This window comes from Streptomyces sp. 35G-GA-8 (genome assembly GCF_023534745.1).
In the GTDB taxonomy this organism is placed as follows: domain Bacteria; phylum Actinomycetota; class Actinomycetes; order Streptomycetales; family Streptomycetaceae; genus Streptomyces.
The window spans coordinates 499,737-556,473 of the sequence record NZ_JAMHJQ010000006.1 but is presented as its reverse complement, the minus strand read 5'-3'; the positions used below and the strand labels follow the sequence as shown (position 1 = coordinate 556,473).

Here is a 56,737-nt window from a genome sequence, read left to right as displayed (position 1 = left end):
AGGCCGCGGCGGCCGGGGACTGGGTCGTGGTGACCGTCCCGCTGAAGAACTACCGCCAGGTGCCGGTGGCACCCCTGGCGGGGAAGGTCGTTCTCGACACCAACAACTACTACCCCGAGCGCGACGGGCGGATCGCCGAGCTGGACGCGGAGGAGACCACCACCAGCGAACTCCTCCAGCGGCATCTGCCGGACGCCCAGGTCATCAAGGCGTTCAACAACATCTTCTTCAAGCATCTGGCCGCACTCGCCCGGCCCACGGGCGCGGCCGACCGCTCGGCCCTCCCGATCGCCGGTGACGACCCCGAGGCGAAGGCGTCCGCGACCCGGCTGCTCGACCTCCTCGGGTACGACACCGTCGACGCGGGGACCCTCGCCGACAGCTGGCGCTTCCAGCGCGACACCCCGGCGTATGTCGTGCCGTACGCGCAGAACCCGCAGGGTCTCGGCATCAACGCCGACGACCCGGGCAGCAGCGCGGACGCCGCGACGCTCCGCACGGCCCTGGCCGCCGCGACCCGCGGCTGATCCCCACCCGCCGGCCGGGGTCCGCTACCGCGCGTCCGGCATCCGTATGACCGCCGTCCCGCCGTCCAGATCCACCGTGGTCCGGTGCGGCGGGGCGCCGTCCTCCTCGTCGTCCCTGAGCAGCAGCGCGGACTGCCGCTCCTTCAGTTCGTTCTGCTTGCCCGGCGAGAAACTCGCGTGCAGCTGCTCGAACCCGGTGGCCGAGATCTGTCCCTGCCGCGCGCTGTTGCGCCAGGGCAGCAGGCCCGCGCGCCCCGCGCGCAGCAGCAACTGGTCGATGAAGGCCACCAAGGTCAGCACGATGACCAGCCCGGGAAGCGTCATGAACACCACTGTCTCCATCGCCCCATTGTGCGGGTGCCCTCGATCGCCGGGAACCAGCCGGGCGCGATGGCCGACTACTGACACGAAAGCGAGTACCAGCGCTCATGTCAGGGGCCGGTGAGGCTCCGGAGGAGGACAGCCGGTTTGCAGTGGTACGAGGACGACTCCCTCTGGTCCGACTTCGCGCCCACGATGTTCTCTCCCGGCCGCGCCGAGCAGGCCGCCGACATCGTGGCGAGTTCACCGCTCCTCGACTTCCCGCCCGGATCCCGGGTGCTCGATCTGTGCTGTGGTCCCGGGCTGTTCCTGCTGCCGCTGGCGCGGCGCGGCTACACCGTCACCGGTGTCGATCTCAGTCCGTCCATGCTGGAACGGGCACGGGCCGCCTGCGCGGAGGCCGGCGCGGACGTGCGGCTGGTGCGGGCCGACATGCTCGACTTCGTGGAGCCCGGCTCCTTCGACGCCGTGCTGAACGTCTTCACCTCCTTCGGTTACTTCGACGATCCCGACGACAATCTGCGGGTCCTGCGCAACGCCCGCGAATCCCTCGCCCCCGGCGGCCGGCTCGTGGTCGATGTGATGGGCAAGGAGGTGCTGGCCGGCTGGATCGGGCGGCCCCAGGCAGTGGACCTGCCCGACGGCTCCTATGTGGTGCAGCGCGATGTGGTGCTCGACAGCTGGCGCCGGCTGCGCACCGACTGGACGCTGGTACGCGGCACCTCGGCCCGTACGGCGTCGCTCACCTCTTTTCTCTACAGCGCCGCCGAGCTGCACGATCTCTTCGTGGCGGCCGGATTCGCGGAGGTCGAGTGCTTCGGGGACTTCGACGGCGGTGTCTATGACCAGCACTCCCGCCGGCTGATCGTCAGGGGGGTACGGAAGTGACGGACGTACGCGTGCACGAGCATGTCACCGACGCGATGAAGGCCCCGGACCTGATCCGGCTGAGCCCCAATGTGGTACTCGCGCGCTTCGAGACGATGAAGGTCTACGCGGCGCTCGGCGCGGTCCGGGCGCTGCTCGCGCGGGGCCGTATCGTGCCCGGTCAGACGCTGATCGACAGTTCGAGCGGCATCTACGCGCTGGCGCTCGCGATGGCCTGCCACCGATACGGACTGCGGTGTCACATCGTGGCGTCCACCACGGTCGACGCGGTGATGCGGGCGCAGTTGGAGGTGCTGGGCGCGACGGTCGACCAGATGCCCCCGTCCCGCAGTCTGCGGCTCGACCAGGAGCGACGGGTGCGCCATGTACGGGAGCTGCTGGCCCGCAGGCCGGACTACCACTGGATGCGGCAGTACCACGACGCGGTGCACTACACGGGCTACCGGGAGTTCGCCGAGCTGGTCACGGCGGCGCTGCCCGACCGGTCGCTGACCGTCGTCGGCGCCGTCGGCACCGGCGCCTCCACCGGCGGTCTGGTCCGGGCACTGCGGGAGCCGGGGAACGGCTCCGGGCGGGCGGTGCGGCTGGTGGGCATCCAGCCCTTCGGGAGTGTGACGTTCGGCAGCGAGCGCTTCAGCGATCCGGAGGCGATCATCGCGGGGATCGGCAGCTCGATCCCGTTCGGCAATGTCCGGCACGAGCTGTACGACACGATGCACTGGGTGGACTTCCGGCATGCCATGGCGGGCGCGGTGGGGCTGCTGCGCGAACACGCCGTCTTCGCCGGGCTGTCGACGGGCGCCGCGCATCTGGTCGCCTCGTGGGAGGCGGAGCGCGATCCCGGGCGACAGCATCTCGTCATCGGCGCGGACACCGGACACCGCTATGTGGAGCGGGTGTTCGCCCGGCACACCGAGGCCCTGGACCGGCGTACGCTCCGGCCGCGCAGGATCCACGCCCTCGACGACCTCGGTCCGCCGTGGTCGGTCATGGAATGGGCGCGACGCCCGCACAAGGAGCCCGTGGGGGCCGACGTCGGTTCGGAGGGGGACGCGCTGTGACCATCGCCGCGCTGGAGTCACTGTCGTTCGGACTGGCCCGGATGGCCACCGCGGCCGCCGGTGCCGGGCACGGGCTGACCCTGCTCACCCGCGACCTGTCGGTGTACCGGCACGAGCTGGAGGCACTGCCGGACCACGCGCCGCTGTCGGTCGTGCAGGTCGACACCTTCGACCTGGCCGAGACCCGGCGGGTGCTGGCGACCCTGCCCGGACTGGCCGGTCTGATCAACACCACGGACACCTGGAGTGTCCCGGCCGCCGGTCTCGCGGCCGAGTTCGGCCTGCCGGGGCCCGATCCCGAGGCGGTACGGCTGCTCCGCGACAAGTCACGGGTACGTGAACTGCTGCACCGCCAGGGGCTGAGCAAGAGCCCCGCCGTACCGGTGGCGCCGGATCCGGACAGCGCGGGCGAGGTGCTTCGGGCGCTCACGCCACCGCTCGTCCTCAAGGACTCCGCGGGCACCTCCTCCCGTAACGTCTGGGTGGTCAGGGACGAGGAGGAGCTGCGCGCCGCGCTCGGCGAGGCGGCCCAGCAGTCCCTTGCCGGCGGGCTGTTCGCGGAATCCTTCCTCGCCGGGCCGCTCTACAGCGCGGAGACGCTGAGCTGGGCCGGGGAGACCCGGCTGCTGGGGGTGCTCAGCCGGCAGACCTCGCGGGACATCGCCGTACGGGAGGAGGCCGCCGCCTTTCCCGTCGCGCTGCCCCCGGGCGAACGCGGTGAGATCGAGGCGTGGGTGGGCCGTGTACTGCGGACGGCCGGTCATGACAGCGGCTTCGCCCATGTGGAGTTCATCCTCACCGGCCAGGGCCCCGAACTGGTCGAGATCAACCGGAGAATCGGCGGCGCCCTGGTCGGGGAGGCCCTGTGCCGGTCACTGCGGACGAATGTGTACGAGGCGATGATCGAGGGCGCGCTCGGGCGTCGTCCCCGGCTCATGGATCAGCCACTCGACCACTCCGGCGCCGCCTGCGGTTTCGTGCTCGTCTATCCGGACCGGCCGGGGACGCTCGCGGGCTGGCGGGGGCTCGATGAGCTGGATGCCTATCCGGGGGCGGTGCGCTGGTATCCGGTCAGGGCGCCGGGGGACGAGATCCACACCGTGGCGGACCAGCGCGGCTGCACCGGGATGGTGCTGGCGGAGGCGGCCACCGCCGAGCTGGCGCTGCACCGGGCCGCGAGCGCCGCCGCGCGCGTGCGCCCCGTCCTGGTGGCCGATGGCGGGCAGTGAGCGCGGGCCGACGCGCCGGGACGGCGGTACGAGGGGCGTTGGCGAGCAGGGCAGCGGCACGAAGGGCGGCAGCGGCGCCGGAGCCGGTCACGAGCGCGTCGCCGGGAGATGGCGGCCGGGCGGTCCGCGGTCGTTCCTGCTGGCCGGCTCGTTCCTGATCACCCTGGGCAGCTTCGCCGTACTGCCGTACATGTCGGTGCTGCTGCACCAGCGGCTGGGGCTCGGACTCGGCACGGTCGGGTTCGTGCTCGCCGTCGCCTCGCTGGTGCAGTTCTCCGGCGGTGTGGCAGGCGGCGCCCTGGCCCGGCGGATCGGGCTGCGCGCCACCATGCTGGTGGCGCTGGCCGTGCGCACGGCGGGGTTCGCCGCGTTCGTGCCGGGGCTCCACAGTCCGTGGGCCGCGATCGGCGCGCTGTTCCTGGTGTCGTCCGGGGCGGCGCTGTATCTCCCCGCGAACAAGGCGTATCTGGTGGAGGGGGCGGCGGAGGCGGAGCGGCCCCGGCTGCTGTCCGCGAGCGGTTCGGCGTTCAACGCGGGGATCGCGCTGGGGCCGCCGGCTGCGGCGCCGTTCGTACTGACCTCGCCGGGCGCCCTGTTCGCCGGAGTCACCGTGCTGTTCGCGGTGGTCGGGCTCGGGCACGCGCTGCTGCCGCCCGCGTCCGCCGGGCCCACCGCGCGCGGTCCGTCGAAGGACGAGGATTCCGCCGCCCCGGCCGGGGGTTCCGGCCGGGACGGGCTGCCGTTCGTGGTGACCGTACTGAGTGTGTACGTCTTCATGTTCTTCCAGCACTATCTGGCGCTCTACGCGGTCCCCCGTACATCGGCGTCGTTCTACGGCGGGGTGCTGATGGGGTACGCGTGTCTGCTGGTGGTCGCGCAGCCCCTGCTGTCGGAGTGGATCGCCGGGCTCTCCTACCGGCGCGCGATGCGGGTGGGTTTCGGCGCGATGGCCGCCGGGACGGCCGTCATCGGTGCCGGTGGGCGGGCGGGGATCGGCGTGGGGGCCGCGTTGATCTGCCTGGGTGAGATCGTGCTCTTCCTCAAGAACGATCTGGAGGCGCTGGCCCGCTCGTCGGCCGCGCCCGCCGTGGTGTTCGGCCGGCAGCGGCTGGCGGCGGGTATCGGCGCGTTCGCGAGCGGGGTGGCGGGCGGTCAGCTGTACGGGGCGGCCGAGGACATGGGGACGGCGCGGGGTTTCTGGTTCGTGGTCGCGCTCCAGGCTCTGGTCCTGCCGGTACTGGTGGTCCCGCTGGCCGGCGCGGTGCGCCGCCGGTACGCCGGCTCCCGCACCCGGCCGGAGAAGCGGACGGCGGCCGACGGAGGTCCGCGCCGTACCCCGGCGTGAGGACGGCGCGGACCGGGCCGTCCGTTACCGGGACGCCGCGCGAACGGGCAGCAGCCCGGGGTCACGGTCCGCCAGCCATACGGCGGTGAGGTCCCGGCGCGCCCGCGCGACGCGGGAACGCACCGTACCGACGGGACAGCCCGCGGCGTCGGCGGCCTCGGCGTAGGAGAGCCCCAGCACCTGGGTCAGTACGAAGGCCTGCCGCCGTGCCGGGTCCAGCGCGCCCAGCGCGTCGAACACCGCGACGCCCTCGTCGAAGCCGGGCAGATGGCGCGGCTGGACGCGCTCGGCGGCGTGCTGCCAGTCGGTGGTGTCGGCGAGCCGGGGGCGGGCGGCGGCGCCGCGGTAGCGGTCGATGACCACACACCGCGCTATCGACAGCAGCCAGGTGCGCGCGCAGGAGCGGCCGGCGAACTTCGCCAGGCTGGTCAGTGCCCGTAGATAGGTCTCCTGGGCCAGATCGTCGGCCCCGGGCACATCGGCGCTGAGATGCGCGACGAACCGGCGTACGTCGTCGTAGGTCGCGTGCACGAACCGTTCGGCGGCCTCGCGGTCGCCGGTGCCCGCGGCCAGCGCCCAGGCGGTGATCTGGAGATCGCGGTGTGTGGATCTGACGCCCCGTGAGCGGACCTCCGGGGCAGCCCGGGACAGGGTGGGGGTAGTGGGGGGAGCGGCCAGTCTCATGACGCGGGCAGGGGGATTCATCGTCGGAGCAGGGCACATGGCGGGTGATCCTTCGTGTCCTCGCGGGGCCACGCCGGACGCGGGGGTCCGCGCGGCTCCCTCGGTGGCCGGTCCCCCGCGCCAGGGCGACCGGCATGCCTGAACAGGCACAGGTACGTGCCTGAGGGACCCTCGGTCGCGTGCGGCACAGCGCGGACGGACGAAGGGTCAGCGGAGGGACGGAAGGACGGGCGGACCCCGGCGGGTGATGCCGCGCAGGAGGACGAGCGGGCGCGGTCCGCGGAGCGGCCTGCCCGGTGTCCGGATCCTGGTGCGCGGCGGGGCGAGCACGCCGCCGGTCAGCACCCGCCAGGCGAGCAGCAGGGGAGCGGCGACGAACAGCGTGAGTGTGCGGCCCAGTTGGATGACCGCCGACTCGCCGCGCCACAGCCACCAGCCGCACAGCAGCCCCGCGACAACATGGGCCATCGCCATGCCCGAGGTCAGGGAATGGCCGTCGTAGGCCAGGACCTGGGCGATGACATCCGGCGGTGCCTCACTCATCCCGGAGTGACCGTGCGCCATCGCCGTGCCGGAACGGCCCTCGCCCGGACCGCCGATGGCGGGCGCCGTCCCGGCGGGTGGTGGCAGCGTATGGGTCCAGCTGAACAGGGTGTGCAGGATGAGCTGCCCGAGCGCGCTCGCCCCGGCGATGGCGGCGGCCCCGCGTTCCCGCCCGGCCAGCCACCATCCGGCGCCGCCCGCCACCACCAGGGCGAGGGCCAACGCGGGCCGGGGCAAGGGGGCTTCGGAGCGCAGGGCATGGCCGAGACCGGACACCGCTACGCACACGACCGCGAAGGTCGCGGCACGTGTGAGGCGGAATGCGGGCCCGGCTCCCATGGCTGACATCGTGTCACCCGGAGCCGAGCCGAGGAAAAGAGCTTGTGATCCGGATACGTCGATGGTTCGCCCGTTATAGAACGACACCAAGAGATGTGATCCATGTCACATGACATTGGCGGGAACTTTCCGTGTCCGGCGGCCGACTGCTCCGGTATGAAGTCGTCCCCGGCGTCCGCCGCCCCCGAGCCGAGCGAGCCGGCCGCACCGGCCGCGCCAGCCGCATCGGTCACATCGGCCACATCGGCCGAAGAGCCCGACACCACCCAGGACCGGCGGACTCCCCGGTCCACCCTCCGGTCCGACCTCAGGGCCTCGGTCCCCGACGGTCTGATCGCGCTGGTGGTGACCGCCGCCATCTTCGCGCTGCTCTACGCCCGGATCCGGGCGAAGACCTCGTCGACCGTGTCCGTGATGCCCTTCATGGCGGACGCGGGTGGCTTCTGGATGTACTTCCTCAGCCAGGCCTTCGGCTGGTCGGCGCTGCTGTGGGCGTGGGGCACCGTGATCCTCGGTCTGCTGCTCTCCGGGCCCCGCCCGAAGCGGCTGCCGCTGTCGGGGCCCCGGCTGGAGCAGCTGCACCGCACGACGAGCCTCAACACGATCGCGCTGATCGCCGCGCACGCCCTGCTGTTCGCCGCCGAGTTGGTACGGCACGACACCGCGCGGTGGAACTCACGGCTGTGGACGGCCTTCATCGAGGCGTTCGTGCCGGGCGGTTACGACTCGGGCACGGGGCAGATCGCGATGCCGATCGGCCAGGCCGCCCTGTATCTGGCCATTCCCTTGGGGCTGCTCTTCTATGTCAGACATCGCATCGGCCCCAAGACCTGGCGTGTCCTGCACCGCTTCGTGATCGTCGTCTACATCCTGAGCGTCTGGCACACCCTGCTGTACGGAACGAACGTCTGGTACGACGGGTGGTTCCGTACCTCGGTCTGGCTGCTGCAACTGCCCATCGCGGCCCTGCTGCTCGTACGGCTGCTGCGCCCGGCCCGCCGATCCGAGCGGCTGTCACGCCCCGGCACCGGTGGCGCGGGCCTTCGCGGCTGGTCGGGCTGGTCCCTGCGGTTCGTCGGACGTCTCGCCGTGGCCGCCGTCGCCGTCGCGATCCTGGCGGTCGTCCTCAGCGGGAGGGACGGCGGTCGTACCATCCCTCCGGCCGATACGTCCTCCACCCACAATCACGACTGAGCGCGAGCACGACTCAGCCGGCCGCGCGGGAGAGCGCCTCGAATTCGTCATCGGTCAGTTCGAGGGTGGCGCCGATGGTGTTCTCCTCCAGATGCGCCACCGAGGAGGTGCCCGGGATCGGGAGGATGACCGGCGAGCGCCGCAGCAGCCAGGCCAGGGCCAGCTGTGAGGGCGCCGCGCCTCGGTGGGCGGCGATCTTCGACAGCGGGCTGTCCGCGGCCGCGAGGGCGCCGGTGGCCAGCGGGAACCAGGGGATGAAACCCAGCCCCTGGGTCCGCGCGTACTCCACCACGTCCTCGGCCGCGCGGTCGGCGAGGTTGAAGCGGTTCTGCACGGACACGATCCGCGCCATCCTCCCGGCCTCCTCCAGCTCGGCGACGGAGACCTCGCTCAGTCCGAGGTGCCGGATCTTGCCTTCGGCCTGCAACGCCACCAGCGCGCCCAACTGCTCGTCGAACGGCACCTTCGGGTCGATGCGGTGCAACTGGAGCAGATCGATACGCTCCACGCCGAGATGACGCAGATTCAGCTCGACCTCCTGGCGCAGATACTCCGGACGCCCCACCGGGACCCACTCATCGGGCCCGGTGCGGGTCAATCCGACCTTGGTGGCGATCACCAGATCGTCGGGGTAGGGGTGCAGCGCCTTCTTGAGCAGCAGATCCGCCGTGAAGGGACCGTACGAGTCGGCCGTGTCGATGAAGTTGATACCCAGCTCGACGGCGCGGCGCAGGACCCGCACGGCCTCCGCCGGATCCTCGGGGTCTCCCCAGATGCCGGGGCCGGTCAGCCGCATGGTGCCGTAGCCGAGCCGGGTGACCGGCAGATCGCCGCCGAGGAGGAACGTTCCGGACGCGCGAGCAGGCTGCTGGGTGACAGTCATGATCAGCTCCTGAGTGGACTGCACGTTCCCACGCACGGACATCGGCACCAGGGCCGACGGACCCGTTCTCCTGTCCCGGCCTCGGCGGAGTCCCGCGTTCCGCTCCCATTCTCCCCCGTGCGCGACCCTCGCGCCCGTGCGGAACCGTCGGGCCCTCCCGCGACGTTCCCTGGACAGCGTCACACCGGGCCGATGCGCCCCGACCCGATCCCGAGCCGGACGGACGGTACTGATGAACGAGCTGGTCCCCGGCGGAAACATGCCCTTGCCGGACACGGAGCTGTGGTTCCGGGTCGCGGGCCCCTTCGATCTCTCCGTACTGATCACCGGTGACGGCGGGAAGGTCGCCGGTGACGGCGACTTCGTCTTCTACAACCAGCCGTCGGCCCCCGGTGCCCGGCTGCGCGCCGACGGCATCGGGGTGGATCCCCGGCGGCTGCGGGCGGGCGCGAGCCGGGTCACCGTGGTGGTCAGCCCCGCCGAGCCCGGCACCCCCCTCGGCCGGCTGCCCGTCCCCGTACTGACGGTCGCCGGAGCGGGCGCACGCGTCCTGGCCCGGTTCACCCCCGCGCGCCCGACCCATGAGACGGTGCTGCTGCTGGCGGAGATCTACCGGCGCGGCGCCACCTGGAAGCTGCGCGCCCTCGGTCAGGGGTACGCGGACGGACTGGCCGGAATCGCCCGTGATTTCGGCGTCGAGGTCGCGGAGGAGGCGACCGGTTCCGTATCGCCGTCACCCGGCCAGGGGGCGCCATCGCCCGTTCCCGCACCGCCCGTTCACGCGTCTGCCTTTCCCGCGTCTGCCGGTCCCCCGCCGGCCGTCGCGGTGCCGGCTGTTCCGGCGAGCGGTATGGAGGCGGAGTTCGTCGGGCTCGTCCGGGCCGCCCGGCTCGGGGCGGGTCTCGCGCCCGTGACCCTGGACGGGCGGCTCTCGGCCGCCGCGCGGGCCCACGCGGCGGTGATGGCCGGACAGCGGCGGCTGAGCGTGGAGGACCCCGGCGGTCTCTCGGTCTTCCAGCGGATCACCGCGGGCGGCTACCGCTATCTCCGTATCGACCAGCAACTGGTCTCCGGTCCGCGTACCGCCGCCGAGTTCATCGACTACTGCCTGACCGACGGGGCGACCCGGCGGCCGCTCCACGACCCGGCGCTGACGGACGCGGGCATCGCCCATCACCACGACTCCCGCTCCGGGGACGTCTATTGGACGGCGCTGTGGGCGGCACCGTTCACCGCGGCGGGTCTGCTGCGGACGGCCGCGGAGGTCCTTTCCCTCACCAACGCCGAGCGGACCCGCGCCGGGCTCCGTCCGCTGGCCGACGACAGAGAACTGGCGGCGGCCGCGCAGGCGTACAGCGCGGACATGGCCGCGCGCGCGTTCTACTCGCACACCTCACCGGAAGGGCTCGCGCCCTGGGACCGCGCCGCCGCCGCGGGGGCCGCGCACCGGGGCATCGGTGAGAACATCGCCTGCGGCCAGCGCGATCCGCGCGAGGTGGTCCAGGGCTGGATGGACAGCCCTGGGCACCGGGCCAATATCCTCAAGCCCGACTTCACCCACCTGGGAGTCGGCTTCGCGGGCGGCGGACCGGCCGGGACCTACTGGACGCAGCTCTTCGGCCAGGTCTGAGGGCCATGGCCGCTCGGGCGGCTCCGTCGACCGGGCCCGGGCCGCTCAGCCGGAGCGCACCGCCGTCACGGTGAAGGTGTCGCCGCAGACGACCGGCTTCGAAGTCCGCAGCGTCATGGCGTCCTTGGAGCCGGGCGGATAGATCCTGAGGAGGCTGGGCGCGGCCCAGCAGGAGGAACCCTTGATGCCCCTGTTCAGCGTGTGCAGGGTGACATCCGCGGTACCTCCGGGAGCGAGCGTCACGGCGGGCAGCTGCTCGCCCTCGCGGGTGGCCGGCTTGCCGATGATCGCGCCGTCACCCGCGAGCAGCGAGACGCCGGGGAAGCCCCGCAGCGCGCACGGGCCCGCGCCCTTGTTGACGAGCCGCAGGTCGTAGCGGATGTTGCCGGCGCCCACGTCCGGCGCGCTCAGGCTCAGCCCCAGCTGATCCGCCGTACACCGCGACGACGCGGCGGCCGCCTGCCCCGTGACGCTCTGTCCCGCCGGGGGCGCCGACTGGACCGGGGCCTTGGACGAGGGCGGCGCGCTGGACACACTCGGGGCCCCGTCCCCGCCGCTCTCCACGGGGGCGGAGGCGGACGGGGCCGAGGAGGCGCGTCCGCCGGAGCCCTCGGGCGCCGACGCCGGGGATCCGCCGCCACCGCCGCCGCACGCCGCGGTCGCGAAGGCCAGCAGCCCTATGGATGCCGCCATGGCGCCCCTCCGCCATGCCCGTCCGGCCCGCACCGGTCGTGACCTGGCCGTTTCCCGCTCAGCGATCTTGTCCTCGTCGCGGCCCCGCTCCTGGGATGACGTCCTGAAGGTCCGGAAGTGATCGGACACTCTGCTCACCTGCCCATCGCGTCGCACGGATGCCCCTCGGGCCCGTCGTACGTATACCCGCAAAAGCGGGGAGCGCTCTCGTCCGCGGCCGGCGCACGGGATCCGCGCCCTGTCCGGCCGGGCGGAACCGCGGCGGCGGTGTGAGACTTCAGAGGAGGAGGTGATCGGTGATGGCGACCGGATCCCCCGCCCCCGGCGACGATCCCGCACTCGCGGCCGCGCCCCCTCCCGCGCACCCGCCCGCTCGCGCTCCGGCGCACGCGCCCACGTCCGCTCCCGTTCCCACGCCCGGCGACATACCCGGCGGCGCGGAGCGACTGCTCGAAACGCTGCTCGCCGAGGTCCACACCGTGACGCCGATGGATCTGCCCGCCCTGGTCGACCGGTGCGCGCCGCTGCTCGGCGTGGAGAACATCGTCATCTATCTCGTCGACCTCCAGCAGCGGCATCTGACCCCGCTGACGCATGGACCGCCCACCATCGCGCTGGACACCTCGACCCCGGGGTGGGCCTATCGCACGATCGAGCTCCGTGTCGAGGAGAGCCCCGAGGGAGGGCTCATGGCCTGGCTGCCGCTGGTCGACGGAGCGGAGCGGCTCGGCATCCTCGGTATCCGGACGATGGCGCTCGACCCCACCCGGCTGCGCCGCTGCCGCATGCTCGCGTCCGTGCTCGCGATGGCGATCACCTCGAAGCGCGCCTACAGCGACACCATCGCGCGGCAGTCACGCACCGAGCCCATGGATCTGCCCGCGGAGATGCTGCGCGCGCTGCTGCCACCGCGGACCATCGGCAACGACCACGCCGTGTCGACCGCGGTGCTGGAGCCCGCGTACCACATCGGCGGTGACGCCTTCGATCACTCGCTGACCACGTCGACCCTGCACGCCGCGATCTTCGACGCCATGGGCCACAATCTGGCCTCCGGGCTGACGACCACCGTGGCGGTGGCGGGCTGCCGCAACGCCCGCCGCGCGGGAGCCGAACTGCCCGAGCTCGTCGACACCATCGACCAGGCGCTGGGCCAGTGGCTGCCCGACCAGTACTGCACCGGTGTCATCACGCAGCTGGACCTGGCCGACGGGGTCCTCCACTGGTGCAACTGCGGCCATCCGCCGCCGCTGCTCATCCGGGGGCAGCGGGTGCTCGACGCGGCGATGGAGCGGCCCGAACAGCCTCCGATGGGGCTGCCCGCGCAGTTCTCCACGGCTCCGCGCGCGGCCTACGAAACGCTGCTCGAACCCGGCGACCGGGTGCTGCTGTACACGGACGGGGTGACGGAGGCGAGGATCGAGGGCGGAGGCCGGCTCGGGCTCCGCCGCTTCACCGACTCCATCATCCGGGGGGCGGCGGCCGGTGAGCGGGCCCCCGAGACGCTGCGCCGGATCATCCACTCGATCCTGGATCACCAGAAGGATCAACTGCGCGACGACGCCACACTCCTGCTGATCGAGTGGCGGCCACCCCGTCGGTGACGACTGCGGTCGGAGCCCCCCGCAGCCGCACGGTGCCCGGCGCGGCCGCCGAGCGCGCGCTCCTCTCCGGGCTCGCGACCACGAACAGCAGGCCGAGGGTGATCCAGACATAGATGTTCGCGCCGAGGAACGCGTCCAGGCCGGTCGAGTCCCAGCGCCACAGCCAGACGACGCTGCTGCACAGGACGACATACAGCGCGGCGCACATCGCGAGTGGCCGCCTGCGCTCGCCCGGGTTCCTGCTCAGCGCGGAGTCCGTCAGTACGAGCAGGGCCGGCACCAGCCAGACCAGGTGGTGCACCCAGGTGACGGGGGAGACCAGGCAGGCGGCGAGGCCGGTCAGGGCGAATCCGGTCCTGTCGTCGCCGTCGCGCACCGCCGCGCGGGAGCGGTACGCCCAGACGGCGAGGACGGCCAGGACGCACACCAGCCACACCAGCCGGCTCGGATGCTCCGGCTGGAGCCGGGCCAGGACACCTTGCAGCGACTGGTTGGAGACATAGCTGAGCGAGCCGACCCGGTCGGTGTCCCACAGGGCGCCGGTCCAGAAGGCCCGGGAGGCGCCGGGGTCGACCAGGGCGGCGAGCAGGGTGGCCGCGCCGGCCGTACCCGTCGCCACCGCGGCCTGCCGTCGGCGGCCGGTGACCAGCAGATAGCCGATGAACAGCGCGGGCGTGAGCTTGATCGCGGTGGCCAGCCCGATACCGATGCCCGCGTACCGGCCGCGCCCGGTGGCGAGCAGCCGCGCGTCGGCGAAGACGAGCGCGACGAGCAGCAGATTGACCTGGCCGAAGCTGAAGGTGTCGCGGACCGGCTCGAAGAGGGCGAACAGACACCCGGCCACGACGAACACGAACCACGGTCGCCGCTCCCGTCGCACCGGCTCTCCGTCACGGCCCGGTGCCACGCGTCGCCCGGCCAGGCGCCGCACGGCAGGACCGGCCAGCCAGCGCAGCAGCAGCACCGAGGCCAGGACGCTCAGTACGGTGCTGATGGCGATGGCCACATGCCAGGAGACCAGAGCCATCGGCAGCATGACGACGGCGGCGAAGGGCGGATAGGTGAAGCCGTAGTGCGTACCGGGCCGGAGGTAGTCGTAGATCCGGCCGTCGTGGTGGATCCAGTCGTTGACCGTGCCGTAGTAGACGCCGACGTCGAAGAAGCCGCGGTGCAGGGGAACGGTGGCCAGGAAGACGGCGGTGGCCAGGACGAGGAGCGCCGCAAGGGCCGGCCGTCCACCGGTGCGGGTCAGGATGGAGCGCGGCCACCTCATGACGCCACCCGCGTCCGGGAGTGGACCGTGCCGGAGTCGGACATCTCGAACATCCAGTACAGCGCGATCAGGGCGAGCGCTCCGCCGCCCACGGCGAGTGTCAGTTGCATGGCGTCCGGTGGGGATCCGCTGGGCAGCAAGGCGAGGGCGAGGACTCCGCTGCCGCCCGCGGCCCAGCGCCGTACCCGTCCGTCGGGCGCGGCGGCGGCGATCAGGAACAGCCCCCACAGCGCGTACCACGGCCGGAAGGCCGGGCCGAGCGCGAAGACCGCGAGCAGGCTCAGCGCCAGCGCGTAGACGGGCCCCAAGGGCACCCGGCGCAGCCAGAGGACCAGCACGGCCGCGGCGGTGGCCAGCAGACCGAACAATCGCCACGCCGGTACGGCCCGGTCGGCGAGTCCGCTGCCCACGGCGTCCAGCAGCGCACCGCTGAGCCGGCCGAGTGCGCTGGTCAGTGACCAGTTGTCGGGGGATACGGGGGTGGACAGCGTGCTGAGCCAGCCATAGCCGGTGCCGGTCGCGGCCGTCACCACGGCGGTGGTGGCCAGGGCGATGACGCAGGTGAGGGCGGCGGCTCTGACCGTGGGCGCCCGGCCGGTGAGCCGGCCCGACCACAGCGCCGCCACCGCGAGCAGCCCCAGCGCCGCGGGCGCCTTCACCAGCGCGGCGAGCGCGACAAGCACCGCGGCCCTGGCAGGCCAGCCGCCGAGAGCCGCCACGAGTCCGGCGCCGAGCAGGCCCAGCATGAGGGCGTCATTGTGGGCTCCCGCGATGAGGTGCAGCAGTACGAGGGGGTTGAGCGCGCCGAGCCAGAGCGCGGCGGACCGGTCGACGCCGCAGCGGTCTGCGAGCGACGGCAGAAAGACGATCATCAGCGCGACCCCGAGCAGCGCGACCAGCCGCATGCCGAACACCCCGGCGGACATGTCGACATGGGCGAGGTCGGAGGCCCTGGCGGCGATGGCGAGGAAGACCGGGCCGTACGGGGCGGGGGTGTGCTGCCATACGGGCGCGACCTCGGTGGCGAGCGGGCCGCCCAGCTGCGCGGGCCCATGGGTGTACACATCGATCCGCGCGTCGACCATCGCACCCTGTGCGAGATAGCTGTACACGTCCCGGCTGAACAGTGGCGGTCCGATCAGCAGGGGCGCGGCCCAGACCCCGAGTGTCACCAGCAGTTCCCGGGGCGCGGGCGGGCGGGGCCGGCGTACCGCGCGGCCCAGCCACCACCATGCCGCGACCAGCAGGACGAGGCCGAAGTACGCGCAGAGCACACCCAGGGCGGCCCGGCCCGAGGAGGGCAGCAGCGCGTCGCGTACCGGCAGCGCGCCCGCGGTCAGCCCGCCGACGGTGAGCGCGACGGACCCCGCGAGCCCCAGCGTCCGGCATCGGTTCGGGTCCACATCAGCGTTCAGGGNAGAGCACACCCAGGGCGGCCCGGCCCGAGGAGGGCAGCAGCGCGTCGCGTACCGGCAGCGCGCCCGCGGTCAGCCCGCCGACGGTGAGCGCGACGGACCCCGCGAGCCCCAGCGTCCGGCATCGGTTCGGGTCCACATCAGCGTTCAGGGCGAGCATTTGTGGAGGCTCGCAGGAGGGGGTGGCCGGAAGACGACGTGATCACCACGGCCGGGTGGCAGGCGTATAGCCGCTGTCTTAAGCCCGTACGGGCCCCGGCGGGATGCCGGGGCCCGTACGGTGTCCGCCGCGCGGCGGACAGGGGGTGGCGGATCAGCGGGTCAGGGCGTCAGCGCACGCGCCGTGCGTCGAACTGGCCCACCCAGTACTTCGTGCGGTCGAGATAGGCGGTCTCCGCCTCGGCGCCGGTCTTCCCGTACGCGCCGGAGAAGGTCTGGTAGCCGAAACCGGCGGGCGGGTTGGCGGCCGCGGGCTCGATCGAACTGCCCTCGTGCCACTCGTTGAAGGAGGTGACGGAGACCCAGGTGGGCGATCCGCCGATGGCCGGGTCGAGCGCGTTGTTCCACTGCTTGTCGTAGGCCGCGCCGTTGTCCCGGCCGACCGTGGGGGTGGTGTTGCCCGGTACCGCGCGGTCGTCGATATAGCCGGGTGCCACCGAGGGCGCCCAGATCAGACCGTTGGCCTTGGCGTAGTCACCGGCCTGCTTCCAGCCGGGGGCGGTGGCGCCCGCGATGCCGTCGTAGGTGTAGAGCCCCGAGAAGTGCGCGATCTTCGAGGTGTCGGTGGTCTGCGCCAGGACCGTGTTGTTCTGGGTGACCTGGTCGAGTGCGGCCCAGTCCGTGATCTTCAGGCTCTCGAAGATGTAGAAGGCCGGGCGGTTGTTGTGTTCGGCGTCGCGGTAGTAGGCGGGATGGCTCCCGTAGGTGGAGTTGAGATACTGGATGTCGGAGACGACGGAGGCCGCGGTGCGCCCCGTGTACGGCTCGATGTGCCAGGCCACCTTGACACCCTGCTGCTGGGCGGCGTCCAGCACGCCCTTGGCGAGGGTGTCCTCGTAACCGCCCCTCCCCCACCAGCTGTAGACGATGACACCGGCGCCCGACTGCTTGACCCAGCGCATGTGCTGGGCGACGGCCCCGGCGAAGTCACCGGAGTCGTACGCCCCCAGCTTCGGGTAGAGGTCGGCGCCGATGTCCTGCGGCGGGGTGCGGCCGCCCTGCTGCCAGTGGCGGTAGCTGCCGTTCTTCACCGGACTGCCGTACCACGGGTAGTAGAAGAGATGCACATTGGACGACAGGGCGGCGGTCACCGCCTGCTTCTCCAGGGTGAAGGTGTCGATGTCGAAGAGGGAGCCGGCCCCGCCGGTGAAGGTCAGGAAGACCGGTCCGGTCGGGGTACCGGTCAGCGCGGTGGAGACGGTACGGAAGTTCTCCCAGCCGCCGGTGTTCGGTACGGCCAGTGAGCCGAGCACTGGTCCGGTGGCTGATCCGGAGCGGACCTGGATGGTGCCGCCGGCACCGCCCGAGGAGATCTTCGCGGTGAATGTCCTGGTCCCGGTGAGCGATGCCTGTGAGTAGCCGGCCCAGTCGCCGTTCTCGATATAGCCGAGGGTCCTGCCGCCGCTGGCGGAGGCGTGGTCGGCGGGCTGCACCCCAAAGGACGAGGTGTACGACTCGCCCTCGAAGGTCGACGGTGGCGTGCCGGTGCCGCCGAGTTCCTTGATCCGGATGTTACGGAAGGACACATCGTCGCCGGCGCCGTGGTTCTGGATGCCGATGTGGCCCTGCGCCAGGGACCGGGCGGGGTCGGTGTTGGTGAAGTCATTGATCTTCACACCGTTGAGGAAGACCTGGAGCCTTTCCCCCTCCACCCGGATCTCGTAGCCGTTCCACTCCCCCGGCGGGTTGAGCGCGCCGTCCCTGGCGGCGATGTCCGCCGACTTGAAGCCGTAGACAGCGCCCGTGGTTCTGTCGGCGGTGTCGGTGGCGTCGATCTGGATCTCGTACCCCTGGTTCACCGCCGAGTTGGGGTCGTCGGAGGCGGGGAAGCCCACGAAGACACCGGAGTTGTCGTCGCCCTGCATCTTCCAGTCGAGCTTGAGGGAGTAGGCGTTGTACTCCTTCGCGCGGTACCAGAACAGCCCCATGCCGCCCGTCGAGGTGAGGGTGGCGTCGGTGTTGGTGAAGCTGCCGGGACCGGCCTGCGACCAGCCGGTGGTCGAGCCGTTGTAGATCGGGGTGTAGCCGCTCTCCGCCCGGCAGTCGGCCTTCGCGAAGCCCGCCGCGTACCGGATCCCGCCGAGGAGCAGGGAGCGGAAGGCGGGGTCGGCGTAGGACTCGGCGGTGTGGCCGAGACCGGTGTAGAACGACCGGCCGTTGCCCTGGGGGTGGCACCAGGTGATGGGGTGGTCGCCGCCCATCGTCCCGCCGCTGTAGCTGCTTTCGTCGAGACTCTGGAGCACGCGCACATTGGCACGCGGGTTGGTCCGGTAGTCGTACCACTCGTCGGTCCTGGACCAGGTCTGGCCGAGGTGGGCGGTGGCCGCGTGGGCCCGGTCCTCGGTCTTCAGCGTGGCCTGCTGGATCGCCGGGTGGCTCTTGAACCAGGCGCCGACGATCCCCTCGTACTGCGGCCAGCCGTACTCGGTGTCGGCCGCCGCGTGCACGCCGACATAGCCGCCGCCACCGTCGAGGTACGACTGGAGGGCCGACTGCTGGGAGTCGTTGAGCACGTCGCCGGTGGTGCTGAGGAACACCACCGTCTTGAACTGGGCCAGATTGGCCTGGGTGAAGGCGGCGCCGTCCTCGGTGGCCGTGACCGTGAAGTTGTTGGCCGCGCCGATATCACGGATGGCCTGGGTACCGGCCGGAATGGAGTCGTGGCGGAAGCCCGCCGTCTTGGAGAAGACGAGCACCTTGTAGGCGGGGTCGGCGGCCTGCGCGGTGACGGCCGGTGTCAGGAACGCCCCGAGGAGGGCGAGGGTGGCCACGAGGGCCGAGGCGAGAGCCGACGGTATTCGGCGTCGGCCGGCGGACGGTCGGCGTGGGGGTCGATGGAACATCACGGTCCCTTTCCGGCACTTCACTTGGTGAGGGTGAGGGTGTCGATGTCGAACAGGGAGCCCGCGCCGCCGGTGAAGGAGAGGAACAGCGCTCCTGAGGCGGCGGTGCCGGTCAGGGCGGTGGAGACGGTGGTGAAGGTCTCCCAGCCGCCGGTGGGCTGGACGGCGACGGAGCCGAGCAGGGCGCCGGTCGCCGATCCGGAGCGGATCTGGATGGTGCCGCCCGCGCCGCCCGAGGAGACCTTCGCGCTGAAGGTCTTGGTCCCGGCCGTCGGCACGGACGCGTATCCCGCCCAGTCGCCGTTGTCGATATAGCCGAGCGTCTTGCCGCCGCTGGCCGGGGCGTGGTCGGCGATCTGGACGCCCTGGGACGAGGAGTACGACTCCCCCTCCACCGTCTGGCTGGTGGCACCGGTGCCGGTGGCGAAGGTGAAGGCGTCCACGTCGAAGAGGTTGCCCTGTCCCGTGGGTCCCTTGAAGACGAGGAACAACTCCGTTGACCCTGCGGGTGCGTTGGCCAGATTGGCGGAAACGTCGGTGAAGGTCTCCCAGCCGCCGGTATTCGGTACGGTCACCGTGCCGAGCAGCGTGCCGGTGGCCGATCCGGTACGTACCTCGATGGTGCCGCCGGGGCCGGCGGAGGAGACCCGGGCCGTGATCCTGTTGGCGTTCCCCACCGCGTAGGGCTTGAAGGAGATCCAGTCGCCGTTGTCGGTGAAGCCGACGGTGTTGCCGCCCTCGGCGGGGCCGTGCGCGGCCACCTGGATGCCGGACTGGGCCGAGAAATGCTCGGCCTGCCGGTGGCGCGGCTGGAGGATACGGATGCTGTGTGTGGTCAGTCCGGCCGTGTCCGTGTACTCGGCGTCGAAGACACCGTAGAGATTGGCGGCGCTGTCGTGCTCACCGTCGGTCGGCACCGCGATCGTGCCGGTGCAGCCGTTCTTCGAGGTGATCGCGTGACGGTGCTCGTCATGGCCCAGGAGATAGGTGACCTTGACCTTGGCGCAGTCGATGGCGCCGTCCTCGGGGTCGGTGACGGTGACGTTGAAGGGCACGGTGTCACCGAAGGAGAACAGCTCGCCGTCCTTGGGGGCGGTGAGATTGACGGTCGGCGCCGTGTTGCCCGCCGTCACCACCAGGCTCGCCGAGCCGGTGAGCCCCTCCGGGTCCTTGACCGTCAGCGTCGGCCGGAAGGTCCCCTTGGTGGTGTACGTGTGGGAGGGGTTGGCCTGGGTGGAGGTGGCGCCGTCGCCGAAGTCCCAGGCGTAGGTGAGGGCCTTGCCCTCGGGGTCGTTGCTGCCCTGCGAGGAGAACGCGACGGTCAGGGGGGTGGGCCCGGAGGTCTTGTCCGCCGCCGCGACGGCGACCGGATTGCGGTTGCTGCCGCCCAGGTACTCGACGCGGTAGAGGGCCTGGTTGCCGGCGCCGGTGCCGTAGTCGAGCACATACAGCGCGCCGTCCGGGCCGAATGCCTGGTCCATGACCTGGGTGCCGGTCCAGGGGAAGGCCTCGATGACGCCGGGGGAGCCGTCGGCCTTCACCTCGATGGCCTTGATCCACTTGCGGCCGTACTCACCGGCGAAGAAGCGGCCGTCGAGGGACTGCGGGAACTTCACACTGGAGTTCAGATTCGGGTCGTAGCGGTAGACCGGTCCGCCCATGGGCGATTCGGAGCCGCCGCCGAACTCGGGCGGGGAGCCGGCGTCGCCGCCGTATCTGATCCAGCTCGGCTTGGCCGGGGGCAGCGTGGTCTGGCCCGTGTTGCGGAAGGAGTTGTTGGTCGGGCCACCGGCGCAGTTGTACTTCGCCCCGGTGGGACCGCTCGGGAAGGTGTACTCACCGTAGGTCTCGGCGGCGGTGTTCGTGCCGGTGCAGTACGGCCAGCCGTAGTTGCCGGGTGCGGTGATGCGGTTGAACTCGACCTGACCGGCGGGTCCGCGCCCGCCCCCGTCGGTGCCCCCGGCGTCGGGTCCGTAGTCGCCGAGGTAGACGATGCCGGTGGCCTTGTCGACCGACATCCGGAAGGGGTTGCGGAAGCCCATCGCGTAGATCTCGGGACGGGTCTGCGCCGTACCGGGGGCGAAGAGGTTCCCGGCCGGGATCGTGTAGCCGCCAGCGGCCGTCGGCTTGATCCTGAGGACCTTGCCGCGCAGGTCGTTGGTGTTGCCGGAGGAGCGCTGGGCGTCGAACTGCGGGTTGCGGTCGGTCCGTTCGTCGATCGGTGAGTAGCCGCTCGACTCGAACGGGTTGGTGTCGTCACCGGTGGTCAGATAGAGGTTCCCGGCGGCGTCGAAGTCGATGTCCCCGCCGACGTGGCAGCACTGGCCGCGGTCGTTGGGCACTTCGAGGACGACCTTCTCGCTGGCCATGTCGAGGGTGCCGTCGGTCTTCAGGGTGAACCGGGAGAGATTGAGATGACCCTTCCACGGCTCGAAGGAGGCGGCCGAACCGGTGACCGGGGCGTCGCCCCCAGGGGTGTTCAGCTTGGGTGAGTAGTACAGGTAGAGATAGCGGTTGGAGGCGAAGCCGGGGTCGGCGGCTATGCCCTGGAGCCCTTCCTCGTCATGGGTGTAGACGTCGAGCTTCCCAGCCGTCTTGGTGTTGCCCGCGGCGTCGGTGAAGCGCACTGTGCCGTCGCGGGCGGTATGCACGACCGCGCGGTCCGGCAGTACCGCGAGCGACATGGCCTCACCCAACTCGGCTGGCCCGAGCGCCAGTTGTACCTGCTGGTAGTCGCCGGGCGGGATGGCCGCGGGGGCGGCGGGCGCGGCGGCCGACATGGCGGCGGAGTCGGGGGCGGGGGCGCCGGCGGCGGGGCCGGTGACGGCACCGCCCGCGACGATCAACGCGAGAGCGGTGAGCCATCTCGACCATGTCCGCCTCCGTTTCGGCGGCCCTGACAGTGCTGACGGTCCAGACATGGAGCTTCCTTCCTGACCTGGTGGGGGGCGTGAGCCAGGCATGCGGGCACGCGAAACCACGCTGCCGTCTCACTGGGGGCGAAGCCTGCGTGCGCGGGTGATGTCCCGTCACCCGTGGTGCAGTGAAATCGTTCTGACGGGGTGTTTCGATGCGGCATCAACGGATTGCGAAAACTCGCGAGAGTTTTGCATGCTGGCAACGCCGCCATAATTTGTCAAGGCCGTGTCAAAATTCCGGTCGCGCCCCCCGGAGCCCGTTCGGGCACGCCCCCGGGCGCTCCCGTCGGCCCACGGCGGGAAGTGGCTGATCCACTCATCCTTTGGGAGGAAGCACCTGGTGTCCTCGCTCCCCCCGGCGTCCGGACTCCGGCATCTGCGCTTGTATGCGATGAATGGACCACATCACTTTTCTTGTGACGGTGGTGATCTTGACCGCTCTGGCGTTCGACTTCACCAACGGATTCCATGACACCGCGAACGCGATGGCGACCTCGATCGCCACCGGAGCGCTGCGCCCCAAGGTCGCCGTACTGATCAGCGGTGTACTGAATCTCGCGGGCGCGTTCCTCTCCACCGAAGTCGCCAGAACGATCTCCGGCGGCATCGTGAACGACGCCCTGGTCACGCCGGGTATGGTCTTCGCCGGGCTGATCGGCGCCATTCTGTGGAATCTGACCACCTGGCTGCTCGGACTGCCCTCCAGCTCCTCGCACGCGCTGTTCGGGGGCCTGATCGGCGCCGTGTGGGTGGGCGCGGGACGGGGCGCCGTACATTTCGACGAGGTGATCGAGAAGATCATTCTGCCGGCGCTCGCCTCACCGGTGGTGGCCGGGATCGCCTCGCTCGCGGCCACCTATTTCGCCTACCGGCTGACCGTCCGGGGCCGGGGTGCCTCCGTCGACCGGGGGTTCCGGCTGGGGCAGGTCGTCTCCGCCTCGATGGTCTCGCTGGCCCACGGCACCAATGACGCCCAGAAGACCATGGGCGTCATCACCCTCACCCTGATCTCCGTGGGGGCGCTGGCGCCGGGCGCGGGACCGCCGCTCTGGGTGATCGGCTCGGCCGGGCTGGCCATCGCCCTCGGTACCTATATCGGCGGCTGGCGGATCATCAGGACCATGGGCCGGGGCCTCACCGATATCCGCGCTCCCCAGGGGTTCGCCGCCGAGTCGTCCGCCACGACCGTGATCCTCACCTCCGCCCATCTGGGCTTCGCCCTCTCCACCACCCAGGTCTGCTCCGGCGCGATCCTCGGCGCGGGTCTCGGCCGGCGGCTGGCGGAGGTCCGCTGGGGAATCGCGGGGCGGATGCTCATCGCCTGGTGCATCACCCTGCCGGCCGCGGCGGCCGTCGGCGCGCTCGCCGCCGTGATGGTCGTCCACGGCGGAACCATCGGCACCATCGTCATCGCCCTGGCCGCCGCGGCCGTGGCCGTCTTCATCGTGATCGTCTCCCGGCGGCATCCCGTCACCCCGGGCAATGTCAATGAGGAGCGCACCGTGACCGTCCGCTCGGGAGCCGCCAGGGCGAAGGCCTGAAGGGAGCAGACCGCATGGCTCTGAACTGGAACGACCTCGGGGAGGTGGCCCTCGTCAGCATCGGTGCCACCGTGGGGGTCGTGATCGTCTTCTCACTGGGCGTGCGCGCCCTGACGCCGCGGGACGTGAACGGCGTGCGGCCCAGGGACGGAGCCCGGGTCCGTCCGCCGACCGCGGGCGCGAAGGCCGTCGCCGCGCTCTGCTTCCTCGCCTGCGCGGCGGCGGTCGCGTACGGGCTCTATCTCATCGTCCCGCAGTTTCACTGAGCCGCCCCGCCCGAGGGGCCGCCCCCGTCCTCGCCCGGAGGTGCGCCGACGCAGACGCTCTGCCCCTTGGGCGAGGAGCACGGCAGATGGCCATGCGTACGGACCACGTCCTGACCGCTGCCGCGCAGCAGATAGTTGAGGAAGCTGGACACCAGGGAATCGGCGGGCGGATTGCCGTAGGTGTACGCGTACTCGATCTCCCGGAACGGATAGGTGCTGTCGGCGATGGTGTCCACGGAGGCGGACTGTCCGTCCAGACTCAGGGGATGCAGCCCCTTCGGCATGCTCCCGGAGCGCAGTTCGGTGTACCCGATGGCCCCCGGGACGGCGGCCACGGTGGACAGGACCCGGTCCGTCCTGTCCAGTTCGCAGCGGAAGACCCGGGCGCGCCCGTCGTCCTTCCGGCGGCAGTCCGCCGAGGAGTCGGCCTGCTCGAACTCGCCGCCGAGCACGGTGCGCTGGAAGATGTCACGGGTCCCCGAGCCGGACTTCCGGCTCGCGAGGATGATGGGCAGATCGGGACCGCCGAGCTCCGGCGCGTTCCATCGCGTGAGGTCACCGCGGTAGACGCGACGCACCTGATCGGCCGTCAGACCGGGCAGCGTGACGGAGTCGTTGACGACCAGGGTGTACACGGAGACGGCGACCGGGTTCTCCCGCAGCCGGGGAAAGCCGTCGGTCTTGGGCCCGTCGGAGAGCGCGATGAGCGCGGGGGACCCGTCCTTCGCGGCGGCGCCGCGCTCGTTCAGCTCCTGGATGCCCTCGCGGCTGCCGCGCGAGTCGACGCGCACGGTGGAACCGGCGCAGTCCTTCTCGTACTTGTCCGCGAGCTCCTGGGCCACCGGGTTGAAAGCGGTGGAGCCGGTGATGGTCAGCTCACCCGTCGCGCACCCCATCGGCGGCCGGACGTCGTCGCGTACGACGATGATCGAGGCGAGCGTGACCACACAGACGGTCAGCAGGACCATGATCAGCCGGGAGGCCCTGCTGAACACGGGCAGGGCGTCATCGGGCGTCATACCGCGGTTCGGGTAGATCCCGCCGTCCCTGATGCCGCCGGTGACCTGTATCGCGTCGCCCACCTGGCCCCCGGTGAGCAGGACGAGCAGTTTGAAGTACTGGCCGCGGTTGAGCGGCACCCGGGGCAGATAGACGCTGTCGTCGGCGTAGCGCAGCCCGGCGGAAGGGGTGAAGTGGTCGAGCAGATGGTCGGCCCCGCCCGGTGCGGTGACCGCGATGCCCCGGATCGTCCGGGAGGTGAACTCCGCTGTCAGACCGTGGAGTTCACGTCCGGTGTAGTCGGCGTCCGCGATGCTCTGGGAGCCGTCGTTCTCGATGCGCAACAGGACGAGTGTGGCGTCGGAGAGCTGCGGATTGTCCTGGAAGAGGCCGAGCCTGACCCCGGCCCGGCCGGTGCGCTCCGCGCTGCTCACCGGGGTGTCCAGCTGGACCCGGTAGCCGATGCGGGTGCGCCGCGGTACGCGCCGCTCGTACCAGAGCACCCCCAGTGAAGCGACGATACCGAGGACCGCGGTACCGACGGCGATGATGTTTTCCGCGCTGAGCCATTCCATGGCCGTGCGCCCCCCTCGAAAACCCGGACTCGAACAAGCGACCGATGGTGAAATCGTCCGGTCACCGTACGGTCGCCATGGGCTACGGGCCGCCCACTTCGCCGCTCCGTGTGTCCTCGTTCACCAAAGGTTCAGCGGGCCCCGAGGAGGTCGGTCTTCCGGTGGGCGCGTCCGCGGATCGATTCATAGGACCATCCAGCACTTACCCAAAGCCCCCCTGTGCGGTTATCCATGGAGGGAAGCTCGTGGGAGAGGCGCGCCATTCGTGTGCGTACCTCTCCCCGGAAGCCTCACCCCGATTCCCGCGAGGAGGGGATGATGGATACCGCCACACCGGTCTCCGAGGGCAACGCGACTCCCGGCGGAGAGAACGAGACAGAAGACCCGACGGTCCATATCCTCTGGATCAACGCGGGTCTGAGCTGCGACGGGGACTCCGTATCACTCACCGCGGCCAGCCAGCCGAGCATCGAGGAAATCGCCCTCGGCGCCCTTCCGGGGCTGCCCAAAGTGGCCGTGCACTGGCCCCTGATCGATTTCGAGTGCGGCCCCGTGCAGGGCGCCGACAATTTCGTCGAATGGTTCTTCAAGGCGGACCGCGGGGAGATCGAACCCTTCGTGCTCGTCATCGAGGGATCCATTCCGAATGAATCGATCAAGCGGGAAGGCTATTGGTGCGGATTCGGCGACGATCCCGAGACCGGGCAGCCGATCACCACCAGTGAGTGGATCGACCGGCTCGCCCCCAAGGCGCTGGCCGTCGTGGCCATCGGCACCTGCGCGACGTACGGCGGCATCCACGCCATGGAGGGCAACCCCACCGGTGCGATGGGGGTGCCCGACTATCTGGGCTGGGACTGGAAGTCCGGGGCGGGCATCCCGATCGTCTGCATCCCCGGCTGTCCGGTCCACCCGGACAACGCCTCGGAGACACTGCTGTATCTGCTCTATCAGGCCGCCGGATCCGCGCCCATGATCCCGCTCGACGAACAGCTGCGCCCGACCTGGCTGTTCGGCGCGACCGTCCACGAGGGATGCGACCGGGCCGGCTACTACGAGCAGGGCCAGTTCGCGACCGAGTACGGCTCACCGCAGTGTCTGGTGAAACTGGGCTGCTGGGGCCCGGTCGTCAAGTGCAATGTCCCCAAGCGCGGCTGGATCAACGGCGTCGGCGGCTGCCCCAATGTCGGCGGCATCTGTATCGCCTGCACGATGCCCGGCTTCCCGGACAAGTTCATGCCCTTCATGGACGAGCCACCGGGCGGCCATGTGTCGGCGGCGGCCAGCGGGGCCTACGGCAAGGTCATCCGCAAGCTGCGCGGTGTCACGGCCAGGACCGTCGACAAGGAACCGAAGTGGCGGCGCAAGGGCGACAAGGTCCTGACCGGCTACCAGCCCCCGTGGTGAACCGCTCCGCGTGGTGATCCGGCCCCACGCTCCCATCCCGCGATCCATCCCCGCGATCCGTCCCTGTGGTCCACCTCGTGGCCCCACCCCGTGGTGATCCAGTCCCCCCACCGTTGAGGAAAGGTGCGCACCCCATGGCGCCGACGACGAAGCGAGCCAAGGACAGCAACGGCCTGATGGAGATGTCCTGGGATCCGATCACCCGGATCGTGGGCAGCCTCGGCATCCACACGAAGATCGACTTCAAGCAGAAGCGGGTGGCCGAGTGCTACAGCACCTCGTCCGTCTTCCGCGGCTACAGCGTCTTCATGCGGGGCAAGGACCCCCGGGACGCGCACTTCATCACCAGCCGGATCTGCGGCATCTGCGGTGACAACCACGCGACCTGCTCGGTGTACACGCAGAACATGGCGTACGGCGTGAAGCCCCCGCACCTCGGCGAGTGGATCATCAACCTCGGCGAGGCCGCGGAGTACATGTTCGACCACAACATCTTCCAGGAGAACCTGGTCGGGGTGGACTACTGCGAGAAGATGGTCCGCGAGACCAACCCCGGCGTCCTGGAGCTGGCCGAGCGCACCGAGGCCCCCCACGCGGGCGACCACGGCTACCGCACCATCGCGGACATCATGCGCTCGCTCAACCCGCTGGAGGGCGAGTTCTACCGTGAGGCGCTCCAGGTCAGCCGGGAGACCCGGGAGATGTTCTGTCTGATGGAGGGACGGCACGTCCACCCCTCCACGCTCTACCCCGGCGGCGTCGGAACCGTGGCCACCATCCAGCTGTTCACGGACTATCTGACCCGGCTGACGCGCTACGTGGAGTTCATGAAGCGCGTCGTCCCGCTCCACGACGATCTGTTCGACTTCTTCTACGAGGCACTGCCCGGGTACGAGGAGGTCGGCCGGCGCCGCGTGCTGCTGGGCTGCTGGGGCGCGTTCAACGACCCGGAGCACTGCGACTTCACGTACCGGAACATGTCCGACTGGGGACGGCGCATGTTCGTCACTCCGGGCATCATCGTCGACGGCAAGCTCATCACCAACGATCTCGTCGACATCAACCTCGGCATCCGGATCCTGCTCGGCAGCTCGTACTACGACGACTGGGCGGGCCAGGAGAAGTTCGTCGAGCGCGACCCGCTGGGCAACCCGGTGGACGAACGCCATCCGTGGAACCAGCACACCATCCCCGCCCCGCAGAAGCGGAACTTCGAGGACAAGTACAGCTGGGTGATGTCCCCGCGCTGGTTCGACGGTACGCAGCATCTCGCCCTGGACACCGGCGGCGGCCCCCTCGCCCGGCTCTGGTCCACCGCCCTGTCGGGACTGGTCGACTTCGGCTATGTGCGGTCGACAGGGCACAGCGTCGAGATCAATCTGCCGCGCACCATGACCAAGCCGGAGACCACCTTCGAGTGGCGGATCCCGCAGTGGAGCAACGCGCTGGAGCGCAACCGCGCGCGCACCTACTTCCAGGCCTACGCCGCCGCCTGCGCGCTGCACTTCGCCGAGCGGGCGATGGAGGAGGTCCGCACCGGTCACACCCAGACCTGGGAGAGCTTCGACGTGCCGGACGAGTCGATCGGCGTCGGCTTCACCGAGGCGGTACGCGGTGTGCTCTCCCACCACATGGTGATCAGGGACGGGAAGATCGCCAACTACCATCCGTACCCGCCCACTCCGTGGAACGCCAGTGTGCGTGACTCCTACGGCACACCGGGCCCGTACGAGGACGCGGTGCAGAACACCCCGATCTTCGAGGAGAACCCCCCGGACTCCTTCAAGGGCATCGACATCATGCGGGCGGTGCGCAGCTTCGACCCGTGTCTGCCGTGCGGCGTCCATATGTACGTCGGCGGTGGCAGGACCATCCAGGAGACACATATGCCCACCGGGCTCAGCGGGTTCGCCGGCTGAGCCACCCGGATCCACCCCGAGGGCCGTCCCCGACGGAGGAAAGGCACCGTGCCATGGCAGCAACGGCCAAGGAGCGGCAGACGGGTGAGCATATCGCCGCGCTGCTCGATGATCTCGGCAGATCGATGGGGCCCGCGGGGCGCGATCTCGCGGACGAACTCGTGCACAGCATCGTCGAGTTCTACGGGTGCGGGCTCGCCCGGGTGGTCGAGCTGCTGCGCGACGCACCGGAGGGCACCGACCCGCTGACCCTGCTCGGCGGTGACGAACTCGTCGGGGGACTGCTGGTGCTGCACGACCTCCACCCCGAGGACACACTGACCCGGGTGGGGCGGGCGCTGGACGAGGTCCGCCCGTATCTGGGGTCGCACGCGGGCGATGTGGACATCGCCGGGATCGACCCGGAGGGTGACGAGGGAGCGGGCGGACTCACCCTCCGGCTGCGGCTGCGGGGCAGCTGCGACGGCTGTCCTTCCTCCGCCCAGACCGTGCGCTGGACGATCGAGGAGGCCGTGGCCCGGCGCGTCCCCGAGATCTCGGCGGTGGAGGTCGAGGGCGTGACGGAGGAACAGCCCCACACGAAGCTTCTCCAGATCACGACCCGGCCCCCGGACGCGCCGGCCGGAGACGCCCCCGGACGCGCGGTGCCGGCCGACGGCATCCGCCCGGCGGGGACGGCGGGGACGGCGGCCGAATGGCAGCCGCTGACGGGGCTGCCGGCTCTCGCCGACGGCGAGTCCACCGTGTACGAGAGCGCGGGCACCACCCCGCTGCTGCTCATCCGGCTGCCCGGCAATCTGTACGCGTACCGCGACCACTGTCCTGGCTGTGCGGGCCGGCTGGGCGCGGCGACGGTGGACGGCGAACGGCTGCGCTGTCCGTCCTGCGCGGCGGAGTACGACATCCGCCGCGCAGGACAGGGCGAGCGCGGCCATCTGGAGCCCGTACCCCTGCTGGAGGAGGACGGCTCCGTACGGGTGGCGCTGCCCGGCGTCCTGCTGGGGACGGGGACATGACGGCCCGGCGCGCTCCGGCCGGAGGCGCCCCCGGCACAGCGGAGCAGACCGCAGGAGGGCGGGCCGCGGCACCGCGGCCCCTCGGCGGACCGGGCAGCCTGTCGGCCCCGGCCGGGCTGCGCGGGTTCACCCGCCGCCCATCCCCCGCGCGGGAACGCTGCGAGATGTGCGCCGAGCCGCTGTCCGGTGAGCACCGGCATCTGGTCGACACCCGTAACCGGTCGCTGATGTGCGCCTGCACCGGCTGCTATCTGCTGTTCACCCGGCCGGGCGCGGGGGCGGGCCACTTCCGCGCGGTGCCCGACCGGTATCTGACGGACCCGGACTTCACCCTGGACGAGGAGAGCTGGAACCGGCTCCAGATCCCGGTCGGTCTCGCCTTCTTCTTCCGCAACTCCGAGCTGGACCGGCTTGCCGCGTTCTACCCCAGCCCCGCGGGCGCCACGGAGAGCGAGCTGGATCCGGAGACCTGGCGCGAAGTACTCGGCCACAGCCGGCTGGCGGCGCTGCTGCGGCCGGACACCGAGGCGTTGCTGATCCGGCGCGAGCGCGAAGCGGAGGGGCTGGGCACGGGTGAGTGCTATCTGGTGCCGGTCGACGCCTGTTACGAGCTGGTGGGCCGGATGCGGCTGCACTGGCAGGGGTTCGACGGCGGCGCCGAGGCACGCGCGGATCTGACGGAGTTCTTCGCCCGGGTCCGGGCCAAGGCCCGCCCGCCGGCCGAGGAGGAGGACGGCCCATGACCGAGCTGGAGTTCTCCTGTCTCGATGTACGGCCGGAGCCGTACGGCGCCGGTCCGGCCCTGCTGTTCCGGCTGCGGATCGAGGCGGCCGACGGGGCGCGGGTGCACGCCGTGGCGCTGCGCTGCCAGCTCCGGATCGAGCCCGTCCAACGGCGTTACGCCCCGGCCGAGATGGAGATGCTCGGCGATCTCTTCGGCGAGCCCGAACGGTGGAGCAGCACACTCAAACCACTCCAGTTCGCCCATGCCTCGGTGACCGTGCCGGGCTTCACGGGCGCCACCGAGATCGAGCTGCCGGTGGCCTGTACGTACGACATGGAGGTGGCGTCCGCCAAGTACTTCCGTGCCCTCGCGGACGGTGAGATCCCCCTCCTGCTGCTGTTCTCCGGCACGGTCTTCACCGGTGAGCGCGGCTTCACGGCGGAGCCGGTCCCCTGGCACAAGGAGACCGGCTACCGGATGCCGGTCAAGGTCTGGCAGAACATGATCGAGCAGTACTTCCCCGGCGCGGGCTGGCTGCGGGTGCGCGACGACTGTCTGGAATCCCTGCGCCGCTATCGCTCGCGGCGGGCCCTGCCCTCCTGGGAGCGGGTCTTCGAGGAGCTGCTGCGCACCGCCGAAGGAGGGCAGCCATGACCGGGAACACCGCGGACCGGGTGACGGCGGGCTTCACCGAGGCCCGCCGGGTCGCGGACGCGCTGCTGTTCGAGGGGTATGTGCTGTATCCGTACCGTGCCTCCGCGCGGAAGAACCAGCTGCGCTGGCAGTTCGGCGTGCTGGTGCCGCCGGCCTGGGGGGACGCGAACGGGGAGCACACCTGGCAGCGTACGGAATGCCTCCTGGAGCCCCGCCGCGCCGACCGGCTCCTCGTGGAGCTGCGCTTCCTCCATGTGCGCCGCCGTTCGGTCGAGCGGCTGTCGCCGGACGGCGAGAGCTGGACCGAGGTGGCGGAACTCGACCTGCCCGACCGGGTGCTGGTGCCCTGGGACGAGGGCGAGGAGGAGCGCGTCGAACTCGACGTACCGCTCGGCCGGCTCACCGGGGAGGGGCACACGCTGCGGTTCGAGCTGCCGGGCGGGGTGGAGCACGAGCCGGTGCACGGCGGCGCGGCCGGGGTCGTCGGACGTCTGGTACGCCACAGCCGGCCGCTGGCGGGCGAGATCCGGCTCGCCACGGAGCCCCTGCCCGGTCCTTACGGGGCGCTGCGGCTGACCGCGACCGTACACAACGTGTCTTCCTGGGCACCCGGCCCGCGTGAGCGGGACGACCGCGAATCCGCCCTGCCGCACAGTCTGATCGGGGCGCATCTGCTGCTGGGACTGCCCGGCGGACGGTTCCTGTCGATGGCCGATCCGCCGGAGTGGGCCCGGCCGGCGGCGCGAACCTGCCGTAACGAACACACCTGGCCGGCGCTGGCCTGCGGGGAGGGCCGGGACGAGGTCATGCTGTCCTCGCCGATCATCCTCGACGACCATCCCGAGGTCGCGGCGGAGAGTCCGGGTCCGCTCTACGACGCCACCGAGATCGACGAGATCCTCTCGCTGCGAACGGCCGCGCTCACCGAACGGGAGAAGCGCGAGGCGCGCGGGACGGACGCCCGCGCCGCCGAGGTGATCGATCTGGTGGACGGTATGCCGGCCGAGGTGTGGGAGCGGCTGCACGGCGCGATCCGCGGACTGCGCGAGGTGACCGGCGAGTTGACGAGGGGTCCGGCCGCGCGTACGGCGGTCGGTGACGTCCCCGGCGGGGCGGGGCCCTCGGACGACCCCGGTATCGACGGTATCGACCTGGCCGTCATGCCGCCGTCCGACCTGTCCCCCACCGCCGGGCTCCGGCTGCCCACCGGCCCCGGACTGCCCTGGTGGGACCCCGCCCAGGACGCGGCATCGGCGCCGGGCCGGGGCACGGTCACCGTCGACGGGCAGGTCCTCGGCGCCGGAAGCAGGGTGCTGCTCCAGCCGGGACCGCGCAGATCCGACGCCCAGGACATCTTCCTCGCGGGGCGCCGGGCGACGGTCGAGGCGGTGCTGGAGGACTTCGACGGCGAGACCCATATCGCGGTCACCGTGGACGGGGATCCGGGCACCGATGTACGGCGCGAGCAGGGCCGGTTCCTCTACTTCCGCCCCGACGAGGTGGCACCCCTGCCGGATCCGCTGCCTCATGCTGTGCCGGATCCCGGGCCGGATCCCGCCCGGGTGCCCGCGCCTGACGGCGAAGGAAGGGGCTGACATGGCCGCCACGGACTCCGTCTCCGTACCGCTGCCGGACAGTTCGCACGGCAGGACCCTGATCGCGGGCATCGGCAATGTCTTCCTCGGCGACGACGGGTTCGGCGTCGAGGCCGTCCGCAGGCTGACCGGCCGGCCGCTGCCGCCCGGCGTCGACCTCATGGACGCGGGCATCCGGGGTGTCCATCTGGCCTACCGGCTGCTGGACGGCTACCGCAGGCTCGTCCTGGTCGACACCGTCGACCGCGGCGCTCCCCCGGGAACGGTCTATGTGATCGAGGTGGACCCGGCGGACACCGCACCGGAAGGGGCACCGCCCGCCCGATTGGACGGGCACGGGATGGACCCGGCGGCGGTGCTCAGGCTGGTCAAGGATCTGCACGCGGGGGCGGGCGGCACCCTCCCCCAGCACGTGCAGGTGGTCGGCTGCCAGCCGCTCTCCGCCGAGGAGGGCATCGGGCTGAGCGAGCCGGTGGCCGCCGCCGTCGGACCGGCGGCGGACCTCGTACTCGACCTCGTACGGCGCCCGCCGGGCGCGGTCCCCAGCACGGCACACCGAAGGAGATGAGTTCCATGCACTCGACGCGTCCGATGAAGGGGATGGACCACACCAAGGACGCCGACCTGACCTGGTTGTGGGTCTGCGCCGGGGTGGTCATGGCCGGAGTGGCGTACGAGACGGCGAGATCCGTACCCGACCTGCGCCGCTATCTGCGGATGCGGCGCATGTGAAGGACCGGTCGGCGGGCGGGTCAGTGAGCGGGCGGGTGCCCGGACAGCGGCTGTGCTCCGGCGTCGCTCCCGGCGAGATCCGGGCCGTTCAGCTGGATGTAGCGCTCCAGGAACAGATGGAGCGTGCTGTGCAGTTCCCCCAACCGGACGAACCACAGCGCCAGACTCATCGACCCGGCCGCGGTGATCTCGTACTCCCGGCGGGCCGGCCCGGAGGCCGACGCCCGCCACTGGGAGGAGATCTGGCCGCATCTCTCCATGCCGCGCAGCAGCCGGTACACATGCGCGGATTCGGCCTCGGCCCAGCCGAACGCGCCGAGCCGCTGGGTCAGTTCGTATCCGTGTCCGGGCCGTTCGGAGAGCAGCAGCAGGATGACGGGGGTCATCAGCGCCCGGCGTTCGGTGTCGTGCGTCGTCATGGCGGCGGTCTCCTGCGGGTGGCCGTGCGACGGTGCGGTGAGTGGCCCCTTCCCACGCTAACCAGCCCGGTCCGGCCGGGCCAGCCGTCGCCGTCGGCGCGAGCGGGGCCCCGCCGGACCCGACGGGACTCCTTGACGAGGTGAGAGCCGTGCATGAACTGTCCATCGCCACCGCCGTGGTCGCCCAGGTGGAGGAGGCCGTCCGTACCAACGGCGGCGGTCGTGTCACCTCGCTGCGGCTGAGGATCGGCGAGCTGGCGGGTGTGGTGCCGGAGGCGCTCCGGTTCTCCTTCGGGCTGGCGAGCGAGGGGACCGTACTGGCCGGGGCCCGGCTGGAGATGGAGACCGTCCCCGGCCGCGCACGGTGCGCGGGCTGCGGCCGGGAGAGTGACACCGGCGTGCCGCCGATGCTGTGGTGCGCCGCGTGCGCGCGCCCGCTCGGCGAACTGCTGTCGGGACGGGAGCTGGAGATCGCCGAGGTCGTCCTCACCGATCCCTCGGATGCGCCGAGCCCGGTCAGCGGTGACGATCGGGATACGCCCGAGGAGGCAACCCATGTGCCGAGTGGTTGATCTGCGCCAAGCCGTGCTGGCCAAGAACGATGCCGGCGCCGCGGAGTTGCGTGAGCATCTCGCCGCCCGTGGAACGGCGGAGGTGAATCTGCTGTCCAGTCCGGGCAGCGGCAAGACGGCGCTGCTGGAGCTGTTGCTCGCCCGTGCCGTCGCCGGGGGTGTCGCCGTCGCCGCGGTGACCGCCGATCTGGCCACCGAGAACGACGCGCGGCGGCTCGCCCGCGCCGGGGCGCCGGTCAAGCAGGTGCTCACGGACGGGCTGTGCCACCTGGAGGCGGGGATGCTCCGGGAACGTCTGGACGGCTGGCTGCCGCGGGACACCCGGGTGCTCTTCGTGGAGAACGTCGGCAATCTGGTCTGTCCCGCCTCCTACGACCTCGGGGAGAGCCTGCGGATCGTACTGGGCTCCGTCACCGAGGGCGAGGACAAGCCGCTCAAGTACCCGACGGCGTTCGGCCTGGCCCATCTGGTGGTCATCACCAAGACGGATATCGCCGAGGCGGTCGAGTTCGACGCGGCGACGTTCCACCGCAATGTGCGGCAGGTGAACCCCGGCGTGCCGGTGCTGGAGACCTCGGCGCGTACCGGCGCGGGGGTGGACGAACTGCTGGCCCTCATCCTCCGGGTCGCCGGCGGGGCTCCCGTACACCGGCCCGTGCTCGCGCACCAGCACGAACGGTATCTGCACCACCATCACGGCGACGAGGACGGCCATACGCACGACGGGCACGAGCACGAGACCGGGCAGGGGCACGATGCCGGGCAGGGGCACGATGCCGCGCACGGGGGCGGGCCTTCCCATGAACACCCCGCCGCGGCCTCCGTCCCGGTCCCCGGAGCGGCAGACACGCCATGAGCCGACCCATCACCGACACCGACACGGGTGCCGACGCCGACGCGGGCATCGGCACCGACACCCCCGTCGCTCCCCTCGAACGCCGGCGTGTCGTCGTACGCGGTGTCGTCCAGGGCGTCGGCTTCCGGCCGTTCGTGTACGCGCTCGCCAGCGAACTGGGCCTGACGGGCTGGGTCACCAACAACGCGGACGGTGTGGAGACGGAGGTGGAGGGGGCGGGCCCCGATGTCACGGCGTTCTGTCAGCGGCTCGCCACCGACGCTCCCCCGCTGGCCGTCGTCGAATCCGTCCAGCTCCGTACCGTACCGACGGCGGGGGGCAACGGGTTCGCCATCCGTCCCTCGGCGGGCGGCAGCGGCCGTACTCTCGTCTCCCCCGACATCGCGACCTGCGACGACTGTCTGTCCGAACTGACGGACCCGCGCGACCGCCGCTATCGCCATCCGTTCATCAGCTGCACCCACTGCGGCCCCCGGTTCACCGTGGTGACCGGACTCCCGTACGACCGGGCGCAGACCACCATGGCCGCGTTCCCGCTCTGCGCCGACTGCGCGCGCGAGTACGCGGACCCCGCCGACCGGCGCTTTCACGCCCAGCCGGTCGCCTGCCATTCCTGCGGTCCCCGGCTCACCCTGATCACCCGGGGATCCACCGGCACGCCACCGACCGGTGAGGACGCGCTGGCGGGGGCGCGCCGGCTCCTGGCGGCGGGAGCGGTCGTGGCGGTGAAGGGGCTGGGCGGCTATCACCTCGCCTGCGACGCCTCCGATCCCTCCGCCGTACAGACGCTGCGCACGCGCAAGAACCGTGGCGCGAAGCCGTTCGCGGTGATGGCCGGCTCGCTGGAGACGGTGGAACGTCTCGTCTTCACGAGCCCGCTGGAGCGCGATCTGCTGCTCGGCCGGCGCCGACCGGTCGTCCTGCTGCGGCGCCGGGACAGCTCGGGGCCCGGGGCGCGCGGCACGGCCGGAACCGGGTCGCGGTCCTGGTCACTCGTCACGGACGGTGTCGCGCCCGGCAGTCCCGATCTCGGGGTGCTGTTGCCCTACACACCCGTGCACCATCTGCTGCTGGGCCTGCCCGGCGATCCGGCGGGCCCGCCCGTGCTCGTGATGACCAGCGGCAACCGCTCCGGCGAACCCATCGTCACCGATGACGAGGAGGCGCTGATCCGGCTGGACGGGCTCGCGGACGCCTGGCTGACGCACGACCGGCCGGTGCGGGTGCCGTGCGACGACTCCGTGGTGCGGATCTGCGCGCGCCAGGAGCTTCCCGTACGGCGCTCGCGCGGCTACGCCCCGCTCCCGGTCGCCCTGCCCCTCCCGGTGGAACCGGCACTCGCGGTCGGCGGGGACCTGAAGAACACCTTCTGTGTCGCGGAGGGCCGGTACGCGTGGCTGTCCGCCCATGTCGGCGACATGGACGACCTGGCGACGCTGAGCGCCTTCGAGAGCGCGGTGGACCAGCTCTCGGAGCTGGCCTCGGTCGAACCTCGGGTGCTCGTCGCGGACAGGCACCCCGGCTACCGCTCCGGCCAGTGGGCGGAGCGCCGTGCGGAGGGCCGCCCGGTGCGCCGCGTCCAGCACCATCACGCGCATGTGGCGTCCACGATGGCCGAACACGGTCTGGACGGCTCGACGCCGGTGATCGGTGTCGCCTTCGACGGCACCGGCTACGGCGACGACGGCGCCGTGTGGGGCGGCGAGGTGCTGATCGCGGACTACGACGGCTTCCGCCGGTTCGCGCATCTGGCGTATGTGCCGCTGCCCGGCGGCGACGCGGCCGTACGCAACCCGTACCGCATGGCGCTCTCCCATCTGCGGGCGGCGGGTCTGCCGTGGTCCGAGGAGCTGCCGTGTGTCGCCGCGTGCCCGCCCGCCGAACGGCGGCTGCTGGAGCGTCAGCTCGACCGGGGGATCAGCTGCGTACCCACCTCCAGCATGGGGCGGCTGTTCGACGCCGTCGCGTCGCTCGCCGGGGTGTGCCACCGCGTGGAGTACGAGGCCCAGGCGGCCATGGAGCTGGAGCACGCGGCGCTGACGGCGGCCGGGGACATACGGTCCTTCGGCTACCGGTTCGGGCTGCCCGCCGCCCCGAGGTCCGGGGACGCGCCGCTGCCGGCCGACCCCGCGCCGGTACTGGCCGCCGCCGTCGAGGACCTGCGGGCGGGCGTGGACGCGAGCACGGTGGCCGCCCGGTTCCATGGCGCGGTGGTGTCGCTGGCCCACGAGGTGTGCCGGGCGGCCCGTGAGCGTACCGGCCTGACCACCGTCGCACTGACCGGCGGGGTGTTCTGCAACGCCCTGCTGACCAGCGGCTGTGCGCAGCGGCTGGAGCGCGACGGATTCACCGTGCTGCGGCACCGCACGGTGCCACCGAACGACGGCGGGCTGGCGCTGGGCCAGTTGATGGTCGCCGCCCGGACGACGAACTGAGCCACCGGCCGGGCTCGCGGCCGGACTGCCCGTTGACCACCGCTTGACGTGAAGGAGGAGCGATGTGCCTTGCCGTGCCCGGCAGAGTACTGGAGATCGAGGAGCGCGAAGGAACCCGGATGGCCCAGGTCGACTTCGGCGGCGTCATCAAGGACGTCTGTCTGGAGTATGTGCCGGAGATGAAGGTCGGTGACTACGCGATCGTCCATGTCGGCTTCGCGCTCCAGCGGCTCGACGAGGAATCAGCGCGGCAGACACTGCGGCTCTTCGAGAATCTGGGCGTTCTGGAGGAGGAGTTCGGCGATGCGTGGGGACGGGCCGCGCGGGAGGCGGGGGCCGAGCGTCCCGCCGGGACTCCGCCGTCCCCCGGGTCGCCGGGGGCCGGCCCCGCGAACCCCGATCCCCTCGGTACGCGGCCCTGACCGCCGAGTCCCGAGTCCTGCGCCCTGAGCCCTGAGCCCTCACGGAAGAGACCATGAGATGAAGTATCTTGACGAATTCAGTGATCCCGAACTGGCCCGGCACCTCTTCGACGACATCCACGCCACCGCCACCCGCCCCTGGGCGCTGATGGAGGTCTGCGGCGGCCAGACCCACTCGATCATCCGCCATGGCATCGACCAGTTGCTCCCCGAGGGCATCGAACTCATCCACGGCCCCGGCTGCCCGGTCTGTGTGACCCCCCTGGACACCATCGACAAGGCGCTGGAGATCGCCTCCCGCCCCGATGTGATCTTCTGTTCGTTCGGCGACATGCTGCGGGTGCCCGGCAGTGGCCGTGATCTGTTCAAGGTCAAGAGCGAAGGCGGGGACGTACGGGTCGTGTACTCCCCGCTCGACGCGCTCAGGATCGCCCAGCGCAATCCGGACCGCCAGGTGGTCTTCTTCGGGATCGGGTTCGAGACCACGGCCCCGCCCAACGCCATGACGGTCTACCAGGCCAGGAAGCTCGGCGTCACGAACTTCAGCCTGCTGGTCTCGCACGTCCGGGTGCCCCCGGCGATCAACGCCATCATGAACTCGCCCGACTGCCGGGTGCAGGCGTTCCTCGCCGCCGGGCACGTCTGCACGGTGATGGGGCTCGGCGAGTACCCCGAGCTCGCCGAGCGGCACCGCGTCCCCATCGTGGTCACCGGCTTCGAACCGCTGGACATCCTGGAGGGCATCCGGCGCGCGGTACGCCAGCTGGAGGCCGGTGAGCACACCGTCGAGAACGCCTACCCCCGTGCGGTCCAGGCGGAGGGCAGCCCGGCCGCGCGGGCCATGCTGGCCGATGTCTTCGAGGTCACCGACCGGGCCTGGCGCGGTATCGGGATGATCCCGGCCAGCGGCTGGCGGCTGTCCCCCGCGTACCGGCAGTACGACGCGGAGTACCGCTTCTCGGTGACGGGGATGCATACGGAGGAATCCACGGAGTGCCGCAGCGGTGAGGTGCTTCAGGGGCTGATCAAACCGCATGAGTGCGAGGCGTTCGGCACGACCTGCACCCCGCGCAATCCGCTCGGCGCGACGATGGTGTCGAGCGAGGGCGCCTGCGCCGCGTATTTCCTGTACCGCAGGCTGGCGACACCGGACGCGGCGGGCACCGCCGGCGCGCGCGAAGAGGTGACTTCCCTTGGCTGAGACGACCGGGCTCCGGCCGAGCGAGGCGGACGCCGTCCTGCCCGAAGCGCCGCCCGCCACCGCCGACTTCTCCGGGTGGACCTGTCCCGCCCCGCTCCGTGACCACGCGAAGGTCGTCATGGGACACGGTGGTGGTGGACAGCTCTCGGCCGAACTCGTCGAGCATCTCTTCGCGCCGGCGTTCGGCGGCGACGTGCTCGCGGAGCTGGGCGATGCCGCGACCGTCACCCTCGGCGGAGCGCGTCTCGCCTTCTCCACCGACTCGTATGTCGTGCGTCCGTTGTTCTTCCCGGGCGGCGGCATCGGCGATCTCGCGGTCAACGGGACGGTCAACGACCTGGCCATGATGGGCGCCGTGCCCGCCTATCTGTCCTGCGGGTTCATTCTGGAGGAGGGCGTCGAACTCGCCACGGTCGGCCGGGTTGCCGAGGCGCTCGGAGCCGCCGCCAGGGCCGCGGGGGTGGTCATCGCCACGGGCGACACCAAGGTCGTGGACGCGGGACACGGCGACGGCATCTTCATCAACACGGCGGGCATCGGGCTGATCCCCGACGGGATCGACATCCGTCCACGGCGTGCCGCGCCCGGCGATGTGATCATCGTCAGCGGTCCCATCGGTGAGCACGGCGTGGCGATCATGAGCGTCCGGGAGGGTCTGGAGTTCGGGGTGGAGATCGTGAGCGACACGGCGCCGCTCGCCTCGCTCGTCCAGGCCATGCTGAACGTCTGCCGCGATCTGCACGTACTGCGGGATCCGACCCGTGGCGGGCTCGCGACCTCGCTCAACGAGATCGCCTCGGCGGCGGGGGTGGGCATCGCCCTGCGGGAACGGGCCCTTCCGGTGCCGGACTCCGTCGCCAACGCGTGCGCCTTCCTGGGCCTCGATCCGCTGTATGTCGCCAACGAGGGCAAACTCGTGGCGTTCGTACCGCCGGCCCACGCCGACGAGGTGCTGGCGGCGATGCGGGCACATCCACGGGGCCGTGGGGCGGTGGCGATCGGCACGTGCACGACGGACCACCCCGGCATGGTCGTGGCGAGCACGGGTCTGGGCGGCACCCGGGTGGTGGACACGCCGTTGGGCGAGCAACTCCCCCGTATCTGCTGACGCGCGCCGCTGCCCGCGCGCGGCGGGACCGGGCAGCGGCGCGTGCGCCGATCGCCGGAACGTGTCGGTCGGCGCGCGCCGACCGTCAGAACTCCTCGTGGTGCTCCGGGTCTCCGCCGAGCCTGCGGTGCGGACCGGCCGAGATCCTGGCCAGTTCACCGGCCGTCAGCTCGAACCCGAAGATATCCAGGTTCTCCCGCTGACGGCCGGGGTCCCCGGACTTCGGGATGGGTACGGCGCCGAGCTGGGTGTGCCAGCGCAGCACCACTTGCGCCGGGGTGACGCCGTGCTCTTCGGCGATCGCCACGGTCTCCGGATCCGTCAGCAGCCGGCTGCCCCGCCCGAGCGGGCTCCAGCTCTCGGTACGGATCCCCTTGGCCGCGTGCACGGCGCGCAGTTCCTCCTGGGGAAGGGCGGGATGCATCTCGATCTGGTTGACGGAGGGCAGGACACCGGTCTCCGCCTCCAGGCGCTCGATGTGCGCGGGAGTGAAGTTGGAGACCCCGATGGACCGGACGAGCCCGTCCTCCCGGAGCTTGATCATCGCCTTCCAGGATTCGACGTACTTGTCCACGCGCGGCAGCGGCCAGTGGATGAGATAGAGATCCACGTAGTCGAGGCCCAGCTTGGCGCGGGACTCCTCGAAGGACGCGAGGGTCTCCTCGTAACCATGGTGCCGGCCCGGCAGCTTGGTGGTGACGACGATGTCCTCGCGGGGCACCCCGGCGCGCGCGACACCCCGTCCGGTGCCGGTCTCGTTGCGGTAGTTCAGCGCGGTGTCGATCAGCCGGTAGCCGAGCGCCAGCGCGCCCGCGACGGCCTTCTCGCTCGCGTCGTCGTCGAGCGGATAGGTGCCGAGGCCGACGGCGGGCAGGGCGGTGCCGTCATTGAGTGCCCGCACCGGGGTCCTGGTCACGGATCTCTCGCTTTCGCTCGCGTGTACCGGTCCGCCCAGCCTAGAGCCGGGCCGGGCGCCGGGCGCGACGGGCCGGGGCCGGCCGGTGAGACGGAGCGGGGCCCTGCGGCGGAGGAGTCCGCTCACGCGGTCGCCGCGAACGCGTTGACTCCGGTCAGCTCGGCCGAGAGCCGCCACAGGCGCTTCGCCTGCTCGGGGTCGGTCGCGTAGGCGCGTACGCCACCGGGCACCGAGACATCCTCCGAGGCGGGCTCGGCGATGTCGCAGTCCTCGCAGTACACGCCGCCCGCGCCCGCCAGCTGGGGGGAGGTCGCCGCCCACACCTGGGTGGCGGCGCCCTGCTCCACCGTCTTGAACACGGGGTTCACCGCGTTTCCGGCCTCGTCGATCCAGCCGGCGGCGATCATTTCCGCCTTGGGGAGATGGCGCTGCAACGGGGTGAGGATGCCGCCGGGGTGCACCGAGAACGCCCGTACGCCGGAGTCCCGGCCGAGCGCGTCGAGTTCCAGGGCGAACAGCGCGTTGGCGGTCTTCGCCTGACCGTAGGCCTGCCATTTGTCGTAGTCGTGCGCGAACCACATGTCGTCCCACCGGATGGGCGAATTGCGGTGGGCGGACGAGGAGAGGGAGATGACCCGGGCGCCGCCGGGGACGATCGCCGGCCAGAGCCTGTTCACCAGCGCGAAGTGACCGAGGTGGTTGGTCGCGAACTGCGCCTCCCAGCCGGGCCCGATCCGGGTCTCCGGGCAGGCCATGACCGCCGCGTTGTTGATGACGATGTCGATGGAGCGGTCCGAGGCGAGGAACCGCTCGGCGAACCGGCGGACGCTGTCGAGATCGGCGAGGTCGAGTTCGTCGACCTCGACGCCGTCGATGCCGTCGAGCGCCTTCCGCGCGGTCTCGGGTCGCCGGGCGGGCACCACGACATGGGCTCCGGCGCCGGTGAGGGCGCGGGTGGTCGCCAGGCCGAGGCCCGAGTATCCACCGGTGACGACGGCGAGTGCGCCGCTGAGGTCGATGCCGCGCAGCACGTCCTGAGTGGTGCTGCGGGCTCCGAAACCGGATCCGATCGTGTGCTGTGGGGTTGTCATGGCCAAAAGGCTACGAATTGGAGCGCACTCGAAGTCAAGGGCACCGGCCGGACCTCGTAAGGTTCACCCCGGCGACGGGTTTGTCCGGGAAGTCGGCGATGCCGGGATGCCTCCGCGGACCATGGGTGCACCCTCCCGGGTACCGATTCGTCGTGCTGCTGAGCGAGAGTCGAATCGACCAGCGGACCCCGGGGCGCGAACCGCCCACGATCGGGTCAGCAATGCGTGAACGGGCCGGGTCAACTGCTAGGCAGGGACGTTCTTGTCCCTTCCGTAGCTCTGGAGTGATCCATGCCCATCGATGCCGTTCTCGCCCAGGAGCAGGACTCGCCCATGGTCCCTCAGCTGATCCCGGAGCAGCCGGCCGAGGAAGGCGGTCCCGACGGCCCGGTCGACGAGCGCGATCTGACGTTCGACGGCTTCCGCTACACCTGCCGCATCGTCGATCACGGCACCGCGCTCACCGAGCCGCTTCTCGTGCTGGGCGGCTCGTCCCAGGACCGCCACTCCTGGGTACGGCACGAGAAGTGGCTCGCTCCGCTGGGGCAGGTGATCACCGTGGATCTGCCGGGGTACGGTACGGCCGACTTCCTGCCCGCGCACTACGGCGTCGACTTCCTCGCCGCGACCATCCGGCATCTGCTCACCGAACTCGACGTACCGCGCGTCAATCTGGTCGCGGCCTGCTACGGCGGCGCGGTCGGTCTGCGCTTCGCCCAGCACTACCCGGGGATGCTCGCCCGGCTGCTGCTGGTCGGGATGACCACCCGGATCCCGGCGGACTACGCGGCGGCGATGGAGCGCTGGTCCGTCATGATCGACCGTGGTGAGACGGAGACCATCGCCCGTGAGCTGGCGGACCGTTTCATGTCGCCGCCCGGCACGGGCCGGGTACGCAAGCACGCCGCCGTGTCCCGGCTGGTGTACCAGCAGATCGCCGGGCAGGACCCCGAGCAGCTGAAGAAGTCCGCGGAGCACAACACCCGGCTGATGCGGCACGAGTGGTACCGGCCGGAACCGGTACCCGCCGTGCCGAGCCTGGTGGTGACCGGTGAGCACGACACGCTGTGCACGCCCGCCATGGGACGTGAGGTGGCCGCCCAGCTTCCCGAGGCGCGATTCCTGACCATCGACGAGACCGACCATCTGGCTCCGGTGGAGCGGATCGCGGACTTCGCCGACCTCATGGCACGGTTCTGCACCGACCTGCCGATCGACGAACTGCCGTACGCGAGCAGGCCGGAGACACTGGGCACGGCCGTCGGAGCCACTGGAGCCGCCGGTCGCCGTGCGAGCGCCACGTCCTGAGCCCGATACCACCGGCCTCCGGGGAGGGACCGATATCGGGTGCGGCGGCGCGGGTGGATCCGCCCCTCAGCGGGAGAGGGGCCGCTGGTCCGTCGCGTCGGCGATGCCCACGTCGAGGAGCGCGACCTTGTTCGTGCCGAGATACGTCAGCCGGTCCTTGTCGAAGACCCAGACGACGTCGTCGCCGTCCGTGTGGAAGGCGAGGCCGATTCCGTACCGTCCCGCGGCGTCGATGGCGCCCTTTCTGACGACAACCCCGGGGATCCTGGCGGTCGCCCGGTACAGCGCCGCGTTCAGCTCGGGCCGGAGGGTCGACTGCGGGAGCATCTCGGCGATGGCCTCGAAGACCGCCTGGCCGGAGGCCGGGCCCTGGCCCTCGGTGTCCTTCTCGATCTTCTCCAGCAAGGCGTCCGGGTCGGTGGGAAGGGCCTCCAGCTCACGGTATGTGGTCATGGTGAGGTCCTTGTCGAGCACCGTCCCCCCGTCAGGGGGCCGGGAGTCCAGCGAAGGGCTTCCCGGTTCGTACACCTGCCGGGCGAGGCCGTTCCGCTCGCCGTCCACCGCGATCCAGTCCTCACGGATGAAGACGTCCGTGCCCTCGTCCGGCACCGGCCACGAGCCCTTGATCCTCGTGTACACGTACTGCTCGTCGCGTACCGTCCTGGCCGGGCGCTCGGCGGCCACCACGGCGATACGGTCCAGCAGCCGCACCGCTTCGTGGTGGTCGGCCGCGGAGCCGCGGAACGCGCCCGTGAGGCTTGTCACCATGGCCAGGGCGGCGACGAGCAGAGCGGGGACGGCCACGAGGGCGGCCGGCCGATACCGGCGGGGACGGACCGGCCGTACGGGTGAGGGCTCGGGCGCGGATTCCCGGGTTATCTGTCGCAGGAAACGCTGCTTGAGGAGATTCTGCCGCTCGGCGGAGAGACCTTCGTATGGTGGCGCCGGGGGGAACGGAAAGGAATCCTCGTGCCCGGCATGGGACCGCCATCGCGAGAAGAAACTCATCGGTTTCCCTTCTGTGTCGACGCGGCCGCCGAAGTGCGGCTCTCTATGAACTGTCCGCGGAAGGAGGAGCGTTGCGTATCCTTTCTGCCGCTATTATCGCCGACGCCTTCGCCTCTGCTGTTACGGGCTCCGCCGTCTTTGGCTCCGGGGTGCTTGGCTCTGCTGCGGCGCAGTTCCGCTTCGGTGAGTTGCCGCAGCCGCCCGCGGGCGCGGGAGAGTCGGGAGCGTACGGTGCCGACGGCCACCCCGAGTGCCTTGGCGACGGCCGCGTGGTCGAGCCCTTCCCAGACGCACAGGGCGAAGACCTCCCGCTCCGCACGCCGGAGCCCGCCTAACGCCACCCGGGCGGCGGCCAGTTCCTCCGTGTCGGCCAGCCGGGCGGCCAGCCCCTCCGCGAAGTCCGGTACGGCTTCCGGTTCCGGTAGCCGGGCGAGCGCGAGGTGATGGCGTCTGGCCGTGCGCACGGTGTTGCGCAGGACGTTGGTGGCGATTCCGAGCAGCCAGGGACGCAGGCTCTCCCCCTCCGGGTGCACTTTTTCGCGCAGCCTCCACGCCTCCAGAAAGGTCAGCGACACGACGTCCTCGGCGGTGGCCCAGTCACCGGTTACACGCATGGCATAGCGATAGACGATTCCGGCGTAATCCTCGAATAACCGCCCGAATTCGGCCGGGTCGCCGGCGCGAATGCGGGCGCGGGGCGAATGGTTCACATCTGACTCTGTCCGATTCCGGTCCTGTGTTGCCATGCTTCATGGCATACGCGCATACGGTCGTTTTCGGGCAGAGCGGGTGTCGGCTGGCTGAACAGTGGACGTCCAGAGCATGACGCCCCGCGAGGGCCGGAAGGCGGACATGACTCCGCGCTCCGGCCGACGGGGCAGACAGGGCAGACAGGGCCTAGTTCGGTGGAAGCGGCACCGGCGCGGCGAACGCGCCATTGTGGTGCACCAGCGCCTGCCCCTCGCCATGGCCGCCGCCCGACTCGACCTCGCCGACCACCAGCACATGGTCACCGACGCGTTGACGCAGTGTCACCCGGGCGCTGAGCCAGGCCGGGACGCCCTGAAGCAGTGGCAGTCCGTCATGGTCCGCCGTCCAGGGGACCCCGGCGAACCGGTCGATGCCGCTGCGGGCGAACTGCCGGGCGAGCGTGGTGTTCTCGACGCCGAGCACATGGACGGCGAAGCGGTCGGCGCCCTGTACGGCGGCGAGCGTGGAGGCCGTGAGACCGAGGCAGAAGGAGACCAGCGCCGGTTCCAGCGAGACCGAGGTGAACGAGGTCGCGGTGAAGCCGGCCGGCCCCGGGACCGTGATCACGGTGACCCCGGCGGCGTGCCGCCGCAGGGTGCGGCGCAGTATCTCGTCGGTGGCTGCGGTGCGTTCCGCGGACATGGTCATGCCGCTTCCCTTCATCCGAATGGTCACAGGTCGGCCGTCTCGACGGTGGCGGACGACGCGACCGGCGAGGCGACCGCGTTGGCCCTCCGGTGGGCGAGTTCCTGACGGACGAGCGGGATCAGCTCGCGCCCGTACTCGACCGCGTCGTCCAGCGGGTCGTACCCACGGATGAGGAGCGTGGTCGCGCCGATGTCGACATAGTCGAGCAGCGCACGCGCGACGGTCTCCGGGGTGCCGACGAGGGCCGTGGTGTTGCCACCCGCTCCGGTGGCGGTGGCCGTCGGCGTCCACAGCGCGCGGTCATGGAGGTCGCCCTTGGCCGCCGCGGCGAGCAGCCGCTGCGAACCGACGTTGGCCGGGCCGACGTCGGCCGGGCCGCTCTGCCCCTGGTGGTGGCGCGTCTGGTCGAAGAAGGGCCGTCCGGCACCGGACTTGATGGTAGCCAGGATGCGGTGCGCCCGCTCCCAGGCCAGTTCCTCGGTGGCGCCGAGAATCGGGCGGAAGGACACACTGATGCCCGGGGGTGCGGTGCGTCCGGCGGCGACGGCCGCCGCGCGCACGGACGCGATCTGCTCGGCGGTCTCGGCGAGCGGCTCACCCCACAGCGCGAAGGTGTCCGCGTGCCTGCCGCCCACCCGGTAGGCGGCCTCGGAGGAGCCGCCGAAGTAGAGCGGGATGCCCGACGGATGGCAGGGCAGCACCTCGGACCCGTACCCCTCGAAGCGGTAATGACGCCCCTCGTGGCTGAAGGGTTCGGCGGACGCCCAGGCGCGGCGCAGGATGGACAGATACTCGTCGGTGCGCTCGTAGCGCTCCTCCTTGTCGAGATAGTCACCGTCCCTGCGCTGCTCGGTGTCGTTGCCCCCGGTGATGGTGTGTACGGCGACGCGTCCACCGCTGAACTGGTCGAGCGTGGCGAAGGAACGGGCCGCGAGCGTCGGCGCGATGAAGCCTGGGCGGTGGGCGACGAGCAGACCGAGGCGTTCGGTCCTGGCGGCGACATACGCGGCGACCTGCGCGCCGTCGGGCCTGCTTGAGCTGTAGCCGATGAGGATCCGGTCGAAGCCGGCGTCCTCGTGGGCGCGGGCGAACCGGGCCGTGTAATCACGGTCGATGACGGGCCCGCTGGGCGGCCTGGTCTCGGAGGCGTCCTGGGTCCCGATCATGCCGATGAACTCGACGCCGTGAGGGCTCGGGCCGTTCGGAGCGGCGGGGATCACCGGGGCGGAAGCCGCCACAGGAGCGGCGGAGGACTCGGCAGGGGCAGAGACCGTGGGGGCGGATGGTGCGGTCGGATCCGGCATGGGTTTCAGTCGCCTTTCGGTGCGGACCGGCGGTCGAGCGCACGGGCGAGCGCCGCGCGGCCGGTGGTGAGCAGTACGGAGTCGTCCTGTGGTGTGTGCACCCGCGCACACAGCACGTCGCGGTAGTGCCGCTGGAGCGGGTTGGCTCGGGTGAGGCCGTGATTGCCGGTGAGCGCGACGGCCTGTTCGACGGCCGTGACGGCGGCGCGGGTGCCGAGCACCTTGATGGCGCCGGCCCGCTCCGCGGCCTCCGGGTCGCCGTCGTCGATCCGCCCGGCCACCGCGTCGACCAGCGTGTTCGCCCCCAGGAGAGCGGCCTCGATCTCGCCGACCGCGCTCTGGAACCTGGGCAGCGTGGCCAGTGGCGCGCCGAGCGCGGTCGGGACCCGGTCGTGCAGAAAGCCGGTGAGCCAGTCCCTGGCCGCGCCCGCGATGCCCAGATAGAGGGCGGTCAGCCCGAGTGCGTTCCAGGCGCCGGTCTCCACGTCGGGCCGGGCGCCCGGGATATCGCCGGGTTCGTCGAGCGCGATGACGTCGTCGGCCGGTACGGGTACGGAGTCGAGGACGACATCGTCGCTGCGGCTGGCGCGCAGTCCGACGTGGTCCCAGGTCGCTTCGACGGTCAGCCCCGGGCTGCCGGCGCGCACGATGAAGGTGCCGACGCGTACGGGGTCCTCGTCCGTCCGCGCGAAGACCAGCATCCGGCTGAGCCCGACGGCGCCGGTCGAGTAGATCTTCCGTCCGGTCAGCAGCCAGTCGGCGCCCTCGCGCCGGGCGGTGGTGGCGGGGAGTCCGCCGCGTACCGGGCTGCCCAACTCCGCCTCGACGCGAAGGGAGTTGACCAGGGCCGGTCCGGTGGCCGCCTCGTCGAGAAGCGCGGCGTACGCGGCGGGCGGCCAGCTCGGGGTACGGGCCTGCGCGGCATGCGTGAACAGCGTCATGGCGGTGACCAGCGCGACGGCCGGGTCCCCTGCCCCGAGCGCGCGCAGGATGCGGACGGTGTCGGCGAGTCCGGCCCCGGGGCCGCCGTGCCGGGCCGCCACGGTGGCGGTGAGCAGCCCGGCCTCCCGGGCGAGGACGAACCCCTCGGCCGGGAAGGAGGCGTCGCGGTCGTGCTCGGCCGCACGGGCGGCGAGTGCGGTGGTGAGGGCGGGGAGCCGGCCGAGGTCCAGGGGCGGCAGCGCGCGAACTCGATGGTCGTTTGGTGGTTCTCCGTCCACGGGGGTGGCTCTCCTTCCATGGGGTGGTTCCGCGGGGTGGGTCTTCCGCGTGCGGTCAGCCGAGCAGGGCCCGCCAGCCGTCGGCGTGGTGGCAGGCGACGGAGTGGGACCGCCCGGCCTCCGTGACGGCGGCGGGACGCGGCTCGTCCCGGCACTCCGGTCCCGCGAAGCGGCAGCGTGGCGCGAAGACACAGCCCTCGTCGTCCGGCCACGGCTCGCGGTCGGGCGCGGGCCTCAACTGGGCGGGCGACAGCCGGTGTTCAGTGCGTACGCTCGGCGCGGACGCGGTGAGCAGCGCGGTGTACGGATGCCGGGGCCGCTCAAGTACCGCGCCGATGGGGCCCTGTTCCACGAGGCGTCCGCGAAAGAGGACGGCGACCCGGTCCGCGGTCCCCGCCAGCGAGCTGAGGTCGTGGGAGATGACGACGACGGCGAGGCCCAGTTCACGGCGGAGGCGGTCGAGCAGGCTCAGTACGAGATTGCGGTTGGAGGCGTCCAGCGCGCTGACCGGCTCGTCGCTGAGCAGCAGGCGTGGCCGGGTGACGATGGCGCGGGCGAGCGAGACCCGTTGGCGCTGGCCGCCGGAGAGCTGCCCGGGGATACGCGATCCCAGCGCCCGTGCGTCCAGCCCCACGAGCGCCAGCGCCTCGTCGGCACGCTCGGCGCGTTCCCGCCGGGTGAGGGCTCCGACGGCGGCGAGTGGCTCGGCCACTGTCTGACGTACCGTCAACTCCGGGTCCTGGGAGCGGAGCGGGTCCTGGAACATGAACTGCACCCGTCCGGTGCGCCGGAAGTCCCGCAGCCCACGACGGGTGAGCCGGAGCAGATCGGTGCCCTCGAAGGCGATGCTGCCCGCCTCCGGCCGTACCAGCCCGACCGTGGCACGGGCCAGGGTGGTCTTGCCCGAGCCGGTCTCGCCGATGATCCCGAGGATCTCGCCCGTACGGATGGTGAGATCGACGCCGGAGAGCACCCGCGTGGTGCCGGCGCGCCGCAGCGAAGTGGCCCGGCGGCCGTACGACACGGTCAGTCCGCTGATCTCCAGCAAGGGGGCCCGATCTTCTGGTGACGCGGCCGGGTCTCCCTTCCGGGTGGTGAGGTCCCGGCCCAGGACGGTGGTCATGCGGAGGCTCCTTCCGCCATGGGTTCGGGCGTGGAGGCGGAAGCGGTGGCGGATGCGGTTGGGGATGCGGATGCGGCGGCATCCGCGGGAGATCCGGCGCCCCCGGGGCGCGTGGCGGGCGCTTCGTCCAGCAGTCCGGCCGGGCGCAGGCAGCGGGCCCCGTGTCCGTCGTCCAGCGCGTACCGGGCGATGGGCCCCTCGGTGCACCGGGCGGCGGCGTGGGCGCAGCGGTCGGCGAACCGGCAGCCGGGCAGTACGGCGCCGGTCTCCGGCGGCCGGCCGGGGATGATGTCCAGCTCACGCCGTCCCCAGGCACCGATCGACGCGACCCGCAGCAGCGCCTCGGTGTACGGATGCGCGGGCGCGGCGAGCACTTCGGCGGTCGGACCGTCCTCGACGATCTCGCCCGCGTACATCACGAGGACGCGGTCGCAGCTCTCGGCGACCACCGCCAGGTCATGGGTGACGAGGAGCAGGGCGAGGCCCTGTTCGGCCCGCAGACGCTGGAGGAGTTCGAGGATCTCCGCCTGGATGACCACATCGAGGGCGGTGGTGGCCTCGTCCGCGATGAGGAGTTCGGGTGCGCAGGAGACGGCGACGGCGATCAGGACGCGCTGGAGCATCCCGCCGGACAGCTCGTGCGGATACTGGTGGAAGACCTCCTCGGGGCGGTGCAGTCCGACGGCCGCGAACAGCTCGACGGCTCGGCCGCGCGCGTCCGTGCGGGAGAGCCCGCCTCCCACCCGTAGCTGCTCGGCGAGCTGGCGTCCCACGGTGAGCGAGGGGTTGAGATAGGAGGCGGGGTCCTGGAACACGGCCCCGATCCGGCTGCCGCGTACCGCGTTCCACTGCTTGCGGGTGAACGCGGTGAGATCGGCGGCGGGTTCGGTGCCGTTGGCGCCCAGGGTGATACGGCCGCCCGACACCGCGCATCCGGCGGGCAGCACACCGAGGGCGGACCGGCAGGTCAGGCTCTTCCCGCTGCCGGACTCCCCCACGAGCCCGACGGCTTCGCCGCGCGCGAGCGTGAAGGACACATCCCGGACGGCGTGTGCTCCGCCGGGGACAGTGACATCGAGCCCGTCGACGGTCAGTACGGGGTCGACCGGTCCTGACACCGCGACGGGCGGCGCGTCGTGGTCAGCCAGTGGTGACACGCTGCTCGACCTCCTCTGAGTGGCCATGGGCGGTACGGGGGGCAGGGCCCGGCGGGGAGGCGGCGGGGTCGGCCGACTCACCCTCGCGCTCGGGGACTTGACGCGGCAGCGCGACCGGGGCCGGAGCCGCCGTCGTCCCCGCCGACGGGACCGGAGCCGCCGTCCCGATGGACGGGGCCCGGGCCGGCACCCGTGGATCGCCGGCCGCCGTGCCGCTGTCGCGTACCGCGTCCGCGAGAATGTTCAGAGCGCCGACCGTGATCATGATCGCGGCGCCCGGGATCAGCGGCGCCCAGGGCTGCTGCGCCAGATAACCCAGGTCGGAGGCGAGCATCCCGCCCCAGGTCGGCGCGGGCGGCTGGACGCCCAGCCCCAGGAAGGTCAGGGACGCGACCACCAGCAGCGCCTGTCCTACGGCCTGGGCCGTCGTGACGGCCACCGTGGGCAGGATCTTGCCCCAGACATGGGTGCGCAGGATCCACCAGCGGGACGCGCCCATCAGCTCCGCCGCCTCGACGTACTGAGCCTGCTTCAGACCCAGCGCCGCCGCGCGCGTCACCCGGAAGTACAGCGGGGCGAAGAGCACGCCCAGCGCCAGCATCGCCTGGTGCACACCGTTGCCCAGCGCGCCCACCACGGCGATCGCGAAGACCGTGAACGGCATGATCATCAAGGTGTCCGCAGCGCGCTGCGCCGTCCATTCGACGGTCCTGCCGAGCCATACGGAGGCGATCCCGGGCACGATTCCGAGCAGCATCGCCGCCCCGACGGCCTCCAGGGCGCCGACGATCGAACTTCCCGTGCCCGCCAGGAGCCTGCTGAGGACATCACGCCCCAGGTAGTCGGTCCCCAGTGGATGCGCGGCGCTGGGTCCGTGCAGCATGTCCACCGGGTGCTGGGCCAGCGGATCGTGCGGCGCGAGGGCGCCGCCCGCGACCGCGAGCAGCCCGACGAGAGCCAGCACGGCCAGCGAGATCCGGGCCGAGGGCAGCCGCCAGGTGCGGCGAAGGGTTCTCATGACGTCCCGCCTTCCCCGGCGGCGCCACGGCCGCCGCCCGACCGCTCGCGGGCCGCCGGATTGAGCGCGCCGAGCGCGGCGTTGACACCGATGTTGGCGACGAGCACGACAGCGACGGTCACCAGCAGCGTCCCCTGGATGACGGGGATGTCGTGCTGCTCGGCGGACTGGAGCGACAGCTGGGCGATTCCCGGCAGATTGAAGATCTTCTCGGTGACCACCGCGCCGCCCAGAATCACGGGCACGCTCACCCCGAGGACGGAGAGCGCGGGTCCCGCCGCGTTGCGCAGGACATGGCCGAACAGCACGCGCCGCGCCGAGAAGCCACGCATCTCGGCGCCGGTCACATAGTTCTCGCGCAGGGCCCCGACGAGCGAGGTCCGCAGCTGCCGGGCGATGGACGCGGCGGCGTCCAGGCTGAGGGCGAACGCGGGGAGTATCGCGTACCGCAGCCACTCCCCCGGGCTCTGCCCGAGCGGTACGTACCCGCCGGTGGGCAGTGCGCCGAGCTGCACCGCGAAGACGACGATCAGCACGATGCCGATGAGGAACGGCGGCAGTGTGGCGAGGACCGAGCAGACGAGCGTGACGGCCCGGTCGATCCGTCCGCCGCTGTTCAGCGCCGCGGCGATGCCGGCCCCGCCGCCGATCAGTACGGCGAGCAGCAGGGCCAGCCCCGCGATGGACAGATCCACCGGCAGCGCCTGCGCGACGCTGTCCGCGACGGGGACGCCGGTGAACCATGAGACGCCGAGATCGCCGGTGAGCGCGTGGCCGAGCCAGCTCAGATACTGCGCGTACAGCGGCCGGTCCAGGCCGAACTGCGCCTCCATCCGGGCGATATCGGCCGGGGTCGCCTGGTCGCCGAGCACGGCCGCGGCCGGATTGGCGTCGGACAGAGCGCCGAGGGCGAAGGTGAGGAGCGAGGCCAGTACGAAGACCGTGGCGGTGGTGACGAGCAGCCGGCCGAGCGGCCGGGGCGCCCCGGCGAGCCGTCGGCGCCCGGCGCCCCCGCGCGCGAGCCGCGCGGTGCGCGACGGCCCCGCCAGTACGGGCGCGGTCATGAGACGGTGACCCCCTCGAACCGCTGGACGACGGTGTACGCGGGGATCTCGGAGACCTTGGGATTGCGCGCCAGGATGCGCGGCGTGGTGTAGAGGAAGACGTTCGGCATGGTCCGTACGGCGATCCCGGTGGCCTTCTGGAGAACGGCCGGATAGTCGGGCGCGTCCAGCGGCGTGCGGCGGACCTCGTCGAGCGCCTTCTCCAGCTCGGGCGAGGTGGTGCGGCCCGGGTTCATCAGGCCCTCCTTGCCGAAGAGCACCTGGAAGCCCTGGGTGGCGGACTCGCGCCCGGCGAACTGGTCGACATAGAGCGCCTTGCTCCGCTGGACATAGACGAGTTGGGTGGCGCGGGCCGCCGGGACGGTCTCGATCGTGGCGGTGATGCCGACCTTCTTCAGCTGGGCCTGGATCAGTTCCGGTACGCCCTCGGCCTTCTGGGCGGACAGCGTGATCTCCAGCCCATCGGCGTGGCCCGCCTTCGCCAGCAGCTCCCTCGCCTTCTCGGGGTCGTACGGGAAGAGCTCGTCCAGGGCGTCGTCATGGCCCGCGTAGCCCTTGGGGAACGGCTGCCGGGTGGCGTCGCCCTGCCCGAAGGACGCGGTCCTGACCAGTTCCTCGCGGTCGATGGCGTACTTCAGCGCGAGAGCCACATCAGGGTCGGTGTAGGGCTCCTTGCCGATATGGACATCGAGCACGGCCACCACCATGGAGGGGATGACCTGGACCTCCAGGCCCGCGGCCTTGGCCGCCGCCACCTGACTGCCGGGTATCTGCGCCACGTTGTACTGCCCCGAGGTGAGAGCGGCGACCACCGTCGACGGCTCGGGGAGCGGATAGAGCTCGAAGTTCTCGATCTTGACACGGCCGGCGTCCCAGTAGTCCGGGTTGCGGCGCAGCACGGCCTTCGAGTTCTGAACGTACGAGACCAGGGTGTACGGTCCCGAGCCGGCCGGCTCCGTGGCGAGGCTCGCGGCGTCGCTCTCGAAGACCTTCGGGTTGACGATCATCCCGGTCTTCCCGGCGAGGAGCAGCGGTATCTGGAAGTCGGGCTCGGTGAGCCGCAGTTCGACGGTGCGTGCGTCGACGGCGGTGACCCGCTCCACGCCGACGAGCTGCGAGGCGACCAGGGACTTCGCATAGTCCCGGCCGCGTTCGAGGCTCTTCTTCACGGCGGTGGCGTCGATCGGCGTGCCGTCGCCGAACTTCTGGCCCTGGCGGAGGGTGAAGGTGACGACGGTGCCCTCGGCGTTGTACTTCCATGAGGTGGCCAGGGCGGGAACGGCGTTTCCGGCCTGGTCGAGTGTGGTGAGCCCCGAGTAGACGAGGGAGAGGGAGTGCACGTCCCAGCCGGCCGAGGAGGTGACCGGATCCCAGGAAGTCGTCAGGTTCCAGCCCCATTTGAGGGTGGAACCCTGAGCGCCGGCCGATGAGGTGGTGCCGCCTCCGCAGGCGGTGAGGGCCAGTGCGGCGCCCGCGCCGAGCGAGAGTCCGAGGAACGACCGCCGTCCGAGGCCGGGGGCGGGGCCGAGATCGATGCCGGGGCCGGAACCGGACGGCGGAGTGGACGGCGGTGCGGTGGCCGGGCGGTCCGCGCCGGCGGTGGTGGAAGGGATGCGGAGGATCGGCATGGGTGCGCCACCTTTCTGGGCCGTGCCGGTGCACTCGGGTACGCGGGCGGGGCCGTGGGACGCCCGGGCGGGGGCCCCGGCGAAACGGGAGAGGTTCGGGCGAGAAATGAGCGGAGAACGGGAAGGGAGGGTCCGCGGCGGACAGGGCAGCACCGAAGGCAAGCCGCCGGGCAACGGGCAGTGAAATCAAGGGAGTTGCACGGCGCGCTGGTCGGCGCGGGCGGTGGACGCGGTGGACGCGGTGGCGCACGAGCGGCGACGCCGTGCACCGCCGCGGCATCGGGGCGGGTACGGCGACTCGGGAGAGTCCGTTCTCGGAGCGGAATGCCGTCGGCCGGGCGCGGGACAAGAGAGTCCCGGACGAGGAAGGACGACGGGTCCGGCGGAGGAGACCGGCCTACGTCCCCGGCTCATCGGGCGGTCGCGGGGTCCGAGGTCACCCGGGAGGGCGCCGCCGGGGACCGGGGCAGGGCCGGGGTGCCGAGGGCCCTGGAAGGCCGGCCTCGACAGGTCGGATCAGCGACAGAGGGCGCTGGAGGTACGCAGGTAATCCACGTAGCGGCAGACCACGGCAGGATGCATCGAACGCATGCCCCGTATCCTCACGGTCCCGCGACACGCTGTCAATGGACACCTCTTGGTGTCTCATTGTCCGAGACCCCGGCGACCTGCGCTTTCACCGCGAACGACGACTGCTCACGGGCATGCGCCTCGTCGGGATGCAGCCACAGCGGGCCATGCCCGGTATCGACGCGCACGGCCTCGGCGGGAGCCGTCGACTCCTCGGTGAGCAGGGCGAGTTCGGGTCCCGTCAGACTGCGCCAGCGCTCCAGTGCGGCAGTGGCGGGGAGGCGTACGGGGGTGAGGGGGAGCCGGTCCCCGGCCGCCCTGCGAGCGGCTTCGAGATAGGTCTCCAGGGGCCGCCATCCCGGTACGCACACCCGGCCGCCGGGACCGTCGAACAGCAGGGTCGGCAGCGCGTAACGGCGGTGGTCCCCGACCTCCTTGGCCCGGCCGGGATGCGGTCCCGGCCCTTGGAGGTCGAGCACTTCGGGGATCGGCCGACGGGTCTCGGTCCAGTCGGCGCGTACCGCGTCCCGGGTCTCCCGGGCGGCCAGTTCGGCCAGCAGCCGGTCACTGTCCAAGCCCGGGACGCCCCGCACCACAGCGCGGATCGCGTCCGGAGTGTCGGCGGGTGTGCCCAGCACGAACGTGCTCTCCCGCAGCCGGCGCAGCACCCGCTCGGCGACCTCGGGGCCCTGGGATCCGGCCGCCTTGGCGGCGAGCGAGGCGGGCAGGCTGGACCGGGTCAGCCAGTGCAGCCTCGGTGCGCGGGGCGCGTCCGTGTGGGCCGTGACCTCGCGGATGAACCGCTCGTACCAACGGGCCTCCGCCGCCGGGTCGGGGGCCGGGTCGTCGTCCTCGTCGAAGAGGATGCCGAAGACCGGCCGCCAGTGGGCGCGCGATCCGAGCGTGAGTCTCAGCAGCCGGAACACGGGCTCGGAGCCCCAGGCCCAGGGGCAGGCCGGGTCGGTGAACTCGGTGACCGAGATCGGCGGCCGGTCCGCACCGGGAGTCGTACGGATCTCGTCGAGAGCCACGCGGACCGACTCCGGCGTCTCGCGGATCACATCATCCGGCGTCATGCGGACGCGGATACGGCCGGGGCGACATCGCGCGCCGGACCGCCGCCTTCGCTGCTCGGCTCCCGGCCCGGCTCCCGGCCCGCGCCGTCCTCCCGCGCCCCCTTCGTGGCGAGTTCGGCGATGGTCGTACGTCCGAGCACCGCCTGCGCGGCGGCCTCGACGGCACGCCACAGGTCCGGCAGTCCCTGGGCCGCGCCGGGGTATGTCAGCGTGTCGGGACGCGCGCCGCGCAGGGTGAGGAATTCCCCGTCCACCGCCGTCATGACCTCGGCGACACTGATCGCGGCCGGGTCACGGCCTATCCAGTAGCCCCCTTCACAGCCCCGCTGGCTGCGGACCAGACCCGCCTGCCGCAGCTCGCGGAAGACCGATTTGAGGAAGCGGAACGGGATGTCCTGGGAGGAGGCGATGCCCTCACAGGTGAGGGGCCGTCCGCTGTCGGCGGCGAGTTCGACGAGCGACCTCACCGCGTAGTCCGCCTTCGCCGAGATCTGCATGTGCGACCTTCTCCCGAGGGGGGTTCCCTGCCTGCTCGATTACCCGCTGAAGCACTGGCCGGCGACCGGGAACGGCCGACTCGGCGGTAATGGACACATCTTGACATCCATTCGCCGCGCTCTCTACGGTCGGCGCCGGGACCACACCCCGCTGCCCGCGGCACCGAAGAGCAGGATCTCCATGGCCTCGCACACCGAGCACGACGCGTTCCATCCCGACCTTCCGGACCGGGACCGGGGCGATGAACACGATACGGCGCGGAGCGCGCTGCCGCTGCGCGCGCGGCTGCATCACATCCGTGCGGACGC

General features: G+C 71.5%; 51 protein-coding genes (2 of these 51 only partly in view). 26 read left to right on the top strand and 25 right to left on the bottom strand.

Translation table 11 applies throughout. From position 1 onward, the window contains the following. Nucleotides 1-527 carry the 3' portion of an NADPH-dependent F420 reductase gene (locus M1203_RS16660; protein ID WP_249950477.1) on the top strand. It extends 166 nt beyond the left edge of the window, so only the last 527 of its 693 coding nucleotides appear in the window; its start codon lies beyond the left edge, outside the window; it ends in the stop codon at nt 525-527. A 24-nt stretch (nt 528-551) separates the two neighbouring features. Here M1203_RS16660 and M1203_RS16655 read toward each other — a convergent pair whose 3' ends face one another. Next, a complete protein-coding gene (locus M1203_RS16655) occupies nt 552-869 on the bottom strand; it encodes a DUF6191 domain-containing protein (protein WP_249950476.1) in 318 nt (105 codons plus the stop codon). Nucleotides 870-995: 126 nt separating this feature from the next. On the opposite strand from M1203_RS16655, the gene M1203_RS16650 reads away from it, so the two are divergent. Genes M1203_RS16650 through M1203_RS16635 form a run of 4 tightly spaced genes read left to right on the top strand, consistent with a single transcriptional unit; the run spans nt 996 to nt 5,371 of the window. Beyond that, a complete protein-coding gene (locus tag M1203_RS16650) occupies nt 996-1,736 on the top strand; it encodes a class I SAM-dependent methyltransferase (protein WP_249950475.1) in 741 nt (246 codons plus the stop codon). Nucleotides 1,737-1,771: 35 nt separating this feature from the next. Next, nucleotides 1,772-2,797 (top strand): pyridoxal-phosphate dependent enzyme, encoded by a 1,026-nt coding sequence (locus M1203_RS16645; RefSeq protein WP_249950532.1) that lies wholly within the window; start codon nt 1,772-1,774, stop codon nt 2,795-2,797. Continuing rightward, on the top strand, nt 2,794-4,026 hold the full coding sequence (locus tag M1203_RS16640) for an ATP-grasp domain-containing protein (protein WP_249950474.1): 1,233 nt from the start codon (nt 2,794-2,796) through the stop codon (nt 4,024-4,026). Before M1203_RS16645 ends, M1203_RS16640 begins: the two co-directional genes overlap by 4 nt. Continuing rightward, nucleotides 4,013-5,371: an MFS transporter gene (locus tag M1203_RS16635; RefSeq protein ID WP_249950473.1), complete on the top strand. Its 1,359-nt coding sequence runs from the start codon at nt 4,013-4,015 to the stop codon at nt 5,369-5,371. The genes M1203_RS16640 and M1203_RS16635 overlap by 14 nt, the downstream gene beginning before the upstream one ends. A 24-nt stretch (nt 5,372-5,395) precedes the next feature. Here M1203_RS16635 and M1203_RS16630 read toward each other — a convergent pair whose 3' ends face one another. Together M1203_RS16630 and M1203_RS16625 are read right to left on the bottom strand one after the other, a co-directional pair. Continuing rightward, a complete protein-coding gene (locus tag M1203_RS16630; RefSeq protein WP_249950472.1) occupies nt 5,396-6,076 on the bottom strand; it encodes a sigma-70 family RNA polymerase sigma factor in 681 nt (226 codons plus the stop codon). A gap of 186 nt (nt 6,077-6,262) precedes the next feature. Next, nucleotides 6,263-6,937 carry a hypothetical protein gene (locus M1203_RS16625; RefSeq protein WP_249950471.1) on the bottom strand — a complete coding sequence of 225 codons (675 nt, stop codon included), beginning with the start codon at nt 6,935-6,937 and terminating at the stop codon, nt 6,263-6,265. Nucleotides 6,938-7,093: 156 nt separating this feature from the next. Here M1203_RS16625 and M1203_RS16620 point away from each other — a divergent pair, with 156 nt between their 5' ends. Beyond that, nucleotides 7,094-8,131 (top strand): ferric reductase-like transmembrane domain-containing protein, encoded by a 1,038-nt coding sequence (locus tag M1203_RS16620; RefSeq protein ID WP_249950470.1) that lies wholly within the window; start codon nt 7,094-7,096, stop codon nt 8,129-8,131. Between the two features lie 13 nt (nt 8,132-8,144). On the opposite strand, the gene M1203_RS16615 is transcribed toward M1203_RS16620, so the two are convergent. Then, nucleotides 8,145-9,014, bottom strand: coding sequence for an aldo/keto reductase (locus M1203_RS16615; protein ID WP_249950469.1), 870 nt, complete (start codon nt 9,012-9,014; stop codon nt 8,145-8,147). Between the two features lie 232 nt (nt 9,015-9,246). On the opposite strand from M1203_RS16615, the gene M1203_RS16610 reads away from it, so the two are divergent. Next, a complete protein-coding gene (locus M1203_RS16610) occupies nt 9,247-10,644 on the top strand; it encodes a CAP domain-containing protein (RefSeq protein ID WP_249950468.1) in 1,398 nt (465 codons plus the stop codon). A gap of 45 nt (nt 10,645-10,689) precedes the next feature. On the opposite strand, the gene M1203_RS16605 is transcribed toward M1203_RS16610, so the two are convergent. Beyond that, the gene (locus M1203_RS16605) at nt 10,690-11,337 is read right to left on the bottom strand and encodes a DUF4232 domain-containing protein (protein ID WP_249950467.1); all 648 of its coding nucleotides are present in this window, start codon (nt 11,335-11,337) and stop codon (nt 10,690-10,692) included. A 299-nt stretch (nt 11,338-11,636) separates the two neighbouring features. Between M1203_RS16605 and M1203_RS16600 the strand changes: the two genes are divergently transcribed. Next, nucleotides 11,637-12,941 (top strand): PP2C family protein-serine/threonine phosphatase, encoded by a 1,305-nt coding sequence (locus M1203_RS16600; protein WP_249950466.1) that lies wholly within the window; start codon nt 11,637-11,639, stop codon nt 12,939-12,941. On the opposite strand, the gene M1203_RS16595 is transcribed toward M1203_RS16600, so the two are convergent. From M1203_RS16595 to M1203_RS16580, 4 genes are all read right to left on the bottom strand, one after another. After that, on the bottom strand, nt 12,853-14,214 hold the full coding sequence (locus M1203_RS16595) for a glycosyltransferase 87 family protein (RefSeq protein WP_249950465.1): 1,362 nt from the start codon (nt 14,212-14,214) through the stop codon (nt 12,853-12,855). The genes M1203_RS16600 and M1203_RS16595 overlap by 89 nt on opposite strands. Next, complete coding sequence (mptB, locus tag M1203_RS16590) at nt 14,211-15,617, bottom strand: polyprenol phosphomannose-dependent alpha 1,6 mannosyltransferase MptB (RefSeq protein WP_374403134.1); 1,407 nt, start codon at nt 15,615-15,617, stop codon at nt 14,211-14,213. The genes M1203_RS16595 and mptB overlap by 4 nt, the downstream gene beginning before the upstream one ends. A gap of 341 nt (nt 15,618-15,958) precedes the next feature. After that, the gene (locus tag M1203_RS16585; RefSeq protein WP_249950464.1) at nt 15,959-18,691 is read right to left on the bottom strand and encodes a ThuA domain-containing protein; all 2,733 of its coding nucleotides are present in this window, start codon (nt 18,689-18,691) and stop codon (nt 15,959-15,961) included. A 20-nt stretch (nt 18,692-18,711) separates the two neighbouring features. Further along, on the bottom strand, nt 18,712-21,612 hold the full coding sequence (locus M1203_RS16580; protein ID WP_249950463.1) for a carbohydrate-binding protein: 2,901 nt from the start codon (nt 21,610-21,612) through the stop codon (nt 18,712-18,714). Nucleotides 21,613-22,004: 392 nt separating this feature from the next. Here M1203_RS16580 and M1203_RS16575 point away from each other — a divergent pair, with 392 nt between their 5' ends. Continuing rightward, nucleotides 22,005-23,150 (top strand): inorganic phosphate transporter, encoded by a 1,146-nt coding sequence (locus M1203_RS16575; protein WP_249950462.1) that lies wholly within the window; start codon nt 22,005-22,007, stop codon nt 23,148-23,150. 14 nt (nt 23,151-23,164) lie between these two features. Further along, nucleotides 23,165-23,416 (top strand): hypothetical protein, encoded by a 252-nt coding sequence (locus tag M1203_RS16570; RefSeq protein ID WP_249950461.1) that lies wholly within the window; start codon nt 23,165-23,167, stop codon nt 23,414-23,416. On the opposite strand, the gene M1203_RS16565 is transcribed toward M1203_RS16570, so the two are convergent. Further along, a complete protein-coding gene (locus tag M1203_RS16565; RefSeq protein WP_249950460.1) occupies nt 23,410-24,990 on the bottom strand; it encodes a substrate-binding domain-containing protein in 1,581 nt (526 codons plus the stop codon). The genes M1203_RS16570 and M1203_RS16565 overlap by 7 nt on opposite strands. A gap of 318 nt (nt 24,991-25,308) precedes the next feature. Between M1203_RS16565 and M1203_RS16560 the strand changes: the two genes are divergently transcribed. The 8 genes from M1203_RS16560 (at nt 25,309) to M1203_RS16525 (ending at nt 33,037) form a co-directional block, all read left to right on the top strand. Beyond that, nucleotides 25,309-26,397, top strand: a complete 1,089-nt coding sequence (locus M1203_RS16560; RefSeq protein WP_249950459.1) for a hydrogenase expression protein HypE — start codon at nt 25,309-25,311, stop codon at nt 26,395-26,397. 134 nt (nt 26,398-26,531) lie between these two features. Beyond that, the gene (locus tag M1203_RS16555; protein ID WP_249950458.1) at nt 26,532-28,316 is read left to right on the top strand and encodes a nickel-dependent hydrogenase large subunit; all 1,785 of its coding nucleotides are present in this window, start codon (nt 26,532-26,534) and stop codon (nt 28,314-28,316) included. Nucleotides 28,317-28,369: 53 nt separating this feature from the next. After that, entirely contained in the window at nt 28,370-29,332 is a 963-nt protein-coding gene (locus tag M1203_RS16550; protein WP_249950457.1) for a NifU family protein, read from the top strand. Nucleotides 29,333-29,496: 164 nt separating this feature from the next. Then, complete coding sequence (locus M1203_RS16545) at nt 29,497-30,075, top strand: DUF5947 family protein (protein WP_249950530.1); 579 nt, start codon at nt 29,497-29,499, stop codon at nt 30,073-30,075. Further along, on the top strand, nt 30,072-30,710 hold the full coding sequence (locus M1203_RS16540) for a DUF6084 family protein (RefSeq protein ID WP_249950456.1): 639 nt from the start codon (nt 30,072-30,074) through the stop codon (nt 30,708-30,710). Before M1203_RS16545 ends, M1203_RS16540 begins: the two co-directional genes overlap by 4 nt. Further along, nucleotides 30,707-32,305: a hypothetical protein gene (locus M1203_RS16535; protein WP_249950455.1), complete on the top strand. Its 1,599-nt coding sequence runs from the start codon at nt 30,707-30,709 to the stop codon at nt 32,303-32,305. The genes M1203_RS16540 and M1203_RS16535 overlap by 4 nt, the downstream gene beginning before the upstream one ends. A gap of 1 nt (nt 32,306) precedes the next feature. Further along, nucleotides 32,307-32,873 (top strand): hydrogenase maturation protease, encoded by a 567-nt coding sequence (locus M1203_RS16530; RefSeq protein ID WP_249950454.1) that lies wholly within the window; start codon nt 32,307-32,309, stop codon nt 32,871-32,873. A gap of 5 nt (nt 32,874-32,878) precedes the next feature. Then, nucleotides 32,879-33,037, top strand: a complete 159-nt coding sequence (locus tag M1203_RS16525) for a hypothetical protein (RefSeq protein WP_249950453.1) — start codon at nt 32,879-32,881, stop codon at nt 33,035-33,037. 20 nt (nt 33,038-33,057) lie between these two features. Here the strand turns inward: M1203_RS16525 and M1203_RS16520 are convergent, their stop codons facing one another. Next, nucleotides 33,058-33,456: a helix-turn-helix transcriptional regulator gene (locus M1203_RS16520; RefSeq protein WP_249950452.1), complete on the bottom strand. Its 399-nt coding sequence runs from the start codon at nt 33,454-33,456 to the stop codon at nt 33,058-33,060. A 149-nt stretch (nt 33,457-33,605) separates the two neighbouring features. Here M1203_RS16520 and M1203_RS16515 point away from each other — a divergent pair, with 149 nt between their 5' ends. The 6 genes from M1203_RS16515 (at nt 33,606) to hypE (ending at nt 40,050) form a co-directional block, all read left to right on the top strand. Then, nucleotides 33,606-34,028 (top strand): hydrogenase maturation nickel metallochaperone HypA, encoded by a 423-nt coding sequence (locus M1203_RS16515; protein WP_249950451.1) that lies wholly within the window; start codon nt 33,606-33,608, stop codon nt 34,026-34,028. Further along, on the top strand, nt 34,012-34,884 hold the full coding sequence (gene hypB, locus M1203_RS16510; RefSeq protein WP_249950450.1) for a hydrogenase nickel incorporation protein HypB: 873 nt from the start codon (nt 34,012-34,014) through the stop codon (nt 34,882-34,884). The genes M1203_RS16515 and hypB overlap by 17 nt, the downstream gene beginning before the upstream one ends. Further along, nucleotides 34,881-37,319 carry a carbamoyltransferase HypF gene (gene hypF / locus M1203_RS16505; protein ID WP_249950449.1) on the top strand — a complete coding sequence of 813 codons (2,439 nt, stop codon included), beginning with the start codon at nt 34,881-34,883 and terminating at the stop codon, nt 37,317-37,319. The genes hypB and hypF overlap by 4 nt, the downstream gene beginning before the upstream one ends. Before the next feature lie 74 nt (nt 37,320-37,393). Continuing rightward, nucleotides 37,394-37,741 (top strand): HypC/HybG/HupF family hydrogenase formation chaperone, encoded by a 348-nt coding sequence (locus M1203_RS16500; protein WP_374403126.1) that lies wholly within the window; start codon nt 37,394-37,396, stop codon nt 37,739-37,741. A gap of 58 nt (nt 37,742-37,799) precedes the next feature. Beyond that, entirely contained in the window at nt 37,800-38,942 is a 1,143-nt protein-coding gene (gene hypD, locus M1203_RS16495) for a hydrogenase formation protein HypD (RefSeq protein ID WP_249950447.1), read from the top strand. 118 nt (nt 38,943-39,060) lie between these two features. After that, a complete protein-coding gene (gene hypE / locus M1203_RS16490) occupies nt 39,061-40,050 on the top strand; it encodes a hydrogenase expression/formation protein HypE (RefSeq protein ID WP_249950529.1) in 990 nt (329 codons plus the stop codon). An 85-nt stretch (nt 40,051-40,135) separates the two neighbouring features. Here the strand turns inward: hypE and M1203_RS16485 are convergent, their stop codons facing one another. Continuing rightward, the gene (locus M1203_RS16485; protein WP_249950446.1) at nt 40,136-40,966 is read right to left on the bottom strand and encodes an aldo/keto reductase; all 831 of its coding nucleotides are present in this window, start codon (nt 40,964-40,966) and stop codon (nt 40,136-40,138) included. Nucleotides 40,967-41,088: 122 nt separating this feature from the next. After that, nucleotides 41,089-42,057, bottom strand: a complete 969-nt coding sequence (locus tag M1203_RS16480; protein ID WP_249950445.1) for an SDR family NAD(P)-dependent oxidoreductase — start codon at nt 42,055-42,057, stop codon at nt 41,089-41,091. Between the two features lie 291 nt (nt 42,058-42,348). On the opposite strand from M1203_RS16480, the gene M1203_RS16475 reads away from it, so the two are divergent. Further along, on the top strand, nt 42,349-43,365 hold the full coding sequence (locus tag M1203_RS16475; protein ID WP_249950444.1) for an alpha/beta fold hydrolase: 1,017 nt from the start codon (nt 42,349-42,351) through the stop codon (nt 43,363-43,365). 66 nt (nt 43,366-43,431) lie between these two features. Here M1203_RS16475 and M1203_RS16470 read toward each other — a convergent pair whose 3' ends face one another. From M1203_RS16470 to M1203_RS16415, 12 genes are all read right to left on the bottom strand, one after another. Further along, the gene (locus M1203_RS16470; protein ID WP_249950443.1) at nt 43,432-44,373 is read right to left on the bottom strand and encodes a CU044_5270 family protein; all 942 of its coding nucleotides are present in this window, start codon (nt 44,371-44,373) and stop codon (nt 43,432-43,434) included. Further along, on the bottom strand, nt 44,370-45,119 hold the full coding sequence (locus tag M1203_RS16465) for an RNA polymerase sigma factor (RefSeq protein WP_249950442.1): 750 nt from the start codon (nt 45,117-45,119) through the stop codon (nt 44,370-44,372). The genes M1203_RS16470 and M1203_RS16465 overlap by 4 nt, the downstream gene beginning before the upstream one ends. Nucleotides 45,120-45,270: 151 nt before the next feature. Further along, entirely contained in the window at nt 45,271-45,771 is a 501-nt protein-coding gene (locus M1203_RS16460) for a flavin reductase family protein (protein WP_249950441.1), read from the bottom strand. 23 nt (nt 45,772-45,794) lie between these two features. Beyond that, nucleotides 45,795-46,937: an LLM class flavin-dependent oxidoreductase gene (locus tag M1203_RS16455; protein ID WP_249950528.1), complete on the bottom strand. Its 1,143-nt coding sequence runs from the start codon at nt 46,935-46,937 to the stop codon at nt 45,795-45,797. A 143-nt stretch (nt 46,938-47,080) separates the two neighbouring features. Then, nucleotides 47,081-48,295: an acyl-CoA dehydrogenase family protein gene (locus tag M1203_RS16450; protein ID WP_249950440.1), complete on the bottom strand. Its 1,215-nt coding sequence runs from the start codon at nt 48,293-48,295 to the stop codon at nt 47,081-47,083. Nucleotides 48,296-48,350: 55 nt separating this feature from the next. Beyond that, the gene (locus tag M1203_RS16445; RefSeq protein WP_249950439.1) at nt 48,351-49,418 is read right to left on the bottom strand and encodes an ABC transporter ATP-binding protein; all 1,068 of its coding nucleotides are present in this window, start codon (nt 49,416-49,418) and stop codon (nt 48,351-48,353) included. Then, a complete protein-coding gene (locus M1203_RS16440) occupies nt 49,415-50,575 on the bottom strand; it encodes an ABC transporter ATP-binding protein (protein WP_374403121.1) in 1,161 nt (386 codons plus the stop codon). The genes M1203_RS16445 and M1203_RS16440 overlap by 4 nt, the downstream gene beginning before the upstream one ends. After that, nucleotides 50,559-51,593, bottom strand: a complete 1,035-nt coding sequence (locus M1203_RS16435) for an ABC transporter permease (RefSeq protein ID WP_249950438.1) — start codon at nt 51,591-51,593, stop codon at nt 50,559-50,561. Before M1203_RS16435 ends, M1203_RS16440 begins: the two co-directional genes overlap by 17 nt. Next, a complete protein-coding gene (locus M1203_RS16430; protein ID WP_249950437.1) occupies nt 51,590-52,657 on the bottom strand; it encodes an ABC transporter permease in 1,068 nt (355 codons plus the stop codon). Before M1203_RS16430 ends, M1203_RS16435 begins: the two co-directional genes overlap by 4 nt. Beyond that, nucleotides 52,654-54,285, bottom strand: coding sequence for an ABC transporter substrate-binding protein (locus M1203_RS16425; RefSeq protein ID WP_249950436.1), 1,632 nt, complete (start codon nt 54,283-54,285; stop codon nt 52,654-52,656). The genes M1203_RS16430 and M1203_RS16425 overlap by 4 nt, the downstream gene beginning before the upstream one ends. A 623-nt stretch (nt 54,286-54,908) precedes the next feature. Then, entirely contained in the window at nt 54,909-55,931 is a 1,023-nt protein-coding gene (locus M1203_RS16420) for a DsbA family protein (RefSeq protein WP_249950435.1), read from the bottom strand. Beyond that, nucleotides 55,928-56,428, bottom strand: coding sequence for an Rrf2 family transcriptional regulator (locus tag M1203_RS16415; protein WP_249950434.1), 501 nt, complete (start codon nt 56,426-56,428; stop codon nt 55,928-55,930). Before M1203_RS16415 ends, M1203_RS16420 begins: the two co-directional genes overlap by 4 nt. Nucleotides 56,429-56,609: 181 nt before the next feature. On the opposite strand from M1203_RS16415, the gene M1203_RS16410 reads away from it, so the two are divergent. Next, nucleotides 56,610-56,737, top strand: the beginning of a protein-coding gene (locus tag M1203_RS16410) for a cupin domain-containing protein (protein WP_374403165.1). The gene runs 412 nt beyond the window's last position; 128 of the gene's 540 nt are visible here — the first part of the coding sequence; it begins with the start codon at nt 56,610-56,612; its stop codon lies beyond the right edge, outside the window.

Coding starts and splice junctions, on each gene's coding strand:
- M1203_RS16630 (WP_249950472.1), bottom strand. CDS start 6,076: ATGAATCCCCCTGCCCGCGTCATGAGACTGGCCGCTCCCCCCACTACC.
- M1203_RS16475 (WP_249950444.1), top strand. CDS start 42,349: ATGCCCATCGATGCCGTTCTCGCCCAGGAGCAGGACTCGCCCATGGTC.
- M1203_RS16560 (WP_249950459.1), top strand. CDS start 25,309: ATGGATACCGCCACACCGGTCTCCGAGGGCAACGCGACTCCCGGCGGA.
- M1203_RS16565 (WP_249950460.1), bottom strand. CDS start 24,990: ATGGAATGGCTCAGCGCGGAAAACATCATCGCCGTCGGTACCGCGGTC.
- M1203_RS16545 (WP_249950530.1), top strand. CDS start 29,497: ATGTGCGCCGAGCCGCTGTCCGGTGAGCACCGGCATCTGGTCGACACC.
- M1203_RS16460 (WP_249950441.1), bottom strand. CDS start 45,771: ATGACCATGTCCGCGGAACGCACCGCAGCCACCGACGAGATACTGCGC.
- M1203_RS16445 (WP_249950439.1), bottom strand. CDS start 49,418: ATGACCACCGTCCTGGGCCGGGACCTCACCACCCGGAAGGGAGACCCG.
- hypF (WP_249950449.1), top strand. CDS start 34,881: ATGAGCCGACCCATCACCGACACCGACACGGGTGCCGACGCCGACGCG.
- M1203_RS16585 (WP_249950464.1), bottom strand. CDS start 18,691: ATGTTCCATCGACCCCCACGCCGACCGTCCGCCGGCCGACGCCGAATA.
- M1203_RS16470 (WP_249950443.1), bottom strand. CDS start 44,373: ATGAGTTTCTTCTCGCGATGGCGGTCCCATGCCGGGCACGAGGATTCC.
- M1203_RS16655 (WP_249950476.1), bottom strand. CDS start 869: ATGGAGACAGTGGTGTTCATGACGCTTCCCGGGCTGGTCATCGTGCTG.
- M1203_RS16520 (WP_249950452.1), bottom strand. CDS start 33,456: ATGACGACGCACGACACCGAACGCCGGGCGCTGATGACCCCCGTCATC.
- hypE (WP_249950529.1), top strand. CDS start 39,061: ATGGGACACGGTGGTGGTGGACAGCTCTCGGCCGAACTCGTCGAGCAT.
- M1203_RS16625 (WP_249950471.1), bottom strand. CDS start 6,937: ATGGGAGCCGGGCCCGCATTCCGCCTCACACGTGCCGCGACCTTCGCG.
- M1203_RS16575 (WP_249950462.1), top strand. CDS start 22,005: ATGGACCACATCACTTTTCTTGTGACGGTGGTGATCTTGACCGCTCTG.
- M1203_RS16430 (WP_249950437.1), bottom strand. CDS start 52,657: ATGACCGCGCCCGTACTGGCGGGGCCGTCGCGCACCGCGCGGCTCGCG.
- M1203_RS16420 (WP_249950435.1), bottom strand. CDS start 55,931: ATGACGCCGGATGATGTGATCCGCGAGACGCCGGAGTCGGTCCGCGTG.
- M1203_RS16620 (WP_249950470.1), top strand. CDS start 7,094: ATGAAGTCGTCCCCGGCGTCCGCCGCCCCCGAGCCGAGCGAGCCGGCC.
- M1203_RS16525 (WP_249950453.1), top strand. CDS start 32,879: ATGCACTCGACGCGTCCGATGAAGGGGATGGACCACACCAAGGACGCC.
- M1203_RS16415 (WP_249950434.1), bottom strand. CDS start 56,428: ATGCAGATCTCGGCGAAGGCGGACTACGCGGTGAGGTCGCTCGTCGAA.
- M1203_RS16540 (WP_249950456.1), top strand. CDS start 30,072: ATGACCGAGCTGGAGTTCTCCTGTCTCGATGTACGGCCGGAGCCGTAC.
- M1203_RS16580 (WP_249950463.1), bottom strand. CDS start 21,612: ATGTCTGGACCGTCAGCACTGTCAGGGCCGCCGAAACGGAGGCGGACA.
- M1203_RS16615 (WP_249950469.1), bottom strand. CDS start 9,014: ATGACTGTCACCCAGCAGCCTGCTCGCGCGTCCGGAACGTTCCTCCTC.
- M1203_RS16610 (WP_249950468.1), top strand. CDS start 9,247: ATGAACGAGCTGGTCCCCGGCGGAAACATGCCCTTGCCGGACACGGAG.
- M1203_RS16535 (WP_249950455.1), top strand. CDS start 30,707: ATGACCGGGAACACCGCGGACCGGGTGACGGCGGGCTTCACCGAGGCC.
- M1203_RS16480 (WP_249950445.1), bottom strand. CDS start 42,057: ATGACAACCCCACAGCACACGATCGGATCCGGTTTCGGAGCCCGCAGC.
- M1203_RS16455 (WP_249950528.1), bottom strand. CDS start 46,937: ATGATCGGGACCCAGGACGCCTCCGAGACCAGGCCGCCCAGCGGGCCC.
- M1203_RS16595 (WP_249950465.1), bottom strand. CDS start 14,214: ATGAGGTGGCCGCGCTCCATCCTGACCCGCACCGGTGGACGGCCGGCC.
- M1203_RS16600 (WP_249950466.1), top strand. CDS start 11,637: ATGGCGACCGGATCCCCCGCCCCCGGCGACGATCCCGCACTCGCGGCC.
- M1203_RS16425 (WP_249950436.1), bottom strand. CDS start 54,285: ATGCCGATCCTCCGCATCCCTTCCACCACCGCCGGCGCGGACCGCCCG.
- M1203_RS16645 (WP_249950532.1), top strand. CDS start 1,772: ATGAAGGCCCCGGACCTGATCCGGCTGAGCCCCAATGTGGTACTCGCG.
- M1203_RS16555 (WP_249950458.1), top strand. CDS start 26,532: ATGGCGCCGACGACGAAGCGAGCCAAGGACAGCAACGGCCTGATGGAG.
- M1203_RS16435 (WP_249950438.1), bottom strand. CDS start 51,593: ATGAGAACCCTTCGCCGCACCTGGCGGCTGCCCTCGGCCCGGATCTCG.
- M1203_RS16635 (WP_249950473.1), top strand. CDS start 4,013: ATGGCGGGCAGTGAGCGCGGGCCGACGCGCCGGGACGGCGGTACGAGG.
- M1203_RS16530 (WP_249950454.1), top strand. CDS start 32,307: ATGGCCGCCACGGACTCCGTCTCCGTACCGCTGCCGGACAGTTCGCAC.
- M1203_RS16465 (WP_249950442.1), bottom strand. CDS start 45,119: ATGGCAACACAGGACCGGAATCGGACAGAGTCAGATGTGAACCATTCG.
- hypB (WP_249950450.1), top strand. CDS start 34,012: ATGTGCCGAGTGGTTGATCTGCGCCAAGCCGTGCTGGCCAAGAACGAT.
- M1203_RS16570 (WP_249950461.1), top strand. CDS start 23,165: ATGGCTCTGAACTGGAACGACCTCGGGGAGGTGGCCCTCGTCAGCATC.
- M1203_RS16550 (WP_249950457.1), top strand. CDS start 28,370: ATGGCAGCAACGGCCAAGGAGCGGCAGACGGGTGAGCATATCGCCGCG.
- hypD (WP_249950447.1), top strand. CDS start 37,800: ATGAAGTATCTTGACGAATTCAGTGATCCCGAACTGGCCCGGCACCTC.
- M1203_RS16605 (WP_249950467.1), bottom strand. CDS start 11,337: ATGGCGGCATCCATAGGGCTGCTGGCCTTCGCGACCGCGGCGTGCGGC.